This window comes from Sphingobium sp. LB126 (assembly GCF_002795205.1).
GTDB classification, from domain to species: domain Bacteria; phylum Pseudomonadota; class Alphaproteobacteria; order Sphingomonadales; family Sphingomonadaceae; genus Sphingobium; species Sphingobium chungbukense.
On sequence record NZ_NETV01000001.1, the window covers coordinates 963991 to 1019371 of the forward strand.

General features: G+C 64.5%; 59 protein-coding genes and 1 tRNA gene (2 of these 60 running past the window's edge). 22 read left to right on the forward strand and 38 right to left on the reverse strand.

Going from position 1 to position 55381, the window contains the following annotated elements; translation table 11 throughout:
- The 3 genes in view from CAF53_RS04650 to CAF53_RS04660 are tightly spaced (at most 30 nt apart) and all read right to left on the reverse strand, a layout consistent with a single transcriptional unit that may run on beyond the window.
- Window positions 1–797, reverse strand: partial view of an alpha/beta hydrolase gene (locus tag CAF53_RS04650; RefSeq protein WP_100237458.1) — the 5' portion only. The gene continues 13 nt to the left of window position 1, outside the view; only the first 797 of its 810 coding nucleotides appear in the window; it begins with the start codon at window positions 795–797; its stop codon lies off the left edge, out of view.
- A gap of 24 nt (window positions 798–821) precedes the next feature.
- Window positions 822–1253, reverse strand: a complete 432-nt coding sequence (locus tag CAF53_RS04655; protein ID WP_046764813.1) for a hypothetical protein — start codon at window positions 1251–1253, stop codon at window positions 822–824.
- 30 nt (window positions 1254–1283) lie between these two features.
- Window positions 1284–2873 carry an FAD-binding oxidoreductase gene (locus tag CAF53_RS04660; RefSeq protein ID WP_157801223.1) on the reverse strand — a complete coding sequence of 530 codons (1590 nt, stop codon included), beginning with the start codon at window positions 2871–2873 and terminating at the stop codon, window positions 1284–1286.
- Between the two features lie 116 nt (window positions 2874–2989).
- Here CAF53_RS04660 and CAF53_RS04665 point away from each other — a divergent pair, with 116 nt between their 5' ends.
- On the forward strand, window positions 2990–3661 hold the full coding sequence (locus CAF53_RS04665) for a GntR family transcriptional regulator (protein ID WP_100237460.1): 672 nt from the start codon (window positions 2990–2992) through the stop codon (window positions 3659–3661).
- Window positions 3662–3882: 221 nt separating this feature from the next.
- On the opposite strand, the gene CAF53_RS04670 is transcribed toward CAF53_RS04665, so the two are convergent.
- From CAF53_RS04670 to CAF53_RS04690, 5 genes are all read right to left on the reverse strand, one after another.
- Window positions 3883–3959: transfer RNA gene (locus CAF53_RS04670), tRNA-Arg, on the reverse strand.
- Window positions 3960–3993: 34 nt separating this feature from the next.
- A complete protein-coding gene (locus CAF53_RS04675) occupies window positions 3994–4479 on the reverse strand; it encodes a DUF1178 family protein (RefSeq protein WP_046764814.1) in 486 nt (161 codons plus the stop codon).
- A complete protein-coding gene (locus CAF53_RS04680) occupies window positions 4476–5306 on the reverse strand; it encodes a carbon-nitrogen hydrolase family protein (protein ID WP_046764815.1) in 831 nt (276 codons plus the stop codon). Before CAF53_RS04680 ends, CAF53_RS04675 begins: the two co-directional genes overlap by 4 nt.
- Before the next feature lie 5 nt (window positions 5307–5311).
- A complete protein-coding gene (grxC, locus tag CAF53_RS04685) occupies window positions 5312–5569 on the reverse strand; it encodes a glutaredoxin 3 (protein ID WP_046764816.1) in 258 nt (85 codons plus the stop codon).
- 49 nt (window positions 5570–5618) lie between these two features.
- The gene (locus CAF53_RS04690; RefSeq protein WP_046764817.1) at window positions 5619–6377 is read right to left on the reverse strand and encodes a ComF family protein; all 759 of its coding nucleotides are present in this window, start codon (window positions 6375–6377) and stop codon (window positions 5619–5621) included.
- 41 nt (window positions 6378–6418) lie between these two features.
- Here CAF53_RS04690 and CAF53_RS04695 point away from each other — a divergent pair, with 41 nt between their 5' ends.
- A complete protein-coding gene (locus CAF53_RS04695) occupies window positions 6419–7267 on the forward strand; it encodes a methyltransferase domain-containing protein (RefSeq protein ID WP_046764818.1) in 849 nt (282 codons plus the stop codon).
- Window positions 7268–7612: 345 nt separating this feature from the next.
- On the opposite strand, the gene CAF53_RS04700 is transcribed toward CAF53_RS04695, so the two are convergent.
- Together CAF53_RS04700 and CAF53_RS04705 are read right to left on the reverse strand one after the other, a co-directional pair.
- Window positions 7613–8581, reverse strand: coding sequence for a diacylglycerol kinase family protein (locus CAF53_RS04700; RefSeq protein WP_046764819.1), 969 nt, complete (start codon window positions 8579–8581; stop codon window positions 7613–7615).
- Between the two features lie 10 nt (window positions 8582–8591).
- The gene (locus tag CAF53_RS04705) at window positions 8592–9086 is read right to left on the reverse strand and encodes a DUF2141 domain-containing protein (RefSeq protein WP_046764820.1); all 495 of its coding nucleotides are present in this window, start codon (window positions 9084–9086) and stop codon (window positions 8592–8594) included.
- Between the two features lie 130 nt (window positions 9087–9216).
- On the opposite strand from CAF53_RS04705, the gene lptF reads away from it, so the two are divergent.
- Window positions 9217–10440, forward strand: coding sequence for an LPS export ABC transporter permease LptF (gene lptF / locus CAF53_RS04710; protein ID WP_046764821.1), 1224 nt, complete (start codon window positions 9217–9219; stop codon window positions 10438–10440).
- 3 nt (window positions 10441–10443) lie between these two features.
- The gene (lptG, locus tag CAF53_RS04715) at window positions 10444–11547 is read left to right on the forward strand and encodes an LPS export ABC transporter permease LptG (protein ID WP_100237461.1); all 1104 of its coding nucleotides are present in this window, start codon (window positions 10444–10446) and stop codon (window positions 11545–11547) included.
- 34 nt (window positions 11548–11581) lie between these two features.
- Here the strand turns inward: lptG and CAF53_RS04720 are convergent, their stop codons facing one another.
- On the reverse strand, window positions 11582–12646 hold the full coding sequence (locus CAF53_RS04720; RefSeq protein ID WP_046764823.1) for a fatty acid desaturase: 1065 nt from the start codon (window positions 12644–12646) through the stop codon (window positions 11582–11584).
- 154 nt (window positions 12647–12800) lie between these two features.
- On the opposite strand from CAF53_RS04720, the gene CAF53_RS04725 reads away from it, so the two are divergent.
- Window positions 12801–13958 (forward strand): N-acetyltransferase, encoded by a 1158-nt coding sequence (locus CAF53_RS04725; RefSeq protein ID WP_100237462.1) that lies wholly within the window; start codon window positions 12801–12803, stop codon window positions 13956–13958.
- A 36-nt stretch (window positions 13959–13994) separates the two neighbouring features.
- On the opposite strand, the gene CAF53_RS04730 is transcribed toward CAF53_RS04725, so the two are convergent.
- On the reverse strand, window positions 13995–14897 hold the full coding sequence (locus CAF53_RS04730; protein WP_100237463.1) for a diacylglycerol kinase family protein: 903 nt from the start codon (window positions 14895–14897) through the stop codon (window positions 13995–13997).
- Between the two features lie 67 nt (window positions 14898–14964).
- On the opposite strand from CAF53_RS04730, the gene CAF53_RS04735 reads away from it, so the two are divergent.
- Entirely contained in the window at window positions 14965–15846 is an 882-nt protein-coding gene (locus CAF53_RS04735) for a metallophosphoesterase (protein ID WP_100237464.1), read from the forward strand.
- A 144-nt stretch (window positions 15847–15990) separates the two neighbouring features.
- On the opposite strand, the gene xth is transcribed toward CAF53_RS04735, so the two are convergent.
- The 6 genes from xth to CAF53_RS04765 all read right to left on the reverse strand — a co-directional run bounded on the left by xth (window position 15991) and on the right by CAF53_RS04765 (window position 22021).
- Complete coding sequence (xth, locus tag CAF53_RS04740) at window positions 15991–16761, reverse strand: exodeoxyribonuclease III (protein ID WP_100237465.1); 771 nt, start codon at window positions 16759–16761, stop codon at window positions 15991–15993.
- Window positions 16762–16827: 66 nt separating this feature from the next.
- On the reverse strand, window positions 16828–17154 hold the full coding sequence (erpA, locus tag CAF53_RS04745) for an iron-sulfur cluster insertion protein ErpA (protein WP_046764828.1): 327 nt from the start codon (window positions 17152–17154) through the stop codon (window positions 16828–16830).
- A gap of 78 nt (window positions 17155–17232) precedes the next feature.
- Window positions 17233–17958, reverse strand: coding sequence for a M23 family metallopeptidase (locus tag CAF53_RS04750; protein ID WP_347337857.1), 726 nt, complete (start codon window positions 17956–17958; stop codon window positions 17233–17235).
- 108 nt (window positions 17959–18066) lie between these two features.
- Entirely contained in the window at window positions 18067–18876 is an 810-nt protein-coding gene (locus tag CAF53_RS04755) for a ferritin-like domain-containing protein (RefSeq protein WP_100237466.1), read from the reverse strand.
- Window positions 18873–19334 (reverse strand): thioredoxin-dependent thiol peroxidase, encoded by a 462-nt coding sequence (bcp, locus tag CAF53_RS04760; RefSeq protein WP_046764831.1) that lies wholly within the window; start codon window positions 19332–19334, stop codon window positions 18873–18875. The genes CAF53_RS04755 and bcp overlap by 4 nt, the downstream gene beginning before the upstream one ends.
- A complete protein-coding gene (locus CAF53_RS04765; protein WP_100237467.1) occupies window positions 19334–22021 on the reverse strand; it encodes a bifunctional [glutamine synthetase] adenylyltransferase/[glutamine synthetase]-adenylyl-L-tyrosine phosphorylase in 2688 nt (895 codons plus the stop codon). Before CAF53_RS04765 ends, bcp begins: the two co-directional genes overlap by 1 nt.
- An 85-nt stretch (window positions 22022–22106) precedes the next feature.
- On the opposite strand from CAF53_RS04765, the gene CAF53_RS04770 reads away from it, so the two are divergent.
- Window positions 22107–22298, forward strand: a complete 192-nt coding sequence (locus CAF53_RS04770; protein WP_046764833.1) for a hypothetical protein — start codon at window positions 22107–22109, stop codon at window positions 22296–22298.
- Window positions 22299–22456: 158 nt separating this feature from the next.
- Window positions 22457–22798 carry a hypothetical protein gene (locus CAF53_RS04775; protein WP_100237468.1) on the forward strand — a complete coding sequence of 114 codons (342 nt, stop codon included), beginning with the start codon at window positions 22457–22459 and terminating at the stop codon, window positions 22796–22798.
- 7 nt (window positions 22799–22805) lie between these two features.
- Here CAF53_RS04775 and CAF53_RS04780 read toward each other — a convergent pair whose 3' ends face one another.
- A complete protein-coding gene (locus CAF53_RS04780) occupies window positions 22806–23690 on the reverse strand; it encodes a neutral zinc metallopeptidase (protein WP_100237469.1) in 885 nt (294 codons plus the stop codon).
- A gap of 156 nt (window positions 23691–23846) precedes the next feature.
- Between CAF53_RS04780 and CAF53_RS04785 the strand changes: the two genes are divergently transcribed.
- The 4 genes from CAF53_RS04785 (at window position 23847) to CAF53_RS04800 (ending at window position 28546) form a co-directional block, all read left to right on the forward strand.
- Window positions 23847–25025 (forward strand): DUF3734 domain-containing protein, encoded by a 1179-nt coding sequence (locus CAF53_RS04785; RefSeq protein ID WP_046764836.1) that lies wholly within the window; start codon window positions 23847–23849, stop codon window positions 25023–25025.
- Window positions 25022–25828: a 3-hydroxybutyrate dehydrogenase gene (locus CAF53_RS04790; RefSeq protein ID WP_100237470.1), complete on the forward strand. Its 807-nt coding sequence runs from the start codon at window positions 25022–25024 to the stop codon at window positions 25826–25828. Before CAF53_RS04785 ends, CAF53_RS04790 begins: the two co-directional genes overlap by 4 nt.
- 138 nt (window positions 25829–25966) lie before the next feature.
- Complete coding sequence (locus tag CAF53_RS04795; RefSeq protein ID WP_242443384.1) at window positions 25967–27100, forward strand: S8 family serine peptidase; 1134 nt, start codon at window positions 25967–25969, stop codon at window positions 27098–27100.
- A 90-nt stretch (window positions 27101–27190) separates the two neighbouring features.
- Window positions 27191–28546 carry an amidohydrolase gene (locus tag CAF53_RS04800; RefSeq protein ID WP_100237471.1) on the forward strand — a complete coding sequence of 452 codons (1356 nt, stop codon included), beginning with the start codon at window positions 27191–27193 and terminating at the stop codon, window positions 28544–28546.
- A gap of 21 nt (window positions 28547–28567) precedes the next feature.
- Here the strand turns inward: CAF53_RS04800 and CAF53_RS04805 are convergent, their stop codons facing one another.
- The 5 genes from CAF53_RS04805 to CAF53_RS04825 all read right to left on the reverse strand — a co-directional run bounded on the left by CAF53_RS04805 (window position 28568) and on the right by CAF53_RS04825 (window position 32533).
- Window positions 28568–29557, reverse strand: a complete 990-nt coding sequence (locus tag CAF53_RS04805; protein WP_100237472.1) for a nucleotidyltransferase family protein — start codon at window positions 29555–29557, stop codon at window positions 28568–28570.
- The gene (locus tag CAF53_RS04810) at window positions 29554–30417 is read right to left on the reverse strand and encodes an HprK-related kinase A (RefSeq protein ID WP_100237473.1); all 864 of its coding nucleotides are present in this window, start codon (window positions 30415–30417) and stop codon (window positions 29554–29556) included. The genes CAF53_RS04805 and CAF53_RS04810 overlap by 4 nt, the downstream gene beginning before the upstream one ends.
- On the reverse strand, window positions 30414–30695 hold the full coding sequence (locus CAF53_RS04815) for an HPr-rel-A system PqqD family peptide chaperone (protein WP_046764841.1): 282 nt from the start codon (window positions 30693–30695) through the stop codon (window positions 30414–30416). The genes CAF53_RS04810 and CAF53_RS04815 overlap by 4 nt, the downstream gene beginning before the upstream one ends.
- Before the next feature lie 62 nt (window positions 30696–30757).
- Window positions 30758–31942, reverse strand: coding sequence for a glycosyltransferase (locus CAF53_RS04820; RefSeq protein ID WP_100237474.1), 1185 nt, complete (start codon window positions 31940–31942; stop codon window positions 30758–30760).
- Between the two features lie 165 nt (window positions 31943–32107).
- A complete protein-coding gene (locus CAF53_RS04825; RefSeq protein ID WP_100237475.1) occupies window positions 32108–32533 on the reverse strand; it encodes a hypothetical protein in 426 nt (141 codons plus the stop codon).
- 99 nt (window positions 32534–32632) lie between these two features.
- On the opposite strand from CAF53_RS04825, the gene CAF53_RS04830 reads away from it, so the two are divergent.
- The 7 genes from CAF53_RS04830 to phoB all read left to right on the forward strand — a co-directional run bounded on the left by CAF53_RS04830 (window position 32633) and on the right by phoB (window position 39966).
- On the forward strand, window positions 32633–33886 hold the full coding sequence (locus CAF53_RS04830; protein ID WP_046764844.1) for an ATP-binding protein: 1254 nt from the start codon (window positions 32633–32635) through the stop codon (window positions 33884–33886).
- A gap of 153 nt (window positions 33887–34039) precedes the next feature.
- Window positions 34040–35095 (forward strand): substrate-binding domain-containing protein, encoded by a 1056-nt coding sequence (locus tag CAF53_RS04835; RefSeq protein WP_046764845.1) that lies wholly within the window; start codon window positions 34040–34042, stop codon window positions 35093–35095.
- 10 nt (window positions 35096–35105) lie between these two features.
- Entirely contained in the window at window positions 35106–36500 is a 1395-nt protein-coding gene (gene pstC / locus CAF53_RS04840) for a phosphate ABC transporter permease subunit PstC (RefSeq protein WP_046764846.1), read from the forward strand.
- Window positions 36497–37741, forward strand: coding sequence for a phosphate ABC transporter permease PstA (gene pstA / locus CAF53_RS04845; protein ID WP_046764847.1), 1245 nt, complete (start codon window positions 36497–36499; stop codon window positions 37739–37741). The genes pstC and pstA overlap by 4 nt, the downstream gene beginning before the upstream one ends.
- A gap of 35 nt (window positions 37742–37776) precedes the next feature.
- Window positions 37777–38547 (forward strand): phosphate ABC transporter ATP-binding protein PstB, encoded by a 771-nt coding sequence (gene pstB / locus CAF53_RS04850; RefSeq protein ID WP_242443385.1) that lies wholly within the window; start codon window positions 37777–37779, stop codon window positions 38545–38547.
- Between the two features lie 22 nt (window positions 38548–38569).
- Window positions 38570–39262, forward strand: a complete 693-nt coding sequence (gene phoU / locus CAF53_RS04855; protein WP_046764848.1) for a phosphate signaling complex protein PhoU — start codon at window positions 38570–38572, stop codon at window positions 39260–39262.
- Window positions 39263–39264: 2 nt separating this feature from the next.
- A complete protein-coding gene (gene phoB / locus CAF53_RS04860; protein ID WP_046764849.1) occupies window positions 39265–39966 on the forward strand; it encodes a phosphate regulon transcriptional regulator PhoB in 702 nt (233 codons plus the stop codon).
- 177 nt (window positions 39967–40143) lie between these two features.
- Here the strand turns inward: phoB and rpmE are convergent, their stop codons facing one another.
- The 12 genes from rpmE to rpsB all read right to left on the reverse strand — a co-directional run bounded on the left by rpmE (window position 40144) and on the right by rpsB (window position 51546).
- Window positions 40144–40368 (reverse strand): 50S ribosomal protein L31, encoded by a 225-nt coding sequence (rpmE, locus tag CAF53_RS04865; protein WP_007687040.1) that lies wholly within the window; start codon window positions 40366–40368, stop codon window positions 40144–40146.
- A 124-nt stretch (window positions 40369–40492) separates the two neighbouring features.
- Window positions 40493–40975 carry a 3-hydroxyacyl-ACP dehydratase FabZ gene (gene fabZ, locus CAF53_RS04870; RefSeq protein WP_100237476.1) on the reverse strand — a complete coding sequence of 161 codons (483 nt, stop codon included), beginning with the start codon at window positions 40973–40975 and terminating at the stop codon, window positions 40493–40495.
- Between the two features lie 7 nt (window positions 40976–40982).
- Window positions 40983–41639 (reverse strand): OmpH family outer membrane protein, encoded by a 657-nt coding sequence (locus CAF53_RS04875; RefSeq protein WP_100237477.1) that lies wholly within the window; start codon window positions 41637–41639, stop codon window positions 40983–40985.
- Window positions 41639–44296 (reverse strand): outer membrane protein assembly factor BamA, encoded by a 2658-nt coding sequence (bamA, locus tag CAF53_RS04880; protein ID WP_046764851.1) that lies wholly within the window; start codon window positions 44294–44296, stop codon window positions 41639–41641. Before bamA ends, CAF53_RS04875 begins: the two co-directional genes overlap by 1 nt.
- A 112-nt stretch (window positions 44297–44408) precedes the next feature.
- Window positions 44409–45542 (reverse strand): RIP metalloprotease RseP, encoded by a 1134-nt coding sequence (gene rseP / locus CAF53_RS04885; protein ID WP_046764852.1) that lies wholly within the window; start codon window positions 45540–45542, stop codon window positions 44409–44411.
- Window positions 45539–46696: a 1-deoxy-D-xylulose-5-phosphate reductoisomerase gene (locus tag CAF53_RS04890; protein WP_100237478.1), complete on the reverse strand. Its 1158-nt coding sequence runs from the start codon at window positions 46694–46696 to the stop codon at window positions 45539–45541. The genes rseP and CAF53_RS04890 overlap by 4 nt, the downstream gene beginning before the upstream one ends.
- Complete coding sequence (locus CAF53_RS04895) at window positions 46693–47472, reverse strand: phosphatidate cytidylyltransferase (RefSeq protein WP_197707365.1); 780 nt, start codon at window positions 47470–47472, stop codon at window positions 46693–46695. Before CAF53_RS04895 ends, CAF53_RS04890 begins: the two co-directional genes overlap by 4 nt.
- A 5-nt stretch (window positions 47473–47477) precedes the next feature.
- Window positions 47478–48257 carry an isoprenyl transferase gene (locus tag CAF53_RS04900; protein WP_046764855.1) on the reverse strand — a complete coding sequence of 260 codons (780 nt, stop codon included), beginning with the start codon at window positions 48255–48257 and terminating at the stop codon, window positions 47478–47480.
- Between the two features lie 43 nt (window positions 48258–48300).
- The gene (gene frr / locus CAF53_RS04905; protein WP_046764856.1) at window positions 48301–48858 is read right to left on the reverse strand and encodes a ribosome recycling factor; all 558 of its coding nucleotides are present in this window, start codon (window positions 48856–48858) and stop codon (window positions 48301–48303) included.
- 6 nt (window positions 48859–48864) lie between these two features.
- Window positions 48865–49590 carry a UMP kinase gene (gene pyrH / locus CAF53_RS04910; RefSeq protein ID WP_046764857.1) on the reverse strand — a complete coding sequence of 242 codons (726 nt, stop codon included), beginning with the start codon at window positions 49588–49590 and terminating at the stop codon, window positions 48865–48867.
- A 170-nt stretch (window positions 49591–49760) separates the two neighbouring features.
- Window positions 49761–50687 (reverse strand): translation elongation factor Ts, encoded by a 927-nt coding sequence (tsf, locus tag CAF53_RS04915; protein WP_046764858.1) that lies wholly within the window; start codon window positions 50685–50687, stop codon window positions 49761–49763.
- A 100-nt stretch (window positions 50688–50787) separates the two neighbouring features.
- Window positions 50788–51546: a 30S ribosomal protein S2 gene (gene rpsB / locus CAF53_RS04920; RefSeq protein WP_046764859.1), complete on the reverse strand. Its 759-nt coding sequence runs from the start codon at window positions 51544–51546 to the stop codon at window positions 50788–50790.
- Between the two features lie 171 nt (window positions 51547–51717).
- On the opposite strand from rpsB, the gene CAF53_RS04925 reads away from it, so the two are divergent.
- The gene (locus CAF53_RS04925) at window positions 51718–52020 is read left to right on the forward strand and encodes a hypothetical protein (RefSeq protein ID WP_232307594.1); all 303 of its coding nucleotides are present in this window, start codon (window positions 51718–51720) and stop codon (window positions 52018–52020) included.
- A 4-nt stretch (window positions 52021–52024) separates the two neighbouring features.
- Here CAF53_RS04925 and CAF53_RS04930 read toward each other — a convergent pair whose 3' ends face one another.
- Window positions 52025–52801 carry a phosphatidylcholine/phosphatidylserine synthase gene (locus tag CAF53_RS04930; RefSeq protein ID WP_046764860.1) on the reverse strand — a complete coding sequence of 259 codons (777 nt, stop codon included), beginning with the start codon at window positions 52799–52801 and terminating at the stop codon, window positions 52025–52027.
- Window positions 52801–53535 (reverse strand): phosphatidylserine decarboxylase, encoded by a 735-nt coding sequence (locus CAF53_RS04935; protein WP_100237480.1) that lies wholly within the window; start codon window positions 53533–53535, stop codon window positions 52801–52803. Before CAF53_RS04935 ends, CAF53_RS04930 begins: the two co-directional genes overlap by 1 nt.
- A 180-nt stretch (window positions 53536–53715) precedes the next feature.
- Between CAF53_RS04935 and CAF53_RS04940 the strand changes: the two genes are divergently transcribed.
- Both CAF53_RS04940 and CAF53_RS04945 read left to right on the forward strand, forming a co-directional pair.
- Window positions 53716–54936 carry an NADP-dependent isocitrate dehydrogenase gene (locus CAF53_RS04940; RefSeq protein WP_046764862.1) on the forward strand — a complete coding sequence of 407 codons (1221 nt, stop codon included), beginning with the start codon at window positions 53716–53718 and terminating at the stop codon, window positions 54934–54936.
- 174 nt (window positions 54937–55110) lie between these two features.
- A protein-coding gene (locus CAF53_RS04945) for a bifunctional GNAT family N-acetyltransferase/carbon-nitrogen hydrolase family protein (protein ID WP_046764863.1) crosses the window boundary here: on the forward strand, window positions 55111–55381 show its 5' portion. It continues 1343 nt past the right edge of the window; the window shows 271 of its 1614 coding nt (coding positions 1–271); its start codon is at window positions 55111–55113; its stop codon lies off the right edge, out of view.

Sequence of the window (55381 nt, forward strand, 5' to 3'; positions counted from 1 at the left end):
TCCACTGTGGAGAAGAAGGCGGCGATGCCGTGAGCGAACCGGTCGGGATCGAGATCGGGTTCGAAATTGGCACCTGCAATATCCAACACCCTCGCGTCCGGGCGGATTTCTCGGGCACGGTCCAGATAGGGACGGAGCACGTCCTGCGGCGCCGCCATGATCAGGATCGGACATGCCAGTTCGCGGTAGAAGCGGGTGAAATCCTGCCCCCATACCGCGCTGTAGGACTGGATGCGGCCCCACCATGCCCGCAGCATGTCCGCCATTTCGCGATGGAAGAGCATGACATCCTCATGCGCGCCCAATGCGCGGAGATAGTCCCAATTGTCGAGCAGATAGGAACCGCTGACGGTCGGGGTGAACGGCGTTCCGAAATGCCGGGAAAATTCGATCCGCTCATCCTCCGTCAGGGGCACCGGGCCCGCCAGCGTGACGCTCTTGGCCAGATCGGGATAACGCGCCGCCATCTCCGTCGCGATACAGGCGCCGGTATGATGGCCGACGAGATGGCAACGATCGATGCCGGCGGAGCGGACGGCCTGGTACATCCAGTCGACATATTGGCTCATGGGCGGCTTGGTATCGGCCGCGGGATCGAAAGAACCGCCGAAGCCCGGCGTATCGAAGGCATAGCAGTCCCAGGAGCCGCCGATCCGCTCGAACGTCTTCAGATACATCTGGCTTGAACTGGCAGTCTGGTGAAAGAAGACCACCGGGCCACGGTCGCCTGCCGCATGCCTGTAATGGACCTGTTCTCCCTCCGCCGTTTCGCAATAGGCCTTGCGCACATGCACCATTCGAAAATCTCCGAGGAAAGGGCTTCAGTTCCGAGCGGCGACGCTGGCCGCCACCGATATGGGATAGCCCGGATTGGGATAGGTGATGCACAGATGGCGGAAAGGTTCGTCGGACAGAACGCGCCACACGACGCGGCATCCACGCGGCAGGAAATAGACCGATCCGGCTTCGGCGACGACCTTGCCGGTTTCCAGCATCAGCGGTGGCAGATGATATTCGATCTCCGCCCGGCCGGAAACGACATATTGAACTTCGTCATGAGCAAGTGTCCAGACAATGTCGACGCCCTTGAAGAAGTCCTCATAATTGATCTGGCAGGCAGGTTCGTCGATGCCGGTGTTGACTGCCCTGAAACGGGACCCTGCGGCAAAAGGAAACTCCAGGTCGGGCGCCTCGTCAAGGTCGCTGTCCCGACAATTGTAAAGACCGAATTTTCCCCAGGAAATCGCGTCCATCTATCACTCTCCCGATGGTAAAACAGACTCTCAGAGCCCCAACGAACCCGGATTGACCCGCCGTTGCGGATCGACCACCGATTTCACGCCCTTGAGCAGGTGGACCAGCGTGCCGTCGGCCATCATTTCCTGATAGGGATAATATTTGCCGATCTGCAGGTGCAGGGCGCCAAGGGAATCGAACAGACCGCGCAATTCGTCACGCAGTCCCAGCGCCACGGCGCGCCGTTCCTCATCGGCGGGGATATCCTTCCACTTTTCCGCAAATTCAGGCTCGATCAGTGAAAGGCGGAACGGCCCGAGCGCATCGCGCCAGTAAAAGCTCGGCTCGATCACGAATTCCGGCCCCGAAAAACACGTCAGATAGGAGGTCTTGATCCCATGCTTCTCCATCAACGGCTTGCGCTCCGCCAGAAATTTCTCCGTGGCCTCGGCAGCCTTCACCGCGACCGACAAAGGGAAATATCCATGGACGGGAATCCATATCTCGCCGTCAGATCCCAGCAAGATCGTACGCACGCCACCAAAGGGAGCATTGCGGAATACGGTCGGAATACTGCTCGCCATCTCCGTTCCGCCTTCTTCGACGCAGATTTCGGCGGCGAGGTCAGTATGTTCGGCGGCGACACCTTCCGTCAAACCATCCAATGTCATGTGCAGCGAATAGGGCACGTCCTTCAGGATCTTCTTGCCGCCGAACGCGACCTTCGCCGCCCGCTTCAACCCTTTCAGGCCGCCTTTGCGCGCGATCTTGCCGACGATGGAAAGACCTTCCTCGAACGTGATGCCCTGCTTCTCGAAACCCGCATTATAATAGGGATCGAACCCGTAACATTCAGAGGCTATGCCCAGCCGGGCGATGCGGACCTGCGCCGCCAGCATCGCCGCCAACGTGTCGAACCGATAGGAAAGATAGCCGGTGTGCTTCGGCGCCGGAACGAGGCGAAGAGCAGCGGCCGCCTTTATTCCCATGGCCCCGGTGTCCGCGAGGAAAATGCCCGTCATGTCAGGGCCGAAATGCCGCCAGAACGGACTGCCATGCTTGTGCCCCCAGGATCCCGTGCTGACAACGGTCCCGTCCGCCAGCACCACCTTCAGGCCAAGCACGCTTTCCGCCGCTGTTCCTCCCGTTCCCGAGCCATGAAACAGGCTGTTCTGCGACAATGCGCCGCCAACCGTGGCATAGGCACCGGACAGCGGCCCCCAATAAGGCGTACGCAGGCCGAGCGGCGATAGCGCTTCATGCAAGGTCTTCCACGTGCAACCACATTCGACGATCACGTACATATCGTCTTCGTTGATTTCGAGAATGCGGTTCATCCGCCGCATGTCGACCAGCACGCTGTTCTTCTCGACGGGCGTGTAGCCGCTGGTATAGGACATCCCGCCTCCCCGCGCGACGACCGCCCGCCCCTCTCGGGTCACCAACTGCACGGACGCGGCCAGTTCGTCGATGCTGGCCGGCTGAATCACTGCATCCGCCACCTCGCCCGGCCGCCAACTAAGATCGGTGGAGAAGAAATCGCGACGCTCCGCATCCTCGATCATATGCTCCGTGCCCACTATCTGGCGCAAGCGGTCCATGATTTCCGGATTATGCGACCTATCAGCAGCTGACATGAACATCCTTTCCATTTTGCCGTCCATATTGTATGCATTTTTGTAGACATGCAAGTCTGTCGATGATGAATACGATGTTGCTTGGCCGCAGGCTTGTTCCGCGTTAAAGGGCGGCCATGAAGAACCAAGGTGGAACTCCGTCGAAGACGGACGAATCGAACGCCGCGTCTCTTGTGAGTTTCGTCGTGGACTCGATCGTGGAAGGCGTGCTGAAAGGACAATATGTCCCCGGCCAGCGCCTGATCGCAGCAGATCTAGCGGAAGAATATGGAGTCAGCCGCGCACCGGTGAGGGAAGCGCTGCACGTTCTGGCGGGCGAGGGCGTGGTGGAACTCATCGCCAACAGAGGTGCGCGCATCCGCAAGCTGGGGGTGGAGCAGCTATTCAATTTCCTCGAGTTCACAGAGGCCCTGCTCGCCGTCGGCGTTCGCCGCGTCACGAACAAAAAGCTCAAGCGTGATGAGATCGCCCTTATCGAGAAGGCTTTCCAGGATATAGAACAGCAATGCGAACGGAAGAATGCGCGGGAACTTCTATCGGCACTTCATCGTTATCATACCGTTTTGAATAAGATATCAGGCAATGACTTCGTGGAATTCTTTTACAATAGGCCGTATATAAGATTTTATACGTCCCTTATCCATGAATTTGCACCTGGCGATAATTGGACGCAGTTCATACACAATTACCGCCTTATTCATTCGACAATTCTTTCTGGGGACGAGCATACCTCAGTCGCAACATTCGTCGCCCATATCCGCTGGGTACTCCAAATGATGCGCGGATAATCGATAGCGACCTGCCAGATGATCGCCACCTGATCCCGATGAAATAGTCCGGACGCTTGGCGGCAAAGGTCGGTCCATGTTGCATCCCCATTGCATGGAGCCGCCTGGAAATCTCGGAAATCACCGGAGAATGGCGGAATTGCGCGGGTTTCGATGGCAACACGAAATCGCCCGTTCCCGCACTGGATGAGTTCAAACCCATTGAATTCATGAGATGAAAATGGTGCGCCCAACAGGATTCGAACCTGTGGCCTTCGGATTAGGAATCCGACGCTCTATCCTGCTGAGCTATGGGCGCGCCGTGACGGCTCTATGCTGCGCGAAGGATGCGGTCAATTCTTCACTTCAGGGGGAACCACCGGAAAAGGCAGCGGGGCGACCTCCACACCCTCGGCGATCAGCGCCCGCGCCTCTTCCAGCGCGACCTCGCCATGGATGCTGCTGCGGTCCTGTTCGCCATAATGCATGGCGCGAGCCTGTTCGGCAAAGCCGCGCCCGACCCAGGTGGACCCTTCCAGCGCCTTCTGCTGCGCCCGCGCCAGTGCCTGGATCAGTTCGCGCATCTTCGCCTCTTCGCCCGCACCCATGGCGATCGATGCGCCATCGGACGGGGCGAGTTGGGCCGGCAATGCCTCGGCCCGGCTGTTGCCCTTGGGCGCGACGGCGGGCGCCATCACGGCCTTTCCCACCTCGGCGTCGCCGCAGAGCGGACAGGAGAGCAGGCCCCGCCTCTTCTGATCCTCATAATCGGCGCTGGAACCGAACCAGGCCTCGAACACATGGCCTTGGGATTGGCATTTGAGGTCGAAAACGATCACGACACTGTCACATCCATGGGCAATGATCGCCGGTTGGCGAGCGCAGGCACCCGCCCGCGCACTTCCTCTATGCGCGACAAGTCGATCTGCGCAAGAGCCAGACCGGCGGTTTCGCCCATGTCGAGGACGATATCCCCCCAGGGGTCGACGATCAGGCTGTGGCCATAAGTGTCGCGGCCGTCGGCATGATGGCCGGTCTGCGCGGCGGCGATGACGAAGCAGCCCGCCTCAATCGCCCGCGCCCGCAATAATATGTGCCAGTGCGCCCTGCCGGTCGGCACGGTGAAGGCGGCGGGCATCAGGAGCACGGTCGCGCCGGCATTGGTGAGCGCCCGGTAAAGGTCGGGAAAGCGCATGTCATAGCAGACCGACAGCCCCATCCGCGCCCAGGGGGTGTCGACCGCGACAACCCGCTCGCCCGGCCCGTAGACCGAGGATTCGCGCCAGCTCTCGCCCGTCGCCAGATCGACGTCGAAGAGATGGATCTTGTCGTAGCGGGCGCGGATTTCGCCGCTGTCGTCGATCATGAAACTGCGATTGGCCCAGCGCCCGTCGATGCGTTCGTCCTTCAGCGGCAGGGACCCAAGATGCACCCACAAGCCCTGTTTCGCCGCAGCCTCCCGCACGGCGGCCAGCACCGGATCGTCAGCCTCGGATCGCAGCGTCGCCGCCGCCCGCTGGCGGTCGCGGTCCAGATATCCCGCCATTTCCGGGGTGAAGAGCATATCCGCCCCCTCCCCTTTGGCACGCGCCGCCATTTCCGCGATCGCGGCGGCGTTGGCGGCAGGATCGACCCCGCTGGTCATCTGGAAGATCGCGGCGCGCATCGGACTTATGCTCCCAGCAATGCGTCGAGCTTGCCCTGCCGGTCGAGCGCCGCCAAGTCGTCGCTGCCGCCGACATGCGTGCCGTCGATGAAGATCTGGGGCACTGTCGTCCCGCCATGGGCACGGCCCAGCATTTCCTCGCGCTTCGGTCCGCCCATGGTGATGTCATATTCCTCGAACGGAACGCCCTTGCCTTCCAGTAGCGCCTTGGCGCGGGCACAATAGCCGCACCACGCCTTGGTATAGATTTCGACCTTCGCCATCTGTCTCGATACTCCTTGTCTGCCGAAATTGTGGCTCGGCGCGCCTTTGTCAATCGTCCGCATCCGGCACGACCCGCGCCCAGCAAAGAAGATGAACGCTCGCCGCGCCGCCGCGTTTCAGCGTCCGGGCGCAGGCCGCCGCCGTCGCCCCGCTGGTATGCACGTCGTCGATCAGCAGCACGGCCCGTCCCTGGAGGCCATGGTCCGATGCCAGCGCAAAGGCCCCCCGCACCACCTTTGCCCGCGCCTTCATGCCCATGCCCCGCAACGGCATGGTCCGCCGGGTCCGGAGCAAGGCGTGGTGATCGACCGGCAGCCCCGCCATCCGCCCCAGATGCCGGGCGATCAGCGCCGACTGGTTGAACCCGCGCCACCACAGGCGCCAGCGATGCAACGGCACCGGCACGATCACCGGTTCCTCCACCGCTGGAAGCTGCCGCGCCATCTGCCGGGCGATCAGGCGTGCAAGGCCGATACGCCGCCCATATTTGAGCCGCAGCGCGACGGCGCGGGCCACATCGCCATAGGCGAGCACCGCCCGCGCGCTGTCGAAGGGCGGCGGATCGGCAAGGCATGCGCCGCATTCCGCGCCCAGCCCCTGCTCATAGGCGAAGGGGACGCCGCAGCGCGCGCAGCAAGGCTCGCCCAGGAAACGCATGCCAGTCCAACAGGTCAGGCAGAAGGCGTCATCGGCATCCACGATCAGCCCGCAACCGGGGCAACGCGGCGGAAGGGCATAGTCGAACGCGGGACGCAGCAGGCTCTTGAGCAAGGGGGAGACCTTGGAAAGCGGCGGGAGGGACATCATCTCCCTTGTTCCCGCTCCGTCGCCGATGCACAAGGCCCGCCATGACCAATCCCGACATCTTCGACCGCACCCTGCGCGCCAGGCGGCGCGACCGGATGATGGCGCGCTTTGCCGACCATGATTTCCTCTACCGGGCGATGCTGGACGAACTGCTCGACCGGCTGGGCGACGTGCAGCGCGAATTGAAGGAGGTGCTGGTCATCGGCTGCCCCGACGGCAGCGCCAGGGCGGCTCTGGAGGCCATGGGGAAGACGGTCGTCTGCGCCGATCCCGGCTTTGCCGCGGCGCGCGCGCAGGGCGGGGTGCAGGTCGATGAGGACGCCCTGCCCTTTGCCGACGAGAGTTTCGACCTGGTGGTCGCCTGCGGCACGCTCGACAGCGTCAACGACCTGCCGGGCGCGCTGATCCTGATGCAGCGGGTGTTGCGGCCGGACGGGCTGATGCTGGCGGCCTTCACCGGCGCGGGGTCGCTGCCCCGGCTGCGCGCCGCGCTGATGGCCGGCGAAGGCGACCGGCCGGGCCAGCATGTCCATCCGCAGGTCGATGTGCGTTCGGCGGGCGACCTGCTGGCGCGGGCGGGCTTTACCATGCCGGTCGCGGATGGGGATATGCTGACCGTGCGCTATGGCGATGTGCTGCGGCTGATGCATGACTTGCGCGGCATGGGGGCGGGCAATCTACTGGTTTCCCGACCGCCCATATTGCGGCGGGAGGCGATCGCCGGGGCGGCCGGGCATTTCGCTGCCGCCGCGGATGAGGACGGACGAACGGCGGAGCAGATGGCGATCGTCTATCTGAGCGGGTGGAAGGCCGATCCCGGTCAGGCGAAGCCGGCGCGGCGCGGCAGTGCGACCGTGTCGTTGGCGGAGGCGCTCAAACCGAAGCATTGACGGCGATGCGCGCCAATCGCCCGGAAATGGCTGTTTTACGTCGAAGTTCACACTGTATGCGCGCGCGTGCCAGGGCGCGCGTGTGCGAAGGCAGGAGGATCGGACGGTTCAAAGAGGGATGCGGGATAGACCCGCGGGCGCGGAATAGGACAGGGTGAAATGGGCACCCGTTGGTAAATAGGATGTTTTTTCAGCAACCCGTTGCCGTTGGGCATCCGTCGGTCTGAGCCAGAGTCGGGAAAGGGCCATGAGCGGCCGTCACATCCTCCTTACCCGGAGCGTGGGGCCGGAGCATGGGGGGATGAAGGGGGGATGTCCGCCGTCCGCCCAAACCACCGGAAGCCATCAGGCCGCCAGGCGAAGGAACGGCACCGGCTCGGTGGAGCGCAGGACGATGGGCTTGCCTTCGGACGCTTCGAACAGTTCGCCGTCCAATATGACGCTGCTGTGGTCGCCCTCTATGCGGATCACGTCGCCCTGTTCCAGATGGATACCCTGCATCTGGGCCTTGCCCACACGCCTGGTCACACTGGCCCAGAAAAGGCGCAGCAGGGCGGCCAGATTCTGGTCGACGGCCATCAGCTTCATATTGCCGCGCCGGCTGTCGCCCGGCTGCACGCCGAGCAGCAGTCGTTCCAATGTCGTCACGATCAGCACGGCGAAGCGCCCGGCCAGTTGCCCGTCGCGGATCAGGGAGATGCGCACCGGACGGCTGGATTGCGGCAGGAATCGGGCACGAACCCCAAAGACCAGCGAGACGAGTACCGCGATGACCGTCAGGAAATGACTGATACCGTTGGACAGGCCCAACGGATAGATCTGGTTGCGGCAATAGAGCATATAGTCCGCCAACCCCGCCCCACCCAGGAACATGCCCAGCACCGGCCGGCTTTCCGCCTGCCCGTCCGACAGCGCGATCAGTTCGCGCGCCACGACATGGTCGTCGACGCCCGCCTTGGCGATCTGGACGATCCTTTCCAGCGCCTTGATCGGATCGCCATGGATGCCGAGGTCAAGCGCGATCAGGTTGGTCTTGCCGTTGGGCAGCACCGCGATCGGCGGCACGCGGCCCTGGAAATGCTCGCCCTGATAAAGTTCGGTCAGCGCCGCCTGCACCGTGCCGTCGCCGCCGTTGATGACGATGACGACCGGATCGACGCGGGCGATGGTCTGGAGCGCCCGGCCGATCTGGTCGACATGCTCCACCTCATAATGGAAGATGTCGGGGTTGCTCGCGCAATAGCTGCGCACGCGCGGAAGCGTCTGCCGGTTGCCCGTGGATTTGGGATTGGACAGGAGGGCGACGCGGACCATGGTCGGGGGATCACATATATTTGAGGTTGATGGTGATCTTCGTCACGCCGGGGCCTGCATAGAAGGCCGCCTTCTCGACCCCCGGCTTGCCCAGGTTGAAGATGCTGATCGACGGATTGTTGGAAAAGCCGCCGCCGTCGCGGGAAATGTCGGTCTTGCCGTTGCCGTCGCGGTCATGGCGCACGGCGATTCCATATTTGCCCGGTTGGGGCACCGGCATGCAGAAGCGCATCTCGCCATTGCTGGCCTTCACCGGCACGTCGATGCGGCCCAGCCATTCGCCCTTGGCCAGCCAGGCGGCCTTGGTCGCGGGATAGGATTGCACGCGCACCGTGCCGGTCGAGGCGGCAAAGCCGCGCACGTCGACCAGGACCGCCGGCCCTTTCGCCGTGGCGGAGCAACGTTCCAGGTCGTTGCCGATCTCCATACCATGGGCGATGGCCGGGGCGGCCGCGAACAAGGCCCCCACCGACATCAGTCCCATTGCAACTTTGAACATGACCATCCAACTCCGTGAAGCTATAGCCGCCCGTTGACACCGGACGGCGAGCCCCTGTTCGCCCCGCAACTTACCTGACTCGCATATGGGGGGGGTTTGCGGCCAAATCATGGTGATGGGACGACCACATAGAGAAATGCTGACAGCCACCGACAGATATCTCGCCCGCCTGATCGCCCTCCCCATGCTGGGGACGCTGGTGATCTCGGCCATGCTGCTGGTGCTCGACAAGATGCTGAGCCTGTTCGACTTCGTCGCGGCGGAGGGGGGACCGGTCAGCGTCGTGTGGCGGATGCTGGCCAACATGATGCCCGAATATCTGTCGCTGGGCATTCCGATCGGCCTGATGCTGGGCATATTGCTGGCCTTCCGCAAGCTGGCCATGTCGTCCGAGCTGGACGTGATGCGGGCCGTCGGCCTGTCCTACGGCCGCTTGCTGCGCGTGCCCTATATGTATGCGATCGCGCTGGCGCTGCTCAATTTCGGCATTGTCGGCTTCGTCCAGCCGCTGTCCCGCCATGCCTATGAGGCGCTGCGCTTCGAACTGCGGTCGGGCGCGCTGGGCGCATCGATCAAGGTGGGCGAGTTCACCAATCTGGGCAAGCGCATGACCCTGCGGATCGAGCGCAGCCTGGATGAAGGCCGCAATCTGCAAGGGATTTTCGTCCGCGCCATCGGCAAGGACGGCCAGACCGTCGCCGTGACGGCGGCGCAGGGCGAATTCCTGGCGACCGACGATCCCGACACCATCATCTTCCGCCTGCGCGACGGCGTGCTGGTGAACGACGCGCCCAAATATAAGTCGCCGCGAATCCTGTCCTTTTCCAGCCACGACCTGCCGATCGACCTGCCGCAGATCGAGAAGTTCCGGGGCCGCGACGTCGACCGGGAAAAGACCATCCCGGAACTGGTGACGATCGGCCATGATCCCGGTACGCCCGACAAGCTGCGCAACGAGATCCGCGCCAATTTCCATTTCCGCATGGTGGAGGTGGCGATGATGATGCTGCTGCCGCTGGCCGCGCTCGCCTTCGCCATTCCGCCCAAGCGATCCACTTCGGCGCTGGGCGTGTTCCTCTCGATCGTGTTCATCGTGACCTATCACAAGATCAACGAATATGGGCAGGGCGTGGGATCGCTGGGCAAGATCGACCCGATCATCGCGCTATGGGGGCCGTTCCTGCTGTTCGCCGGGCTGATCCTGTGGATGTATCATGTGATCGCGCACCGGCCGGGCGGCCAGCCGATCGCCGCGCTGGAATATGCCTTCGCCAAGATCGCCAAGCAATTCCTCCGCCTGCTGGGTCTTGTCCGGCGGCGGCAACCAAGGGCGGCAACCATGGCGGAAGGAGCCGTCTGATCCATGCACCAACTGAATTTCTTCCCGTCGCGCCAGCTTAGCTGGTATATGGCGCGGCTGTTCCTGACCCGGACCTTCGCGGTGCTGGCGATGCTGGTGGCGGTGCTCCAGACGCTGGATCTGCTGGGCGAATCGGGCGACATCCTCGCCTATGCAGGCAATGGCGACGCGCAGCTCTGGCATTATGTGGCGCTGCGCGCGCCGCAGATCGTCGCCCGCTTCCTGCCCTTCTCCGTGCTGCTCGGCACGCTGATCATGCTCGCCAGCCTCAACCAGAACAGCGAGATCATCTCGATGAAGGCAGCGGGGCTGTCGGCGCATCAGATATTGGCGCCGTTGCTGGCGGCGGCGCTAGGCGTGGCAATGATCAGCTATGCCTTCAACGAACGGATCGTGGCGCGATCGACCGCGCGGCTTTCGGCCTGGCAGGCGGTGGATTACGGCCCCCTCCCTCCCGATAGCGGCATCAAGGCCAGCCCGTGGGTGCGCGACGGCAATAATCTGGTGACCGCCGCCATCGTCGCCGGGCGCGGCACGGCGGTGCAGCTCCGCAAGGTGGAGATCTTCAACCGCGTCAACAATACGCTGACCACCATCGTCCAGGCGCCCAAGGGGCATTATGACGCGGCCAGCAAGAGCTGGGTACTGGAAGGCGCGCGGCAGTTCGACGTGGCGCGGGGGACCGAACGGCAGATCGGCACGGTCCGCTTCGGCCATGACATCCGGCCCGATCAGTTCACCCTGGCCAAGGTCGATCCCGACGCACTGACCTTCAGCCAGTTGCGGGCGGCGATCGGCGACCTGCACGATGCCGGGCGGCCGACCGCGGAGCTGGAGGGCAGCCTGTGGCATAAGCTGTCGGGGCCGCTGTCCGCGCTGCTGATGCCGATCCTGGGGTCCGTGGCGGCGTTCGGGCTGGCGCGGTCGGGGCAGTTGTTCGTGCGCGCGGTGATGGGGATGGCGCTGGGCTTTGCCTATTTCGTGGCGGACAATTTCTCGCTCGCCATGGGGAATCTGGGGGCCTATCCGCCGTTCCTGGCGGCCTGGGCGCCGTTTCTGCTGTTCCTGCTGGTGGGCGAAACGGTGCTGTTCCGGACGGAGGAATAGAGAAAAGGCCGGGATTGCCCGGCCTTTTTTACCCTTATCGACGAACCATCGTGCTCTGCGCGATCTTGCCGACCAGCGGCCACATGCCGGGATAATTGCCCTTGTGATAGGGCGAATCGCTCGCCAGCGTCGCCACCAGCCGCTTATGTGCCTCACCCAGCGCGTGATAGGGCACGCTTGGCAGCAGGTGATGCAGCGCATGGTAGCGCAGGCCCACCGGCGCCCAGATCGCGGCGAAGGGCGAGGGTGGCGGCACATTCACCGAATCCAGATATTGGGCGGTGACGGTCATCGCATCGCCCTCATTTTCCCAGAGATGCGCGACCAGCGTGCGGAGCTGGTTGATGACGGTCATGGCCGAATGAACGGCCATATAGGTGAGCAGCGGTTTCCAGCCGAAGGCGAAGACGCTGCCGATCAGCGCCAGCGCGAAGAGGCAAGCGCCCGCTTCCTGCCAGGCCCACATCCGCGCGAAATCGCCCTCCGGCGCGCGGCGGCGATAGGCGGGGTTGATCGAGAGCGCGGAAAATTCCGCCACCACCTTGCGGCGCAGCGGCGGGACGATCAGGCTGAGCGGCGTCAAGACGCCGAAGCGCAGGATGAGACCGATCGGCGCCAGCGCCGCCACCAGGATGAACAAAGGCAGCGACCAGGGCTTCATCAGCGCCAGCGGCAGATATTCCGGGTCGTTCGCCGTGCCGTAGCGGGTGCGGGCATGATGCTGCGTATGCACGTCCTCATACATGAAGCTGGGGATCATCAGCGGAATGCCGACGAGCAGGTTCCAGCCGAAGCGGAAGCCGGGCAGCGCGCCCTTGCGGATATGGGTCAGCTCATGAATGAAGCTCGCCGCGCGGTAGAGCGCCAGCATCGCCACCAGTCCGAACGCCAGCATCGTCGCGCCCTCGGTCAGGATCGCACCGGCCAGCGCGGCGTAGCCGATCAGCGCCGACACCAGCAGGTCGGGCCAATAGATGGCGGGCTTTGCCGTCGACAGCTCTCGCGTCAGGTCCGCCGCCGCGCGCAGCATCGCCGCATCATCGGGAATGGCGCTTTTCGTCCGCGACGCGGCCGCAACAAGGGGATCGTGCACAGTCATGCCGGGGTTCCTAAAGGGTAAATGCGCTGCAATTGGGGCAGCAACATGACGATTTGGCCATCATGATCCCATCCGATCATGTCCCGATTGACATTCGCCGGACAAGCGACGATCCGTCCTAACCCAAACCTCCCGCTCCAGCGAAAGCTCCGCCGTGGCCAATCAAGAACTGGTGATCACCCCCGTCATGTCGAAGGCCGACCGCAAGGCTTTCGTCGATCTGCCCTGGCGGCTCTATGCCAATGATCCCCATTGGGTGCCGCCGCTGAAGGATGAGGTGGTCAGCCTGATCACGCCGGGCAAGAACCCCTTTTTCGGCCATGCCGAGGCGCAATATTTTCTCGCCCGCCGGGGTGACAGGGTGGTCGGACGCGTGTCCGCGCATCTCGATCACCTCGCGCTTTCGCAGCCCGCCGAACAGGGCATGGGGCCGGGCACCGGCAATTTCGGTCTGTTCGAGGCGGAAGATGCCGAAGTCGGCGCAGCGCTGATCGCGACCGCGGAAGGATGGCTGCGGGCCAAGGGGATGACCCGCTCGCTCGGGCCGATCTCGCTGTCGATCTGGGAGGAGCCAGGCCTGCTGATCGAGGGCTTCGACCACAAGCCCACGGTCATGATGGGCCACGCCAAGCCCGAATATCGCGCCATGGTCGAGGGTGCGGGCTATCGGCCGGTCAAGCAGCTCAAGACCTATGAGCTGGACATCACGCAGCAGTTCCCGCCGTTGATCCAGCGTATCGTCCAGTCGGGCGAGAAGAATGCGCGCATCCGCATCCGCAAGGTCGACAAATCGAAATTCGACAGCGAGGCGGCGATCATCCTCGCGATCCTGAACGATGCCTGGGGCAATAATTGGGGCTTCGTGCCGATCACCGACGAAGAGGTCGCGCATTTCGGCAAGCAGTTGAAGCCGATCGTGTTCAACGACCTCATCATGATCGCGGAACTGGAGGGCGAGCCGGTGGCGTTCATGATGACGCTGCCCGATCTCAATGAGGCGATCGCGCCGCTCAACGGCTCGCTCTTCCCCTTCGGCTGGGCGAAGCTGCTCTGGTGGCTGCGCAAGCCCAAGGTGCGCACCATGCGCGTGCCGCTGATGGGCGTGGTGCAACGGCTGCAATCGTCGCGCATGGCGAGCCAGCTCGCCTTCATGATGATCGAATATATCCGCCGCAATGCGACCGCCCATTATGGCGCGACACGGGGCGAGATCGGCTGGGTGCTGGACGACAATCAGGGCATGAACGCCATTGCCGACGCGATCGAGAGCAGGGTGAACAAGGTCTACCAGGTTTACGAGAAGGATTTGTAAGGCCGGGTTCCCTGCCCTGTCGCGTCCGGAAGCGGATTATGGGACCGCCACCTCGACCGCTCCGGCCGCGATCTTGACGGTGACGGGGGTCTTCGCCAGCACTTCGCCATCGATCGAAATCCGCTGCGGCGGCACCGTCTCCAGGCGGAAGGATCGCCCGCGAAACTCCTGCGTATGCGCGTCCCTGTCGCGCAGCTTGAAGAATTTGGCGTACCAGTCCCAGGCGAGCCGTGCGTGGCTGCGGCCCACGACTGCCTGGATGACGATCTCCCCCGTGTCGACGTCAGCCTGATCGGACAGTTCGACCCCGCCATGATAGGGGCCGTTGAGGATGCGCACCTCCGTCGACCACATGCGCCGATCGCCCCGGCCATCGTCGAGCACCAGCCGGAAGGCGCGAAAGCCGATCGAACATTTGACCGCCCAGAGCAGATAGCCGATCCGTCCCAGATAGCGTTTCAACCTGTGCGGCACCGTCTTGCCGATCATCGGCGACAGGCCGAGCGACGCGGCATTCACGAAATAATCCCGGTCGATCATGCCAAGGTCGATCCGCCGCCGACGACCCCCGGCAATGGCCGCCACCGCGCCCTCCAGATCGAGCGGGATGCCCAGGGTCCGGGCAAAGCTGTTCGCCGTGCCGAGCGGCAGGATGCCGAAGACGCAATCCTTGCCCACCAGTTCGTCCACCGTGCCGGACAGCGATCCGTCGCCGCCGCCGACGATCACCATGGGCGCACCTTCCGCAACCGCCCGCCGGACCGTTTCCTGCAGGCGATCCGGATCCTTCACCGCATGGGCCGCGATCAGATGCATGCCGGCCTCTTCCAGCAGGGTTCGGGCATTCTGGAACAGGGCCTCCCCCCGGCGGGAATGGACATTGACGATGAGGACCGCGTCTCGCGGCAGCGCTTCGGGGGCGGGCGATTTCGTTTCCATGCCTCAACAACACGCAAAGCGCCCAGGAGGTCCGAAACCAATCGCGGGCCACGCTCGTTCCCGAAACATGGCCCGTATCGCCCACCTGTCCGACATTCATTTCGGCGCGCATGATCCCAGGATCGTCGCCGCCGCCGAAGCCTGGCTGCAACAGCGCCAGCCCGACCTGGTCGTCATCAGCGGCGACCTGACCCAGCGCGCCCGACGCGACCAGTTCCGGCAGGCCGGCGCATGGATCAACCGGCTGCGCGCCGCAGGCATGAAAATGCTGGTCGTGCCGGGCAATCACGACGTGCCGCTCTATGACCTCGCCCGCCGTTTCGGGGCGCCGCTGCGCCGCTACAAACGCGCCATCAGCAACGACCTCTGTCCCTTTTTCGAAGATGACGAGGTTGCGATGCTGGGCCTCAACACGGCGCGATCCCTGACGATCAAGGGTGGGCGGATCAATCATGACCAGATGCGGCTGCTGCGGGATCGGTTTGCGCATGTGGCGCCGGAAAAGACGCGCATCCTCGTCACCCATCACCCGCTGTTCGCCATGCCGATCGGCCGGGGCAATGAATTGAGCGAAGCCGTCGGGCAGCATGAGGATGCCGTGCGGGCGGCCGCGCAGGCAGGCATCCACATCGCCCTCGCCGGTCATTTCCATCGCACCTATGCGGAGGCGGCGGAGAAGATGGTGGCCCATGCGGGCGGCGCGCTGGTGATCCAGGCGGGAACGGCGACCTCCACCCGGCTGCGCAATGCCGAGCCGCAGAGCTTCAACTGGCTGCATGTCCACCGCCATGACGAGGTCGAATTGCAGGTGGTGGTGTGGGATGGCGCCAGCTTCCAGCGCGGGCACCATGTCGCCTATTTCCGGAAGGACGATGCGTGGATCGGGCAGGATATGGTTGATACCGGGGCCCTGCCTGGCATCAGAATAGCGGAGAAGGCGAGAGGATGAAGGGGTGATTCTTGCCTGTCGCCCATTGTTCCGGCGAACGCCGCGATCTCAGGCGGGAGGGCCAACCTCACGGGATCCCGGCTTTCGCTGGGAGACGGATGGTGTCGACCTCCGCTCATGGCCCATCACGGCCATCGGGGAAGATCAGCCCAGTTCCACCCAGGTCGGCGCGTGATCGCTCGCCTTTTCCCGTCCCCGGAAATCCTTGTCGACCTGCGCGTCGATGAGCCGGTCGGCGGCGGCGGGGCTGAGCAGCAGATGATCGATGCGGAAACCCGCATCGCGCGGCCAGGCGTTCATCTGATAGTCCCAATAGGTCCACACCCCGCCCGCCGGATGGCGCGAAGCGATGGCGTCGGTCCAGCCATCACCCAGCAGGCGACGGTAGGCGGCACGGCTTTCAGGTTGCATCAGCGCGTCGTCGGCCATGGCCTTGACCGAATAGACGTCCCTGTCGCGCGGAATGACATTATAATCGCCTGCGAGGATGGCGGGCACCTCCTCCGCCCAGATTTCAGCGGCACGGTCCCGCAAGCGTTTCATCCAGCGCAGCTTATAGTCGAATTTCGGGCCCGGCTGCGGATTGCCGTTGGGCAGGTAGATGCTGGCGACGCGCAGGCCCTTCACATCGGCTTCGAGATAGCGGCTATGTTCGTCCTCCGGCTCGCCCTCCAGGCCGCGGCGCACCTCCAACGGCGTTTCGCCGCGCGCCAATATGGCGACACCGTTGAACCCTTTCTGCCCATGCCAGATCGCACCATAGCCGATGTCTTCAATGTCCTTGACGGGGAAAGTCTCGTCCGACGTCTTGATTTCCTGAAGGCAGGCAATGTCGGGGCGGGTTTCGTCCAGCCATTCCAGCAGGCGCGGCAGGCGCGCCTTGATCCCGTTGATGTTGAAGGTGGCGATGCGCATCGACGAAATCTCCTTGCGCGCATCCCTAGATAGGTGAGCGGCCCTTCGACAAGGGCCGGATGGATTTTAAATCGAAAAGCTGGTGCCGCAGCCGCAACCGGCGGTGGCGTTGGGGTTGGTCACCTTGAATGCCTTCCCCGCCAGATCGGACACGAAATCGACCGCCGATCCGCGCACCAGGTCGATGCTGACATCGTCGACCACCAGCGTCACGCCGTCGCGCTCGACCGTGACATCATCGGCCTCCACCGCATCGGCCAGGCCGAAACGATATTGGAACCCCGAACAACCGCCCCCCTCGACGGCGAGACGCAGGATCGCGGGCTTGCCCTGCTTGGTGGCGATCTCGGCGACGCGGGCGGCAGCGGAGGGGGTCAGATCGATATCGGTCATGGTGCCTAGATAGGAATAAGCAAAAGCCCCGGCAACCCATCGGCACCGGGGCTTTGAAAAGCGAGATGAAAGCGCCGCTTATTCGTCGGCGGCCTTTTCCTGTGCCTTGGTCGGGCCACCCATGGCGATCGGCGGCTTGGTGTTCATCGCCACCAGATAATCGGGACCGGCGACGAAGGGGATGGGGTTGATCGCCTGGCCGTCGACGCGCACTTCATAGTGAAGATGGCTGCCGGTCGAACGGCCGGTCGAACCCATGAGGCCGATCAACTGGCCACGATGGACATAGCTGTTCGCGGCGACCAGCAGCTTCGACATATGGCCGTAGCGCGTTTCCATGCCGCCGCCATGCGAAATCTGGACCAGATTGCCGTAACCGCTGGCCCATCCGGCGCGGCTGACAATGCCGTCGGCGGTCGCGTAGATCCTGGTGCCGATCGGGCCGGGAATATCGATGCCCTTGTGCATCCGGGCACCGCCGTTGAAGGGATCGGAGCGGACGCCGAAATTGGAGGTCAGGGAGAGTTTCTCGACCGGACGTCCGGAGGGGATGTAATTGGCCGACTTGGCCTGGCCATCGAGCCGCTGAAGGCTGGAGAAGAGGTTGGAAAAGCCGACGTCGGCCGGGCCGAGCGCACTGGTGTTGATTTCCGACGCATCGCCATAGGGATCATCGTCGTCACTCTTCGCCTGGGCCGGGACAGCGGCGCAAAGTGCGCCTGCCATGCCCATCGCGCCGGCAATTTTCAGTGCAGAACGGAACCATCGCGCAGCGCGCGCATTATCAGAATGAAGAACCAACATGCCGACCCCGACTATTGACCGGAGGCTTTGCGCCTCTCGGCTATCCCCACGTTAACCAAAATGCGGCTGATGCCGCCACCCGCTGATCTCAAGAGGACATGTCCCGGCCTATTGTGCAAGCGGCGTGTAAAATTCCCGCGTTAAACCGGCTTGTCGGCGCGCCGAGTCGTTGAACGGAGGCTTCAACGACCCGCGAAAGTGGCGTTTCACAAGGATTTGGTAATGATTTGCGGGGTTCACGCCCAATCGCTTCGTCGCATGGCCGAACCATGTCGTCCCGGCCGCGACATGCCGAATCTCGTCCGTCATAATACGCTGCAACATGCGTGCGGACGTTGCATCCCCTGCCCCTTCGAACCGTTCCATGGTGGCGGGCGTGATGTCGAGGGCGCGCGCCTCCAACACCATGGGCACGATGGCGAGGCGGGCCAGCGCATCATGCGCCGTCTCATCGGCCGCCTGCCAGAGGCCGTCATGGGCGGGGAGCGCGCCGTAGAAACTGCCCAGTTGGCGCAACCGCCGGTCGAGCAGCGCGAAATGCATCGCTTCGTCGGCGCCCACGCGCATCCATTCGTCGGTGAATGCGGGCGGAAATTCGGCGCCGAAACGGCCGATCAGGTCGAAGGCGAGATCGATCGCGACGAATTCGATATGGGCAAGCGCGTGGAGCATCGCGATCCGCGCCCGTTCCGAGCCGATCCTGCCGCGCTTGGGCATCCGGTTGGGCGGCAGCAGTTCGGGCTTTTCCGGCCGGGCCGGGCGATCCGGCATGACCGTGTCGAAGCGGTGCGCCAACCGCCCCAGCCGCCAGTTCCGCGCCACCGCCCGCGCCGCCATCAGCTTGGACAACGGATCGGGCGTCAGCAGCACATGGGCGCAGGCCGCGCCCACATTGTCGAGGGAAACGGGTAGATTCAAAGCGCCCGCCCTGCCTCCAGCACCTCGGCGGCATGACCCTTGACCTTCACCTTGGGCCAGACGCGCAGGATCTTGCCATCGGCGCCGACCAGGAAGGTCGCGCGCTCGATGCCCATATATTTGCGGCCATAGAGCGATTTTTCGACCCAGGTGCCGAATGCCTCGCACATATCGCCCGGTTCGTCCGAGGCGAGCGTGACGGTCAGGCCATATTTTTCGGCGAATTTCTTGAGCCTGGCGGGCTTGTCCTTCGAAATCCCCACGACCGGCACGCCCAATGCCGCGAAATCGGCGCCGAGGGCGGTGAAATCCTTGGCTTCGTTGGTGCAGCCGGGCGTGTCCGCCTTGGGATAGAAATAGACGACCAGCGGCTTGCCCCGGTAACGCGCCAGGGTGAAATCGGCGCCGTCGGCATCCTTCAAGCCCACGTCCGGCACGGTATCGCCCACATCCAGCATCACTTGTCCTCCTCGAAAGGGGCAGCGAGCGCCGCCCATGCGTCGCTGACGCTTTGCCGGGCCTCCGCATAGCTTTCAAGCAGGGCATTCCAGCTTTCGACGCCGCAGGCGCGCGCGACCAGCGGACGGGTGGCTTCGGGCGGCTCGGTCGATTTGGGCGAAACGAGGCGGGACACCACGAGGAAACAGGTGATGAGGTCATGCGCGGCGATCAGTTCGCCCGGCAGATGACCGGCCGCGACCAACTGTTCCAGCGCGGCGCGCAGGTCGGGATCGAAGGCCATATTGTGGCGGAACTGGGTGACGTGGATCAGGAATTCCAGGTCGACGAGGCCGCCCGGCACCAGCTTCACGTCGAGGTCGCCGGCAGGCGGCTTATGTTTGGCGATGTCGCCGCGCATCTTCACCGCATGGCGCGCCAGTTCGTCGAAATCGCGCGGCCGCTCCAGCGTTTCGGTGAGGATCGCGCCCAGCGCGGCCCGCGCCGCATCGGAGCCGAAGACAGGCCGGGCACGGGTGAGCGCCAGATGCTCCCAGGTCCAGGCTTCCTCTCGCTGGTAGCGGGCAAAGCTGTCGAGACTGACAGCGAGCAGGCCCTGCGCGCCCGAGGGCCGGAGGCGGGTGTCGACCTCGTAGAGCGGCCCTGCGGCGGTCGAGACGGAGAGCGCATTGGTGATCCGCTGGCCGAGGCGGTTGAAATATTGCGTCGCGCCCAGGGGCTTGGCCCCATCGGATTCGGTTTCGAAACTGCCGGTGAAGAGATAGACGAGGTCCAGGTCGGACGCATGGGTCAGCACCCCGCCGCCCAGCCTGCCCAGCGCCAGTATCACCATCTCGCCGCCCGGCACCTTGCCATGGGCGCGTTCGAACTCCGCGACGGTGGCCGCGCTCAGCGCCTCGATCGCGGCTTCGGCGACGCGCGAATAGCCCCGCCCCGCCTCCAGCGGATCGCCGCCGCGGATGATCTGTGCGCCCAGGGCAAAGCGGCGGTCGTTCACCCTCTGCCGCACCCGGTCGAGCAGGGCCTGATAATCCTCCCCCTCCTCCAGCCGGGCGAACTGCTGGGCCAGCACGGCCACGCAGGGCGGCGGGTCGAAGGCGGAGGTGTCGATCAGGCCGTCGAGCAGTTCCGCCCGCCGTCCCAGCGCATCGGCCAAAGTCGGCGCATGGCTCAGCAATTCCGCCAGCAGTTCGACAAGGCCCGGCCGCGCCGCCAGCAGCTTGAAGAAGTTGATCGCGCTCGGCAGCCGTCCGATCAGGTCGTCCAGCCGGTTGAGCGCGCGCGCCGGATCGGGCGCCGCCGCCAGCGTGCGCATCAGCCCCGGCAGCAATTCCTCCAGCGCCTCCCGTGACGGCCCGCTGCGCAGCGCCCGGATCGTGCCGGAGCGCCAGCGCGTGATCCTGGCAAGGGGCGTGTCCGGGTCGGCAAAGCCGATGCCGGCAAGCTGCGCCTTCAACCGATCCTCGTCATGGGACAGCGATTCATCGGCCGCGGCCGGGGTCAGCCGATCATAATTGCTTCCCACCCACTGGACATGCGGGCGAAGCAGGTCGAGCAGCGCCGCGCCGTCCGCCAGCCCATGGAGCCGCGCGACATTGTCCATCGCCTCCACCGATTTGGGCAGTTCATGGGTCTGCCGGTCCTCGACCATTTGCAGGCGATGCTCGATCGTGCGGAAGAGGACATAGGCCTCGTCCAGCTTCGCGGTCACTTCAGGTTCGAACACGCCCGCCGCCGCGAGCGCGCGCAGAGCCTCCCGCGTATTGCCCGACCGCAGCGAGGGATCGCGCCCGCCATGGATGAGCTGATGCACCTGCGCGAAGAATTCGACCTCCCTTATGCCGCCGCGCCCGCGTTTCAGGTCGTATCCCGGTCCGAAGGCCTGCCCCTGCGAATAATGGTCGCGGATGCGCCGGGAAATGTCGGTGATCGCGTCGATCGCGCCGAAATCCAGGCTCCGCCGCCAGACGAAGGGGCGGATCGCCTGCATGAAATAATCGCCCAGCGCGATATCGCCCGCCGCCGGACGCGCGCGGATGAACGCCGCCTGCTCCCAGCCGAGGGCGGTCGATTCATAATAGCCGATCGCCGCCTCCACCGGCAGGGCGATGGGGGTCGCCTCCGGGGATGGCCGCAGGCGCAAGTCGACGCGGAACACATAGCCGTCGCCGTCGCGGGCATTCAGCAATTCGCTGACCCGCCGCCCGATCCTGACGGCTGCGTCGGCCGGGTCTTCCCGCTCGCCATGGGGCAGGGTCCTGGGATCGTAAAGCAGGATCGGATCGATATCGGAGGAATAATTCAGCTCGCGGCTACCATGTTTGCCGAGCGCCAGCACGACGAAACCGCGGTTTTCCGCATCGGGATAACGCTCCGCCATGGCTGCGGCCAACGCCACCTCCAGCGCCTGGTCGGCAAAGTCGGACAAGGTGCGCGTCACGCGGTCGACGTCCCAGGCCCCCGCCAGATCGGCCGCCGCCGTCACCAGCGCCACCGCGCCGCGCCTGCGCCTCAAGGAACGGGCGACGCCGTCGTCGGGCGCGGCAACCTGTTGCGCGGCGGCCCATGCTCCCTCGAAATCCCCATTTTCCAGCAGTCCGGCCACATCCGGAAAACGATCCATCTGCCGCGCCAGAAAAGGCGAATGCGCCCGCATCCTTGCCGCAGCCGCCAAACCGTCCGTCACCCTAACTCTCCCATAATGGAGCGGATATTGCGTGCGTTTACGACGAACGCCAGAAACTTTTCGCGGCTTTGGCGGTTATTTGGGCATGGAAATGCAACGTAAGCCCCTCAGCCGGTCGGCGAGCATTCAGGATGGCGCGATCCGCCGCGTCCTGAATATCGGCGTGCCGCAGCCCTATGAAGGCATCGGCAATGCGTTGCGTTCCACCTTCAACGCGGCGCGGGATTCGGTCCCTGACGACATGCTGGACCTGCTCGCGAAGCTCGACCGGCATTAGATTCGGTCCCCTTTTTGGCACCCGGACGTGATCGGGGGTGGCGGGGAAGGCGCATCGCGTCAAAATTGGCGAAGGCGGTGGCGGGCCCCGTCCACCCGATCAGCACTTTATTTACCCGCCCGGTTTAAGATCGCGCATCTTCCGGGGGAAGCACGACCATGATCTACAAGGCATTTGCCGCCATAACCCTCATCGCAGCCCCCATCATCGTGCTGACGGTACAGAGTTTCGTGCCGGGCCAGCCGGCAGCATCAGCGCCCATGGGGGCAGCACCGGCCGCAGGCATCGCGCCCATCGCTGCGCCGGTCCAGCCTGGCCCGCCTCCGCCGCCGGCGGTCAGCGATGCGGGCACGGCATCCTTCGGCCAGCCCATGCCGGACGCGGGAAAGCCGTTCCTCGCGCCCGGAGCCGGTCTGCCCGCCGCCGGTCTGCCCGCCGCTTCGGCAACGGAAGCGGCGCCAGGCGAAAACGCGGAGCAACAGGACGGGGCGCCGCAATAAGGACGCCTTATACTCCCTTGAACGTATCGCACTGGGCAGGGTCGCCACTGTCCAGCCCCCTGCGCAGCCAGGTCATCCGCTGTTCGCTGGTGCCATGGGTGAAACTTTCCGGCACGGGGCGCCGACCGGCCGCCTTTTGCAGCGTGTCGTCGCCGATCGCCTGTGCCGCCTTCATCCCCTCCTCCAGGTCGCCCGGCTCCATCAGGCCCGTGCGCTTGGCCCACACGCCGGCATAGCAGTCCGCCTGCAATTCCACCCGCACCTGCAACGCATTGCCCTCGTCCTCGCTGACCGCGCGCTGCCGCTTGTTCACCTGACCCAAGGTGCCTTCCAGATCCTGCACATGATGGCCGACCTCATGCGCGATCACATAGGCCTGGGCGAAATCGCCCGGCGCGCCGAAGCGCTGCTGGAGTTCGGTGAAGAAATCCGTGTCGAGATACACTTTCTGGTCGTTGGGGCAGTAGAAGGGGCCCATGGCGCTCTGCGCCGCGCCGCAGCCCGATGCGCCGTTCTGCGAATAGAAGGACAGGACCGTCGGCCGATATTGCTGCCCGGCCTGCTGGAACGCCTGGCCCCAGACCCGCTCGGTCGATCCCAGCACCTTCAACGACCAATGCTGGATGTCGCTGAGCTTGGACGCGTCGCGACTCACCTCCCCGCTCTGTGGTCCGCCCTGGGGCATCTGGCCGCCGCCGTTCATCAGGCTGAGCGGATTGACGCCCATCACCGCCAGGACGATCAGCACGACGACGATTCCGCCGCATCCGAAACGGTTGCCGATCAGCGGTAACAGCAGGCCCAGCCCACCGCCGAGCCCACCGCCCATGCCGCCGCCGCGGCCGTCCTGCACCTCGAAATTCGTGCTTTCCCGTTCGTCGTCCAGCCGCATCTCGTCCCTCTCTTTCCTCGCCCTGCCTAATCCATTCGGCCGCTGGTGGGAACGTCCCGGATGCATCGAGGGTTGCGGGACGTGATGGTCCATGAACAAGTTGTCACGAGACATTCCGTTGGAATGCCGAAGCAGAATTCTATATTGCACTGCGACATGGCCGATACCGAACCCCAACCGCGCCACCGCGCCAATACGCCCCTGCCCCTACCCCGCGAAGTCGCGCTGTTGTTGCAGGGCGGCGGCGCGCTCGGATCGTTCCAGGCAGGCGTCTATCAGCGACTCGACGCGCTGGGAGTCGACATAAGCTGGGTCGCGGGGATTTCCATCGGCGCGGTCAATGCCGCGATCATCGCGGGCAACCCGCCGCACAAGCGGATCGGCCGGCTGAAGAAATTCTGGCTCACCGTCTCGGGCGGCATGCCCAATATCGTGCTGCCGGAAATCGACCATATCCGCGAGGCCGCCCATCTGATGGCGGCGGGCACCGTCGCGACATTCGGCGTGCCGGGCATGTTCCGCCCGCGTCTGTGGCCCGCGCCGTTGATGCCCGAAGGCACGACGGGGGCGATCAGCTTCTACGACAGCGCGCCGCTGAAGGACACGCTGGACGCCTGCGTCGACTGGGACCTGCTGAATGACGGGCCGGTACGGCTGTCGGTGGGCGCTGTCGACGTGGAAAGCGGCAATTTCGCCTATTGGGACACGCGCGGGCGCGGCGGCAACACCCGGATCGACGCGCGACACATCATGGCGTCGGGCGCCCTGCCCCCCGGCCTGCCGCCGATCGAGATCGACGGGCGCTGGTATTGGGACGGCGGCATCGTGTCCAATACGCCGCTGGCCCATGTGCTGGACCACCAGACCGAGGACATGCTGGTGTTCCAGGTCGACCTGTTCCCCGCCGAGGGACCGATGCCGCGGCAGATGACCGACGTCTATTCCCGCACCAAGGATATTCAATATTCCAGCCGTACCCGGCAAGTGACGGACCAGTATCTGCGGCTACGCAAGGAGCATAAGGCGATCCGCGCGCTGCTCGACAAATTGCCGCCCGAATTGCAGGACGATGCCGATGCCCAGCGGCTGCGCCAGTTCCTGGATACGGGATCGGTCAATATCGTCCACCTCATCTACCGCAGCCGCGCCTGGGAAAGCGGCGCGCGCGACTTCGAATTTTCCCGTTCCACCATGCTGGATCACTGGACCCAGGGCCGCGACGCGGTGGAGGAAGTGATGCACAAGGGCGACCTCATCGCCCGCAACATCGTCAACGGGAAAAGCTCGACTTTCGACCTCGACGCCCCCGACCATCTCAAGGAGAAGCAGGCATGAGCCAATCGGATTCCGGTAAATCTTTGGCCGGCAAGACCGCCCTCATCACCGGATCGACCTCCGGCATCGGCCTTGCCTATGCCAAGGCGCTGGCGGGCGAAGGCGCCCATGTCGTGATCAACGGCTTTGGCGATGCGGACGCGATCGAGAAGGAACGGCTGGGGCTGGAGGCGTTGAGCGGGGCGAAGGCGCTTTACAGCGGCCATGACCTCACCCAAACCGACCAGATCGAGGCGATGATGCAGGAAGCCGCCCATGCCTTTGGCGGCGTCGACATCCTCATCAACAATGCGGGCATGCAGCATGTCGCCCCGGTCGAGGAATTCCCGGTCGACAAGTGGAACCTCATCATCGCGCTCAATCTCAACAGCGCCTTCCACACCTCCCGCCTCGCCATTCCCTATATGAAGGAGAAGAAGTGGGGGCGGATCATCCAGACCGCTTCGGCGCATTCCCTGACCGCATCGCCGTTCAAGAGCGCCTATGTGACGGCGAAACATGGGTTGGCGGGGTTCACCAAGACCTTGGCGCTGGAACTGGCGACCTTCGGCATCACGGCGAACTGCATTTCACCAGGTTATGTCTGGACGCCGCTGGTGGAGAACCAGATTCCCGACACGATGAAGGCGCGCGGGATGACGCGCGAGCAGGTGATGAACGACGTACTGCTCGCCGGGCAGCCGACCAAGCAGTTCGTGACCGTGGAGCAGGTGGCATCGATGGCGATGTACCTGTGCAGCGATGCCGCCGCCAACATCACCGGCGCCAATATGAGCATCGATGGCGGCTGGACCGCGCAATGAGGTGAAGGCTGCGGGCGACGGCGCAATGCCCCTCGCCCGCAGCCTTCCTATCCTTCGATCTATAGCCGAGGCGGAATGTTGGTCCGCTGTTCGCCGGTTTATCCTCCTGCGCCTGACGCGCTCTTGGAGGGACCGCATATGACTGGCCGGATCATGCTTCTGATCACCGCGGCTTGCCTGATCCAGCCGGGCATCGCTCTGGCCAAGGCGGGAGACCCCATCCCCAACAGCTATATCTGCACCTTCAAGCCCGGTCCGATCAGCAGCGGATCGGAGGCACGCATATCGGTCGCGGCCGTCGGCGGCCGGGTCACCCATGTCTACAGCCATGCGCTGAACGGGTTCGCGGCGCATCTGCCCGCCGCCGCCGTGCAGAAGATGATGGCAAAGAACCCGCTGATCCAAAGCTGCCAGCAGGATCGGGTCGCCACCATCCCGCCGACCATAATCGAAAGCGTCATCAGCCGCGGCGGTCCAGTCGGGGGAGGAGGCGGATCGACCCAGACGACACCCTGGGGAGTCAAGCGGGTCGGAGGACCAGTCAATTATGCCGGCAGCAATGTGGTATGGATCATCGACACAGGGATCGACCTCTCCCATCCCGATCTCGCCGTCGATGTGGACAGAAGTATCAGCTATGTCCCCGGTGCATCCAACGCGAATGACGGCAATGGCCATGGCACCCATGTCGCCGGTATCATCGCCGCGAAGAATAATGGCACAGGCGTCGTGGGCGTCGCTGCCGGAGCCACGGTGGTCGCGGTTCAAGTGCTGGATTCGACCGGATCAGGGGCCGATGCCGACGTTGTAAGCGGTATCGATTATGCCACCGCCAACGGCAAGGCGGGCGACGTCATCAACCTGAGCCTCATCACATCGCCCATGCCCGCCATGGACCTGGCGGTGACCGGTGCTGCCAGCAAAGGGATATTCGTGGCCATTGCGGCCGGCAACAGTTCGGTCAACGCGGCCGATTATTCGCCGGCGCGCGTCAACGGCACCGGAATCTACACGCTGGCTGCGACCGACAGCAAAGATATATTCGCCCGCTATTCCAACTATGGGAAGCCGCCCGTCGATTATGCCGAACCGGGCAGTTCGATCCTGTCGACCTACAAAAACGGAAGCTACGCCACGCTGTCAGGAACGTCGATGGCCGCGCCGCACATGGCGGGAATCCTTCTGCTGAATGGCGCCAACGGCCCCTCTGCCAGCGGCGTGGCCCAGCGCGATCCCGATCCCGCCGCCAGCTATTCCATCGGCGCGCGATAAGGGACGAGGTCGCCTTGCACAGCGAGAAGCCCTCTTAAAACCCAGAGAAAATCTCCCTATGGTCGGCGCCAGTTCAGGGAGAATATAGCGATGCGTCATGTGTTGACGGCCATATTGGCCGCCGCCAGCCTTACCTCCATTGCCCCCGCACAGCCAGCGCCGCCCGCGCCACCTGCCGCCGCCCCGCCGCCCAATGAAATCGCGGCGACCATCGCGAAGGACATGGACGGGCTGATGGCGCTTTATCGCGACCTTCACGCCAATCCCGAACTGTCGGAACAGGAAAGCGCCACCGCCGCCAAGCTCGCCCGGCGCCTGAAGGCCATGAAGTTCGAGGTCACCGACAGGGTCGGCGGCACCGGCGTCGTCGCGGTGATGAAGAACGGGTCCGGTCCGGTGCTGCTGATCCGCGCCGATATGGATGGCCTGCCCGTCACCGAGCAGACGGGCCTCGAATTCGCCTCCAAGGTCAGGGCCAGGACTGCCGAGGGCACCGAGACCGGTGTGATGCATGCCTGCGGCCACGACACGCACATGACGGCCTTCATCGAAACGGCGCGGCTGCTGTCGTCGATGAAGGACAAGTGGAAGGGCACGCTGGTCATGATCCTCCAGCCCGCCGAGGAAGTGGGGCGCGGCGCCCGGCTGATGCTGGAGGATGGGCTCTACACCCGCTTCCCGCGACCGACCCACGCCATCGCCTTCCATGACGCCGCCAATCTGGAAGCCGGGAAGATCGGCTATACGCCCGGCTTCGCGCTCGCCAATGTGGACAGTGTCGACCTGCTGGTGCGCGGCGCGGGTGGCCATGGTGCCTATCCGCAGGGGACGCGCGATCCGATCGTGCTGGGCGCGAGGATCGTGACGTCGCTGCAAACGCTGGTCAGCCGGGAACAGGACCCGTTCGATCCCGCCGTGGTCACCGTCGGCAGCTTCATGGGCGGCACCAAGCATAATATCATTCCCGACGACGCGAAATTGCTGCTGACCGTGCGCAGCTATTCGGACGCAACGCGCGAAAAGCTGATCCGGGGCATAGAGCGTATCGCCAGGGGCGAAGCCATTGCGGCCGGCATTCCCGACAACAGGATGCCGGTGGTGTCCGTGAAGGACGAATTCACGCCTTCCACCTACAACCCGCCGGCCTTTGCCCTCCAGATGGCGGACGTGCTGAAGGCCCATTTCCCTGCGGATAGGGTCAGCGAAACCCGGCCGTCCATGGCTGGCGAGGATTTCGGCCGCTATTACCGCGCCGACAAGAGCATAGAGAGCTTCATATTCTGGGTCGGCGGCGTGCCGGCGGACCAGATGGCCAAGGCGGCGGCGGGCGAAATCAGCCTGCCGACCCTGCACAGCCCGTTCTGGGCACCCCAGGCCGACAAGGTCATTGCCACGGCCAGTGAGGCCATGACGATATTGGCGATGAGCATATTGAAGCGGGATTGAGAGGGCGCGGCGCTGCACTTTCTAGACCGGCCGGTGTCCCTTGCGCCATTTGGTGAACAAATGCCGCGCCAGCAATCCGGGCGGCATCCGCAGCCAGTGGGAACGGACATAGAAGGCGAAACGGAGCGGTTTGCGCCGTTCTCGCCCCCAGCCATCGCGCGCCAGCAGCCGGGCCGCAACGATCCGGTCCCAGAAGCTCAGCCTTGCGCCCTCACCATAGAGCGCCGCCGCCAGCCGCCTTGCCTGTCCGACATGGGCCGCAAGGCCGTGCCGTGCCGCGCGCGCCTCCAGCGCGGAGGGATCGATCCCGTCGAGCAGGCAAACTATGTCCCAGAGATTGCGCAGCCCCCCGGCCAGATCGCCGTCGGCCAGCAGATGCGCCGCCGCATGGCAGATCCTGTCCTCCGGGGAGAGCATGTATAAGCCTTTGGCAATGGGAACCGCATCCGCGATCATCGCCGCCATGTCCGGTGCCTGCCGCGCGGTCAGGGGCAGGATGCTGTGGTGCACGTCGATCATCCGGTCGCGGCCTGCGTGGATCATCGGTGGCAGTTCGTGCATCCATTGCCGGTAATAGGCGTCGTCATAGGGATCGTCCTTCACCCATTCCCAGCCCGCGCGGAGCAGGGCATGTTCGACCTGCTCCATGGCCTCGCGCGGCACCAATATGTCGAGATCGCCGATGAAGCGTCCCTGCCCGGCCCGCAGCCCCGCCGCCGCATAGGCCGTGCCCTTGAGCAGCAGGACCGGCACGTCGATGCCCGCAAGCGCCTCTGTCGCGCGATCCGCCTCCCACAGCGCCTGCCGCGCCTCCCGTTCGGCGTCGAGCCGCGCATCGTCGAGGATCTGCCGTACCGCGTCAGGCACCCGCCGGTCGCCGATCCGCAGGGCCAGGGTGCCGACCAGCCGTTCCGCCCGCGCCATGGCGATCAGGCCGTTCCAGCCGCCCGCGTCCAGCGCAGTGACGACATCGGGATCGCGCAAGGCGCGCACGAGCCCTCGCGCGCTCATCCGCATTCCTTCCACAGCCGTTCGACCAGGGCGACGGCCTCATTCCCCGACGGGAAGTCGATGGCGCGCGCGGGCACATCTGCGACGAAACGGGTCAGCGCCGTGAAACCCGGCTCGCCCAGCGCGACATAATTGGTCGACGCCTGGGTCAGCCGCATGAAGACCTCGCCCTGTCCCACGGCGCGGACATCGGCCGCATGGCCGAACCGGGGGAACAGCAGCAGCGCGGGCTTGGCGCCCTCCCCCATGCGGCCGATCGCATCGCGGTTGGGAACGAGGTGGCGAATATCGCCCTTGGCCGTCCCCGCGAGCAGCGGCCCCATACGCCGTTGGGGTGTTTCCGCCGCCAGCACGTCGATCGCGCGATTCTTGAGCGAGACGAGGCGGGGAAAGGGAAAGACCGCGCCCGTATCCAGATCGAGCAACGCGAATTCGTCGCCCATCAGCCGCCATCCCCGCTCGCCCAGTTGCGCGGCCAGGGTGGACTTGCCGGAACCGGATTCGCCGGTCATCACCAGGGCCCGCCCGTCCTTCTCGACGCTGGAGGCGTGGAGCAGCAGATGCCGCCGCCATCCCAGCGCCATTTGCAGGTTCATCCCCATTTCCGCCGCCAGCAGCCCATGGGCAAGGCTCATCGGCGCGGCATCGGCCAGGCCGTGATCGCCGGTGATGAAGATGGAAGGCCGCAGCCAGCGCCGGAACGGGCCCGCCGGTTCCAGCCGCACGGTGAAATCGGCGACCCCGTCCACCGGCGCGGGATAATCGGCATAGAGCGCCGCCAGCGCCTCGACCGGGCGGCGCCATGCCGATCCGATCCGGAAGGTCGCCGGACCGATCCTGAGGGACAGCGCATGGTTCACGCGATCCGCACCAATCCCAATTCCGTCAGTTCGGCGAGATGCGCCTCGACCTGCGGTCCTGCCTCCTCCGCCGCGCCCAGGTCGTAGAGCGAGGCCAGTTGCCCAAGCACCTCATCTGCCGTCAGCGCCGCTCCGCCGTCCAGCGTCGCCAAAATCTCCGGCACCGGGCTGATCACCATATGGGTCTGCCCGGAAGGCCGGTGATAGAGCAGCACCATGTCCTCCAACACGCAGGACGTGATGGCATCCGGGCTGTCCTGGCAATAGCGGCGGGGCATGGTCACGAGCCTCAAGCATGGGAAGGTCGCGCCATCCTTAGAGCAAAGGCGTAGCCAAGTGCCTAACGCGTCAGGCCATTTTGCGTGATACCGTTCCATTGAGGACCATTGGGCGGCACCAGTCGGGCGAAGGCCCGCAAATAGGCGTCGAGGGCGCGTTCGGCACCATGTTCCCGCACCGCCTCACCCAGGCGGGCCGGCGAAACCGGATGCGCCAGCGCCCAGAGGATGGCATCGGCAAAGGCCGCCGCATTCCCCACCGGCACCGGTGCATGCTGTCCCGCCGCCGCCAGCACCGAATGGATATTGGGCGTGGAATCCGTCGCCACCACGCCGGTCCCGCAACCCAGCGCCTCGATCAGCGTCGCGACCAGTCCCTCCCAACGGGACGGCTGGAGCAACAGGTCCGCCCCTGCCATCAGCGTGCCTAATCTTGCCGGATCGCCGATGAAGCCATGAAATTCGACCCGCCCGGCGATGTCGAGTTGCTCGCACAGAGCCGCCAGATCGCGGCGCAAAGGCCCCTGCCCCACGATATCGAGCCGCCAGTCGACATGTTTCAGCCGGGCCAGCGCATGAAGCGCCGTCGCCTGATCCTTCTGCTCGGCCAACCGCCCGACCATCAGCAATCGCCAGGGCGCCCCCTTCTGCCTCGGCTCGCGATCCTGCCGCAGCCGTTCCAATAAAGGGGTGACGGTGGGACGCGGCAGCAACGTCACCCGGCGCCCCGCCAGAGGCCCGGCCCGGGCCAGCGTCAACCGGTCCGCCTCCCCCATCACGATCGTCATCGCGCTGGCCCTGGCGATAGCGCGAAAGCGGGTGCGCCTGATCCAGGCCGACAGGCCGCGCTGGTTGGGACGGACGATCGGGTTGGAAATACGGCCGACCGCCCGCGTCGCCGTACCCATTGCGGCGAGCGCGCACAGCATGTTGCTCTGATTGCCCGCCGAATAGAGGATGTCGGGACGGCGCCGCCGCACCATCGCCGCCAGCGCCGGGAATTGCGCGATCATCGACAGCCGCCGGTTGAAAGGGGGAGCGGGCAGGCAGCGCACGGTCAGGCCGGGGTCGATCATATCGGCCGCCGGTCCGTCCGTCCGCGTCATCCACAGTTCGACGTCGAGGCCGCTTTTCCACAGATGATTGGCAAGCAGGATCGCCACCCGATCCAGGCCGCCATCGCTGGGTTCGTAAAGATAGATCGCAACCGAATGATATTGCGTCACCCGATGGGGTGCATGAAACATGAGGTCGCCCTTGTTGCGCCGTATCGGGAAGTTGAACTCACGACGCCGTCAACGCAGGCATTCCGTAAAAGTTCGTTGGCCGTAAAAGTTCGTTGGCCGTAAAAGTTCACTGGCCGCAAAAAGTTCGCTGGCCTTAAAAATTCCGCTGGGGAATCGCGCCGTCGTTCAGCGCGGCATTTGCAACGATGCGTAGCAGGTAAAGCCGCTCGTCCCGGACTGGAGGCGGCGGATATAGTTCAGATAGGCCTGATTCTGTTCATAGCCCGTGCCCGGCAAACGACCGCCGCGCATCGCCTGTTTCACCTGCTCGCCCGTATAACCCCGTCCGGCTCCGGGGAAAGCACCCTGCGTGCCCGCCGGCACGACCTGCCCATTGGGCGCGATATAATTGCCCGAACGCCCCTGGTCCGGCACCGGGATCGTACAGTTGAGCACCGAAGCGGCCGTATTCGCCAGCGCCGGGCGGATCGAGACGATGGCCGAAGCCGCCACCGCCCCACCCATCAGCAACTGGCGGCGCGAAGGCGCGGCCAGGTCGAGCCCGTCTTCGTCCGGCTCCGGATTGTCCTGATGAGGCAGTGACTCGCTCATGTCATACTGATCCGCTATCGCGCTTGCCAAAATGTAAAAACTGCACGCTATTGCGACAGCCTTTTGCAGCAAATGCGCCGAATATCCAGCGTGGTAACCATGAATCGCCTCAACAGCTCCCAAATCACCGCTTCCCTGGCGGTCCTCCTGCTGGCGACAGGGGGCGCGCTGATGATCGGTGCGGGGCCGATCGAGATCATCCTGCCCGTGCTGGCGGGGCTGGTGGTGCTCGTCATCGCGGCGGGGGGGCAGGACCGGCCGGACGAAATACCCGCGGCGGTCGCGGAAATGCCGGACATCATCGCCCACCCCGATGCCCGCGGCCTGCTGGAGGGCATATCCGATCCGCTGATGCTGATCGAGCGCGGACGGATCATCTGCGCCAATCGTGCGGCGCAACGCCTGCTCGGTGCGCATATCGAGGGGGAGGACGCGCGGATCGCCATCCGCCACCCCGCCGCCGCCGAACGGCTTGCCAGCCTCGCGCCGATGGCGGAGCCGGTGATGGTCGAACTGGTGGGCCTGGGCAGTCGCGAACAGCGCTGGCAGATGCGGATCGCACCGGTCGGGGAACCTGAGCAGGTCAGGCGGCTGGTCCATCTGGCCGATCATAGCGGCGCCCATGCGGCCGAGAAGATGCGCGTCGATTTCGTCGCCAATGCAAGCCACGAACTGCGCACGCCGCTGGCCGGGATATTGGGCTTCATCGAGACGCTGGCCGACCCGGAACTGGGCCGGGACGAGGAGACCCGCCAGCGCTTCCTGAAGATCATGGACGGCGAGGCCCGGCGGATGCAGCGGCTGATCGACGACCTCATCTCCCTCTCCCGCATCGAAGCGGAGAAATATCGCGCGCCCGACAGCGCCGTCGACCTGTCCGGCCTCGTGGCCGAGGTGGTCGGCGTGTTCCGCACCAGCCATGGCGAACGCGGCCGCGAGGTCCAGATGGAGATCGCGCCCGACCTGCCCGACGTGCAGGGCGACCGGGCGCAACTGTCGCAACTGCTGCACAATCTGATCGGCAATTCGGTCAAATATGGCCGCGCCGGAACGCCGATCCGCGTCGCGCTGGCGGACGGGCCCAGCGGCATGCTGCGCCTTTGCGTCGCGGACGAGGGCGAAGGCATCGGCCCCGATCATCTGCCGCGCCTGACCGAGCGTTTCTATCGCGTCGATTCCGGGCGCAGCCGCGCGGTGGGCGGCACGGGCCTGGGTCTCGCCATCGTCAAGCATATAGTGGAGCGGCATCGCGGGCGGCTCGACATTGCCAGCGTGCTGGGCAAGGGCACCACCATCACCATTCTGCTGCCCCGCATGGTCGTCGAAGAAAAAGCCGTGGCGGCAAGGGCTTGATGAAAAATATAGGACGACGGATCGCGCTTCCGGCGCCATTGTCATAAAAGTGCAATCAGATTGTCACAAAGGCGCGACGTACCGCGGCTACGGCGCATGCCCAGAGGGGGCAGCGAGAAGCGAATCGCGGCCTTTGGACGAAGGAGATTACCCGTGAAGCGTATCGCACTGCTCGCCGCGACCACTGCGGCTGCACTTACCCTCGCTGGCTGCGGCCAGCAGTCCGGCGGCGCGGCCGGCGGCACGCGCGACCAGATCCGCGCGGTCGGTTCCTCGACCGTCTATCCCTTCGCCACCGCGATCGCGGAAATGTTCGTTCAGGGCAATGCCGGCATGAAGTCGCCGATCATCGAATCGACCGGCACCGGCGGCGGCATGAAGCTGTTCTGCGCGGGCGTCGGCGCGCAGCATCCCGATATTGCGGACGCATCGCGCCGGATGAAGAAGAAGGAATATGAGGACTGCCAGAAGAATGGCGTCAAGGACATCGTCGAAATCCAGATCGGCGTCGACGGCCTGGCCTTTGCCGAATCGAACAAGGGTCCCGGCTTCAAGCTGACGCCCAAGATCGTCTATGAGGCGCTGGCCGCCAACCCCTATGGCAAGGGTCCGAACAAGGCCCAGACCTGGAAGGATGTCGACCCCAGCCTGCCCGCCACCGCCATCTCCGTCTTCGGCCCGCCGTCCACCAGCGGCACGCGCGACTCGCTCGCCGAACTGATCCTGACCAAGGGCTGCGAGACCGACCCGGCGATGGAAGCGCTCAAGAAGAAGAGCGAGGACGAGTTCAAGGCGACCTGCACCCGCATCCGCGAGGACGGCAAATATGTCGACTCGGGCGAGAACGACAATCTGATCGTCCAGAAGCTGGCCGCCAACCCCAATGCGCTGGGCGTGTTCGGCTTCAGCTATCTCGAAGAGAATAAGGACACGCTGAAGGACGTACCGATCAACGGCGTCGAGGCGAGCTATGAAACAGTGTCGACCGGCACCTATCCGGGTGCCCGTCCGCTCTACATCTACGTCAAGAAGGCGCATATGCAGGCGATCCCCGGTCTTCAGGCCTATCTCAACACCTTCGCGGCGAACTGGGACCCCAATGGCGCGCTGACCAAGCGCGGCATGGTCGCGGCGCCCGAAGCCGTCCGCAAGGCCAGCGCCGAAGCGGTCAAGTCGCTGCCCGTCCTCGACGGTTCGCAGCTCAAGTAAGACGGGAAATATGACAGGTCCTGCAATCCTCCTGCTGCTGGCAGGCCTTGGCGCCATCGCCTGGGTCAGCGCCCGCGCCCGTGCGATGCGGCTGCAAACCGCCGCGCGGGCTTCGGGCCGCCGCGATGCCGTGCATAGCCTGCCGGGCTATCATGGCTGGTATGTCGCGCTCTGGACGCTGGTGCCCGCCGGCATCTTCCTGGCGGTCTGGGCGAATGTCGCGCCCGGCCTCGTCATGCAGGACGTGCTGAGCAGCCCGGCAGCGCAGAGCCTGCCCGCCGACGATTTCTCGCGCTCGGCCGTTCTGGGCGAGGCGCGGGCGATTGCGACGGGGAACCAGGCGGGGGCGTTCAACCCGCTCTCGCAGGGCCTTGTCGAACCCTATAAGGACGCCATCGGCAAATATGGCATAGCGGGCGCAGCCCTTGCGCTGGTGCTGGCCTTTGCCGGTGGCGCTTATGCCTTCACCCGCGTCCGCCCCGATTTCCGGGCGCGCACGCGGGTCGAACGGCTGGTGATGGCGACGTTGCTGATCGCATCGCTGCTCGCGATCATCACGACCTTGGGCATCGTCGCCTCGCTGCTGTGGGAAAGCTTCCGCTTCTTCTCCATGGTCAGCCCCGTGGATTTCCTGTTCGGCGTGAAGTGGAGCCCCCAGTCGGCGGCGCTCGGCTATGGCAATGACGATGCCTTCGGCGCCGTGCCGCTCTTCTGGGGCACGATCTTTATCGGCGCGATCATCGCCATGGTCGTCGCCATCCCGCTCGGCCTGATGAGCGCCATCTACCTGACGCAATATGCCAGCCCGACCGTGCGCAAGTGGATGAAGCCCACGCTGGAGATGCTGGCGGGCGTGCCGACGGTGGTCTACGGCTATTTCGCGGCGCTCACCATCGCCCCTGCCCTGCGCGACTTCGCGGTGAAGATCGGCATCCATGGCGCCTCCTCCGAAAGCGCGCTGGCGGCGGGTCTGGTGATGGGCGTGATGATCATCCCCTTCGTCTCCTCCATGGCCGACGACAGCATCGCCGCCGTGCCGCAGTCGATGCGCGACGGCAGCCTGGCGATGGGCGCCACCACCAGCGAGACGATCCGTCGCGTGCTGATCCCCGCGGCCCTGCCCGGCGTGGTCGGCGGCGTGCTGCTGGCGGTCAGCCGTGCCATCGGTGAGACGATGATCGTGGTGATGGCGGCGGGTCTGGCCGCCAACCTCACCCTCAACCCCTTTGCCAGCGTGACGACGGTGACGACGCAGATCGTCCAGTTGCTGACCGGCGACCAGGAATTCGACAGCGCCAAGACGCTGGCGGCCTTTGCCCTGGGGCTGGTGCTGTTCATCGTCACGCTGCTGCTCAACATCGTGGCCCTGCGGGTCGTGAAGAAATATCGCGAGGCTTACGAATGACCGCGACACGCAACCCCACCGACTGGAGGTCGGACGCGATGCGCAGGCGGATCGCCCGGCGCTACGCCGCCGAGCGTCGGTTCAAGCTGGCAGGGCTCCTCGCCGTGCTGCTGTCGGCGGCTTTCCTGGCTTTCCTGCTCGTCACCATGATGGGCAACGGCCTTCGCGGTTTCACCCGGACGGAAATTGCGGTGAAGGTGGACTTCCCCGCGTCCCCGCTCCTGCTCGATCCCAACGCGATCACCGATCAGGCGCTGGCCAACGCCAATCTGCCGATGGTGACGGGCGAGGTCGTGAAGAAGGCACTCGGCGCGGATGCCGAGGAGTGGGTGTCCCCCACCGCCTGGACCGCGCTGCGCGATGCGATCAAGGCCGATCCGAAGATTCTCTCGCGCACCGAAACGGTCAGGCTGCCCGCCTCGACCGCCATCGACCTCGCCGCCAAGGGCAAGGGTTCCTCCGAAGCCGAAGCGGCGGTCGATCGCCTGAACAAGGCCGGCGTGCTGTCGACCGGCTTCAACATGGGCTTCCTGACGGCCAGCGACGGCACCGATCCGACGCAGGTCGGCATCTGGGGCGCGTTCAAGGGATCGTTGCTGACGATGCTGGTGACGCTGGCGCTCAGCTTCCCGGTGGGGGTCGCGACCGCCGTTTACCTTGAGGAATATGCGCGCAAGAACTGGATGACCGACATCATCGAAGTGTCGATCAACAATCTCGCCGCCGTCCCTTCCATCATCTTCGGCCTGCTCGGCCTGTCGATCTTCCTCAATGTCCTGCACCTGCCCCGTTCGGCCTCGCTGGTCGGCGGCATGACGCTGGCGCTGATGACCATGCCGGTCATCGTCATCGCGGGCCGCAACGCCATCAAGTCGGTGCCGCCCAGCATCCGCGACGCCGCGCTCGGCATCGGGGCGTCCCCCGTGCAGGTGGTGTTCCACCATGTGCTGCCGCTGGCCCTGCCCGGCATCCTCACCGGCACCATCATCGGCATGGCCCGCGCCCTGGGCGAGACGGCGCCGCTGCTGATGATCGGCATGCGCGCCTTCATCGCCACGCCGCCGGGCGGGATCGTCGATCCGGCGACCGTGCTGCCGGTACAGATCTTCCTCTGGTCCGACGAAGTGTCCAAGGGCTTCGTCGAGAAAACCTCCGCCGCCATCATCGTCCTGCTGATCTTCCTGCTCGCGATGAACGGCCTCGCCATCTACCTGCGCAACAAGTTCGAAAGGCGGTGGTAACCGCGATGACTGCGATGATCCAAAATCAGGAAAGCATGACGCCCGCCGTCGAAACCAAGATGACCGCGCGCGACGTCAAGGTCTTCTACGGTGAGAAACAAGCGATCAAGGGCGTGTCGATCGACGTCGACATGGACAATGTGACCGCCTTCATCGGCCCGTCGGGCTGCGGCAAGTCGACCTTCCTGCGAACGCTGAACCGCATGAACGATACTGTGGCGAGCGCTCGCGTCGAGGGTACGATCACGCTGGACGGCGAGGATATCTACGCCCCCAGCATGGACGTGGTGCAACTGCGCGCCCGCGTCGGCATGGTGTTCCAGAAGCCCAATCCCTTCCCCAAGTCGATCTACGAGAATATCGCCTATGGCCCGCGCATCCATGGCCTCGCCCATGGCAAGGCGGACCTCGACGTCATCGTCGAAAAGTCGCTGCGCCGCGCAGGCCTGTGGGACGAGGTGAAGGACCGGATGCACGACAGCGGCACAGCCCTTTCGGGCGGCCAGCAGCAGCGCCTGTGCATCGGCCGCGCGATCGCCGTGGAACCGGAAGTGATCCTGATGGACGAGCCCTGCTCGGCGCTGGATCCCATCGCGACCGCCAAGATCGAGGAGCTGATCCACGAGCTGCGTGGCCGCTACGCCATCGTGATCGTCACCCACAACATGCAGCAGGCCGCCCGTGTGTCGCAGCGGACCGCCTTTTTCCATCTGGGCGAGCTGGTCGAATATGGCGTGACATCCGACATCTTCACCAATCCGAAGGCGGAACGGACGAAGGATTACATCACCGGACGCTACGGCTGATCCGGGGCAAGAGAGACAAGACATGGCAGAACATACGATCAAGGCGTTCGACCAGGAAATGGACAAGCTGCGCGGGCTGATCGCCGAAATGGGCGGTCGCGCGGAATCGGCGATCGAAAAGGCGATGCTGGCGCTGCAACGCCATGACAAGGTGATGGCGGCGGACGTCGTGGCCGAGGACAAGCGCATCGATGCGATCGAGGCGGAGGTCGAGAAGCTCGCGATCGAGATCATCGCGCTCCGCGCCCCGATGGCCAACGATCTGCGCGACGTGATCGCCGCGCTCAAGATCGTCGGCGTGGTGGAGCGGATCGGGGATTATGCGAAGAACATCGCCAAGCGCGTGCCGCTGATCGCCGCCAACCAGCGCACGCAGGAGCCGATCGCGCTTCTTCCTTCGATGGGCCAGGTCGCGGGCGAGATGGTGCAGGATGCACTGAACGCCTTTGCCGCGCGCGATGCGGATCTGGCCGTCGCAGTGATCGAGCGCGATACGGTGGTGGACGATTTCTACAACAGCGTCTTCCGCACGCTGGTCACCTTCATGGTCGAAAATCCCAAGACGATCAGCGAATGCGCGCACCTGCTGTTCATCGCCAAGAATATCGAGCGCATCGGCGACCATGCCACCAACGTGGCGGAGATGGTCTATTACGCGGCCACGGGCCAGACCCTGCCTGACCGCGAACGCGGCGGCGCACAAGCGGAGGACTGAGCATGGCGCGGGCCAAGATGCTTCTGGTCGAGGATGACGCGGCGCTGGCCGAATTGCTCATCTGGCATTTCAAGCGCGAGGATTTCGAAGTTTCGCACACTGTCGATGGTGAAGAGGCATTGCTGCTGGCACAGGAGAATGTGCCGGACATCGTGCTGCTCGACTGGATGGTGGAGAGCCTTTCCGGCATCGAGGTGTGTCGCCGCCTGCGCCGCATGAACGGCACGGCGAACGTGCCGATCATCATGCTGACCGCGCGAGGTGAGGAAGAGGACCGCGTGCGCGGTCTGGAGACCGGCGCCGACGATTATGTGACCAAGCCCTTCTCCCCCCGCGAACTGGTGGCGCGCGTCGGCGCGGTGCTGCGGCGCGTGCGGCCGGCGCTGGCGGGGGAAACGCTGACCTTCTCGGATGTCGAGATGGACACGGTCGGCCACAAGGTTCGCCGGGGCGGTCAGGTGATCCCGCTCGGGCCGACGGAATTCCGGTTGCTCAAGCATTTCCTGGAGCATCCCGGTTGGGTCTTCTCACGCGAGCGATTGCTGGACAGCGTGTGGGGGCAGGACAGCGATATCGAACTGCGCACTGTCGACGTGCATATCCGCCGGCTGCGCAAGGCGATCAATGCGGACGGGCGCTATCACGACATCATCCGTACGGTACGTTCGGCGGGCTATGCGCTGGATACCGACGGGGTAGCATAAGATTTCTGCCGACGGCCGGCTCTGGGGCGGAGACCGATCTGCTCCTGACCGTCACCCCCACATGATCCGGGACCGCTGCCTTTTCAGATTACAAGCCCGCGAAACCCGTGATCCCATCCAGACCAACAAAAAGGGCGCCGGAAGGCGCCCTTTCCATATCGTCCCAGAGGGAAGCGATTACTTCTTCAGCGTCAGGCCGCCGAAACGCTTGTTGAAGCGTGCCACCTGGCCGCCCTGCTCAAGCTGGCGGGTACCGCCCGTCCAGGCCGGGTGCGACTTGGGGTCGATGTCGAGCGCCAGCGTATCGCCTTCCTTGCCCCAGGTCGAACGGGTGCGGAAGGTGGTGCCGTCGGTCATCTGGACGGTGATGAAGTGGTAATCGGGATGCGTATCGGCCTTCATGGGTGTGCTCCGTCTAGGGGCCGGTTTCCGACCGGCCATGGATGCGAAAAACAAGCGAAGGCGCGCGGTTACATGGGTTCTCGCGCAAAAGCAAGGGGAGAAGCCAGCCCCTCCCCTCTGATCCTCAATCCTTCGGCGGATCGGCGATCATCGCGACGAAATTGGCCTCTGCATGGACCTTTCCGTCGATCGTCGCCTTGCCGCTGAACTTGCAGACGGCGCCGCGCATCTGCACGACCTCCACATGCAGGTCGAGCAGGCAGCCCGGCTCGACCGGGTTGCGGAACTTCACCGCGTCGATGCTCATGAAATAGACGAGCTTGCCCGACCCCGCGAGGTTCAGCGACTGGACGGTGAGTACGCCCGCAGCCTGCGCCATCGCCTCCACGATCAGCACGCCCGGCATGATCGGACGGCCGGGGAAATGGCCCTGGAAGAAAGGCTCGTTGATCGACACCGCCTTGATCGCGTGGATCGATGTGTTGGGCACGATCGAAACCACGCGGTCGACCAGCAGCATAGGGTAACGGTGCGGCAGCGACGCCATGACCCCGCGAATATCGAAGGGGCCGATGGCGTCGGCAACCGTAACAACCTGATCCGTCATCGAGCGATCAGCGCGACGTCGGCTGCTGCGACGGGTTGGCGGGCGCGGCGGCCGGGGCAGCGGCCTGGCCCTGACGGCCCGGCTGCCAGCCGGCCGGCGGCGTGATGCCGACGCTGGGCACCAGCGCGTTGAGCTGGGTCACGACCGACTGGGTGATGTCGACGGTCGGCTGGTAGGAGACGGTCGCGTCGGGCGACAGGATCAGGTCGACCTTCGCCTGGGTCATGGCAGCCTTGAGCGCATCGGACAGCTTGGCCGAAATCTGTTCCTCGACATAGGCGTTGGCGAGCGCGATCGGCTGGCCCAGGCGCTGCAATTCGGCCTGACCGTCCTGACCGGCCTTCTGATAGGCTTCATACTGGGTCTGGATCGCCGGGGTCGGCTTGTTGCCGGCCGCCTTCATCGCGGCTTCCAGGGCGGTGCCCTTCGCCTTGAGGTCGGCGTCGATGGCGTTCTTGCGCGCGGTGAAGCTGTCGATCTGCGCCTTGTAGGTGGTCTGGATCTGGGTGCGCGCGGTCGAATAGGCGGCGCTGGTGGCCACGGCGCGCTGTAGGTCGACGACGGCGATGCCGGTCTTCGACTGGGCGGCGGCCGGAACGCTGGTCAGCGCCACGGTGGTCATCGGCGCGAGAACGAGCGCGGCAGCCTTGAAAATCGTCTTCATCAGAATTGAGTCCCTACGTTGAAGGTGATGAGTTTGGTGTCGTCCCCTGGTTCCTTGAGCAGGGCCTTGGCGATGTCGATGCGGAACGGGCCGAAGGGCGAGTTCCAGTTGACGCCAAAGCCGACGGACACGCGCGGTTTCAGCGTGTCGCCCAGATATTCTTCTTCAAACGGCCCGATGATCAGCGTGTGCGTGTTCTGCGTCGGGTCTGTGATATTGTCTCCGGGGCAGACGCCATCGCTCACCGCGGGCGTACGCTGGCCGGTCGAGATATTGGAACATACGCCCGGCGAATGGCCGGTCACCTTGGGGTTGCGCAGACCGGCAACGGCGCCAGCATCGAGGAAGACCGACGGACGCAGGCCCATTTCCCGGGCGCCCGAACCCAGCGGAATCTCCACTTCGGCGCGCGCCATATAATAGATGCGGCCACCCAACGCGTCGTCGGAGACATTGCTGTTGCCCGACTGGCGGACATAAGTGCCGTTCGAATCCTTGGTCAGATACCAACGCTTCACGCGCGGGCCGACGCCGCGGATGTCGAAACCGCGAATCTGCGGTTCGCCCAGGAAGAAGCGATCGGTCAGGCGGATCGGATCGACCAGCTCGCCCGACGCATCCCGGCGATCCCCCTCCAGGCTGTGGATATAGCCGCCTTCGGCCGAAAGCGAGAAGATGAAGCCCTTGCCCAACGGCCAATATTTGGCCCCGTTGAGCCGCGTGCGCACATATTTGACGCTGCCGCCCAGGCCCGCAAAATCCTGGCTGAGAACGATGTTCTGCCCACGCGTCGGACGGATGCGGTTGTCGCGCGTATCATAGATCAGCGAATAGCCGAGCGACGAGGTCGTCCGCTTGCCGATCGCATCGCAAAGATAACGGCCGGCCAGCAACGGATCGCATTGGAGCCCTAGCGGGCCCGCGCCGTCCGGATCGGAATAATAGGTATTCTTGTCGAGCGTCACATCGTCCAGGTTCAGCGTATAGCGCAACGCCAGCGACATATATTCGGTGATCGGCACGCCCGCGCGGAGCTGGAACCCGGTGGTCGTCTGCTTATAGGTCGTGTCGCGGTCGTTATTGTTCAGATAACGGAAGCTGTTGAGGTCACGCCGATAGATGTCGCCGCCCAGCGCGATATTCTTGTCCATGAAATAGGGTTCGGTGAAACCCACTTCCACCGACTTGCTGTATGCCGAATAATTGACGCTGGTGCGCAGTTCCTGCCCCTTGCCGCGGAAGTTGCGCTGGGTGATCGACGCCGAGACGATGAAGCGTTCCAGCGAGGAGAAGCCGGCCGACAGCGACAGTTCGCCGGTCGATTTTTCCTGCACGTTGGTTTCCAGCACGATCCGGTCGGGCGCGGAACCCGGCTTCTGCTCGACGTCCAGCTTTTCCTGGAAGAAGCCGAGCGAATTGATGCGGTCCTTCGAACGCTTGACCAGGAAGCTGTTGAAGGCGTCGCCTTCCGCCAGACGGAATTCGCGGCGCACGACCTTGTCCTGCGTCAGCGTGTTGCCGTTGATGTCGACCCGCTCGACATAGACGCGCGGCGCGTTGGCGATGCGGAAATCGATCCCCATCGTCAGCGTGTCCTTGTCGCGGTTGAAGTCCGGCTGGACGTCCGCGAAGGCATAGCCGAACAGGCCTGCGGTCTCGCTCAGCGTGTCGACCGTGTCCTCGACCTGCTTGGCATTGTACCACTGCCCCTTCTTCATCGGCAGCATCTTGGTCAGCGAATCGCCCGACAGGTCGCGAATGTCGGATTCGACCTTCACATCGCCGAATTTGTAGCGCTGCCCTTCCTCGACCACATAGGTGATGATGAAGTCCTGCTTGTCCGGCGTCAGTTCGGCCACGGCCGAGATCACGCGGAAATCGGCATAGCCGTTGGTCAGGTAGAATTGGCGCAGCTTCTGCTGGTCATAGGCCAGGCGGTCGGGATCGTAGCTGGTGCCCGAGGAAAAGATGCGGAACCAGCGCGACTGTTTCGTCACCATCTGGCCGCGCAGTTCGCCGTCCTTGAACTTCTCGTTGCCGATGATGTTGATCTGGCGGACCTTGGACTTGGGGCCCTCGCTGATCTCGAAGACGATGTCGACGCGGTTCTGGTCGAGCTGCACCATCTTCGGCTCGACCGTCGCGGCGAAGCGGCCCTGGCGGCGATACAGTTCGATGATGCGGGCGACGTCGGCGCGCACTTTCGAGCGGGTATAGATCTGGCGCGGAGCCAGTTTTATTTCAGGACGTATCTTGTCTTCCTTGAGGCGCTTATTACCTTCAAGGACGATGCGGTTGATGACCGGGTTTTCCTTCACCTCGACGGTCAGCGCGCCATTGTCGTTGCGGATCTGGACGTCGGCGAACAGCTCCGTCTCGTAAAGGTCGCGCAACGCCTGGTCGAGCGATTCCTGGGTGAAGGTCTGGCCGACGCGCAGCTTGGTGTAGGACAGCACCGTGTCCGGCTCCAGACGCTGGATGCCGGTCACGGCGATATTGCGGATCGTTCCGGCCGTGGGCGTCGTCGCAGGGACGGGCGCAGGGGCAGGAGCCGGCGGGGCGTTTTGCGCCACAGCCGGAACCGCAGACATGCCCGCGATCATCGTGGTCGCCAACAGGGCCACGACGACCGGGCGGTGCCTGTTGCTGCTCTTCATCGCTGTCACCCGCTCCACCTTCTACCAAAAAGCAACATGTCGTTCACGCCGGACTCATTCCGTACACATCCGGAAAGACGGCGCCAAATCGCGTCCTCCTGCCCGATACGGCTCAGCCGATCAAGCCGGACAGACGATCCCAGAGACCGAAAGAGGATAAATCGTTGAATGTTACCAGCACCATCATCGCCAGCAGGACCGCCAGACCCGAGCGATAAGCCCATTCCTGCACCTGCGGGCTGACGGGCCGCCGCTGTATCGCCTCCACCCCGTAGAACAGCAGATGGCCGCCATCCAGCATGGGGATTGGCAAGAGATTGATGAATCCCAGATTAATCGAGATGAGGGCCATGAAGAAGACGAAGCTCTCCACCCCCAGCGTGGCCGCCTGACCCGAAACCTCCGCGATCTTGAGCGGCCCGCCCAATTCCTTGACCGACCGGCCGCCGCCGATGATCTGGCCCAGGGTTTCGACCATGGTGCGGATGATCTGACCCGTCCGCTCGATCGCGACGACCGGCGCGCGCAGCAGGCTCACCGGCTCGATCACCGGTTCGCCGGGCGCGATGCCAAGGCGGCCGATGCGGAACTTGTTGCCGAAGCCGTCATCCTCCTCGATCGCGCCGACCTTGCCCTGCTTTTCGAACAGCTTGCCCTTGCGGTCGATCATGATGGTGACAGGCTCGCCAGGGCGGATTTGCGCGAACAGGCGAATATCGTCGAAGGTCGCCATTTCCCGCCCGTTGAGCGAGACGATGCGATCGCCCGCGACGATGCCCGCCGCGGCAGCCGCGCTGCCTGCCTGCACCTGTCCCGCCACAGCGGGCGTGCGGCTCTCGCCATGGACGAAGGCGAAGGTCGCCAGGATCAGGATGGCGAAGAGGAAATTGATCGCCGGTCCCGCCGCGACGATCGCCGCCCGCTGCCACAACGGCTTGGCGGGGAAGCTCTGCGCCCGCTCGGCCGCCGGCATTTCCAGCCAGCGCGGATCGGTCTGGCTGGCGGCGTTCATGTCGCCCTTGAACCGCACATAGCCACCCAGCGGCAGCGCGCCCAAACGCCAGCGGGTGCCCCGCCTGTCCACCCAGGCTGCGATTTCGGGGCCGAAGCCGATGGAAAAGGCCTCGGCCTTCACCCCGCACCAGCGGCCCACCAGATAGTGGCCCAGCTCATGCACGAAGACGAGCGGTCCGATGACTGCCACGAAAGCGAGTACAGTCAGCAGGAAACCGGGATTCTGGATCAAGCGGTCAATCTTTCCATCACTTGTGCGGCCATATTACGCGCCTGCGCGTCCGCTTCCAGCACATCGTCGATCTGGCGGGGCACAGGCGCGCTATAGCGGTTCAGGACATCCTCCACAATCATGGCGATATCAAGGAAGCCGATGGCGCCTTTAAGGAAGGCCGCGACCGCGACCTCATTGGCGGCGTTCAATATGGCGGGGGCCGCGCCGCCCGCCTGCGCCGCCTGCCGCGTCAGGCGCAGCGCCGGGAAGCGCTCCTCATCAGGCGCCTCGAAATCCAGACGGCCGATCCGGGCAAGATCGAGCGGCTGGCAGGGCGTCGCGATCCGCTCCGGCCAGGCGAGCGCGTGGGCGATCGGAATGCGCATGTCGGGCGAACCGAGCTGTGCCAAGGTGGAACGATCGCGAAATTCGACCATGCTATGGATGACCGACTGGGGATGGACGAGGATCTCGATCCGGTCGAGCCCGACCGGGAAGAGATGCGCCGCCTCGATCAGTTCCAGCCCCTTGTTCATCATCGTCGCGCTGTCGACGCTGATCTTCGCGCCCATCGACCAATTGGGATGGGCGACCGCCTGCGCCGGGGTGATGCCACGCATCTCCTCCCGGCTGCGGGTGCGGAAAGGGCCACCGCTGGCCGTCAGGGTGATCCTTGCCACATCGTCCAGACGGCTGCCCGCCAGGCACTGGAATATCGCATTATGCTCGCTGTCGACGGGCAGCAGCGTGGCGCCGGACGCGGCAACCGCGTCCATCATCAGCGCGCCCGCCGACACCAGCGATTCCTTGTTGGCAAGGGCAATGGTGCCGCCTGCCTTCAGCGCCGCCATGGTCGGGCGCAATCCCGCGCAACCGACGATCGCGGCCATGCTCCATTCCGCCCCGGCCTGCGCGGCATCGACCAGAGCGTCCTCGCCCGCCGCCGCCTCCACGCCGGAACCGCGCAGCGCGTCCTTCAAAGCCCGATAATGCGCTTCCTGACCGATGACGGCGATCTTCGCATTGCTTTGGCGCGCAGCGGCGGCGAGACCCGCCACATCGCTATGCGCGGTGAGCGCGACGACCCGATAGGCGTCGGGTTCGCGCTGGATCAGGTCCAGCGTCGACATGCCGACCGACCCGGTCGCACCAAAGATCGAAACCGTCTTCATGAGGACAACACCAGAAAGATATAGCAGATCGCCGCCAAGGGCGCTGCGGCGACCACGCCGTCCAGCCGGTCCATCACACCGCCATGTCCAGGGAGCAGCGTCCCGCTGTCCTTGACCCCGGCCCGGCGCTTCATCCAGCTTTCGAGCAGGTCGCCAAGCTGCGCGGCCACCGCGAGCAGACCGCTAGCCGCCGCAAGCTGGACCGGCAATCCGACGAAATGATGGAGCAGGAACCCCACCGACAGCGCCGCCAATATGCCCCCGCCCAGGCCCGACCAGGTCTTGGACGGGCTGACATGCGGCGCCAGCTTTGGCCCGCCGATGGAGCGACCGGCAAAATAAGCGCCGATATCCGTCGCCCATACCAGTGCGAGCGCCCAGAAGGCCAGCAGCAGACCCCGAAGATCGGGCGCCTGTTCGCGCAGGAACAGCAGCGCCATCACCGGCACGACGATATAGGGCACGCCCAGCGCCAGCTTCACCGACCGTCCGACCAGCGCTACGAAGAAGAAGGCGGCCGTCATCAGTCCGAAGGCCAGCCACGACACCCCGGCCGCGACCGGACACAGGATCGCCAAAGGCACCGATATGGCGAACATCGCCAGTTTACGGTTCTCCGGCGTCGCCCCGGTCAAATCGCCCCATTCACCCTGCATCAGCACGCCAGCGACGACCAACAGCAGCCAGAACAGGAATCCGCCGGCAAACAACGCGCCCAGCGCCACCGATATGAGGATGGCGCCAACCACTGCGCGGGTGCGAAGCTCACTCGACATGCACGTCACAGCCCGCCGAAACGGCGGTCCCTCAGGCGGAAGGCATCCAGTGCCGTGGCGAGCGCCCGCGCGTCGAAATCCGGCCACAACATGTCGGTGAAATACAGTTCCGCATAGGCGGCCTGCCACAGCATGAAATTGCTGAGCCGCTGCTCGCCCGAGGTACGGATCATCAGGTCCAGCGGCGGCAGATCGGCGGTGTAGAGCGCCGCATCGATGTCACCGATGCCGATCTCCTCCGCCGCGATCTCTCCGGCGGCCACGCGGCGGGCCAGTATCTGCGCCATCCGCACCAGTTCGTCCTGCGCTCCATAATTGAGCGCAATGGCGATGATCGGGCCGGTATTCGCGGCCGTGCGCGCCATCGCTTCCTCGATCAGTTCGACCAGCGACGGGTCTAGCGCCTGATAATGGCCAATGATCCGCAACCGCACGCCATTGGCATGGAATTCATCCAGGTCGGACTGGATGAAATGGCGCAACAGACCCATCAGGTCCGCGACTTCGCTCGCCGGGCGCTTCCAGTTCTCCGAGGAGAAGGCGTAGAGCGTCAGGCATTCCAGCCCCATTTCCCGCGCCGCGCGGGCAACGCGGCGCACCGCCTCCACCCCCGCGCGATGGCCGGCGATGCGCGGCAGGAAACGCTTTTTCGCCCAGCGTCCGTTGCCATCCATGATGATGGCGACGTGACGGGGTCCGGGGGACCCCGTGCGGATGCCGTCGACGGGGCGCGCGCCATGGGCTGGCGCACCACTGCTGAGGTCGGGCTTGGCCTGGCTGGCCATCAGATGGTCGTTCGCGCCATGAGGAAGAGTGGAAAGCCTCGGCTCACTGGCCGAGAATTTCCTTCTCCTTCGCCGCCGCCGCCGCATCGATATCAGCGATGGTGCTGTCGGTCAGCTTCTGGACTTCGGTTTCCAGCCGCTTGCGCTCGTCCTCGCTGAGCTCGCCCTTCTTCTCGTCGGTCTTCAGGCTGTCCATGCCGTCGCGGCGGACATTGCGCACGGCGACGCGGGCGCCTTCGGCATATTTGCTGGCGAGCTTGGCCAGTTCCTTGCGGCGTTCCTCCGTCAGGTCCGGGATCGGCAGGCGCAGCGTCTGGCCGTCAACGATCGGATTGAGGCCGAGACCCGCCGAACGGATCGCCTTGTCGCAGGGGCCGACATTGGTCTTGTCCCACACCTGCACCGACAGCATGCGCGGTTCGGGCGCGGAAACGGTCGCCACCTGGTTGAGCGGCATATGCGCGCCATAGACCTCGACCGTCACGGGATCGAGCAACTGGATATTGGCGCGGCCGGTGCGCAGGCCCGCCAGATCGCCTTTCAGCGATTCGACGGCGCCGTGCATGCGGCGTTCGAGGTCGGCCTTGTCATATTGAGCCATTTTGTTTCAGCGCTCCTGATTTTGCACGATCGTCGCCACACCGTCGCCGGCCAGCACCTTGGCCAGATTGCCGGTTTCGCGAATGTTGAACACGACGATGGGGATATTGTTTTCGCGGCAGAGGGCAATGGCGCTCGCGTCCATGACCTTGAGGTTATCATTCAGCACCTGATCGAAGCTGATTTCCTCGTAACGCGCGGCGTCCGGCACCTTCTTGGGATCGGCATTGTAGATGCCGTCGACGCTGGTGCCCTTGAACAGCGCGTCGCAGTCCATTTCCGCCGCGCGCAGCGCCGCCGTGGTGTCGGTGGTGAAGAAGGGGCTGCCGGTGCCCGCCGCGAAGATCACGATCCGGCCCTTTTCCATATGCCGCACCGCCTTGCGCCTTATATAGGGCTCGCAGACCGACGCCATCGGAATGGCGGACTGGACGCGGGTGTCATAGCCGATCTTCTCGAGCGCATTCTGCACCGCCAGTGCGTTCATGACCGTGGCCAGCATGCCCATATAGTCGGCGCTCGCCCGGTCGAACCCCTTGGCCGCCCCGGCAAGACCCCGGAAGATATTGCCGCCGCCGACGACCACGCACAGTTCGAAGCCCGCATCCTTGGCCGCCGCGATCTCCCCGGCGACGCGGTTCACGGTCTCCGGCTCGATGCCGAACTGCCCCTGCCCCATCAGCACTTCGCCCGAGAGTTTCAACAAGATGCGCTTGAAGGCGGGTCGGGTCATGCGGGGCGCTGTTCCTTTTATGATTGGGCAAGGAAATGGCGCGCACCTTAAGCAGCGCGCGCCATTATGTGAAGCAGGGTTTTGAAACCCCGAACTTCCTTAGCGTCCGCTCCCGGCTTGTCGAGAAGCCTCTGCCTCCCGACACCGCCCGAAGCGAACCATCTGTCGGATCAGACGCCAGCGGCAGCGGCGACTTCAGCGGCGAAGTCGCTCGTTTCCTTCTCGATGCCTTCGCCGAGCTGGAAGCGAACATAGCTCTTCAGCGTGATCGACGCGCCGGCATCCTTGGCCGCCTTGGCGACGACGTCGGCGACCGGGGTCTTGTTGTCCATCACGAAAAGCTGGCTGAGCAGCGCCTGCTCCTTGGCGAACTTGGCGACCGCGCCGTCGACCATCTTGGCGACGATCTCGGCGGGCTTGCCCGATTCGGCGGCCTTTTCAGCGGCGATGGCGCGCTCCCGCTCCAGCAGGGCCGGATCGATATCGGCAGCCGACAGCGCCAGCGGGAAGGCAGCGGCGATGTGCATCGCGATCTGCTTGCCCAGCGGCTCCAAAACGTCGACTGAGGCGTCGCCTTCCAGCGCAACCAGCACGCCGATCTTGCCCAGGCCCGGAGCAGCCGCATTGTGGACGTAGGGAACGACCACGCCCTGGCTCACTTCGACCTGGCCGACGCGGCGCAGGGTCTGGTTTTCACCGATGGTGGCGATATTGGCGACCAACTTCTCGGCCACGGTGCCGCCCGAGGGATAGGCAGCGTTCGCCAGCGCGTCGACGTCGGCAACGCCGTTCTCCAGCGCGATGGTGGACACGGTGCGCACGAAATCCTGGAACTGGTCGTTCTTGGCAACGAAGTCGGTTTCGCTGTTCACTTCGACGGCGACGCCCTTGGTGCCGGCGACGGCGACACCGACCAGGCCTTCAGCGGCGGTGCGGCTCGACTTCTTCTGCGCGGCGGCCAGACCCTTGGCGCGCAGCCAGTCGGTGGCCGCTTCGATGTCGCCATTGGCTTCGGTGAGCGCCTTCTTGCAATCCATCATGCCCGCGCCCGAACGGTCGCGCAGTTCCTTGACGGCGGCAGCGGTAATCTCGGCCATGTTGAGGCTCCTAATGTTTCGGGTGTTTCCAATAAGCGCTAGGGCGCGTTCCAGTGGAGCGCGCCCTAGCCTGTCAATCTTGCAGTTCGAAGACCGCGCCTCAGGCCTGAGCGACGACCTCTTCGGCCTCCGGCTCGTCCAGAGCGCCCAGATCGACGCCCGAAGCCTGCTGCGCACCACGGTTGCCCTTGGTGGCGGCGGCGGCGATGGCATCGCAGTAGAGGCGGATCGCGCGGCTGGCGTCGTCATTCGCCGGAACCGGGAAGGCGATGCCGTCGGGCGAGACGTTCGAATCGAGGATCGCGACGACCGGGATGCCCAGCGTGTTGGCTTCCTTGATCGCCAGCTCTTCCTTGTTGGCGTCGATCACGAACATGACGTCGGGAATGCCGTTCATGTCGCGGATGCCGCCCAGCGACAGTTCGAGCTTCTCGCGCTCGCGGGTCATCTGAAGGACTTCCTTCTTGGTGAAGCCGTGGGTGTCGCCCGACAGCTTCTCTTCCAGGGTCTTCAGACGCTTGATCGAGCCGGAAATGGTCTTCCAGTTGGTGAGCATGCCGCCCAGCCAGCGATGGTTGACGAAATGCTGGCCCGACTTGCGGGCGGCTTCAGCGATCGGATCCTGCGCCTGGCGCTTGGTGCCGACGAACAGCACCTTGCCACCGGCGGCGACGGTCGCCGACACGAAGTCCAGCGCGCGGCCGAAGAGCGGCACGGTCTGCGACAGGTCGAGGATGTGGATGCCGTTGCGCTCGCCGAAGATGTACGGCTTCATGCGCGGGTTCCAGCGGTGGGTCTGGTGGCCGAAATGGGCGCCAGCCTCGATCAATTGGTGCATGGTGACGACAGGTGCCGCCATAATAGTTCTCCTTCCGGTTACACCTCTGGGAATCAGGAACCGGGCGTCACGCCAGGCACCGGATATGTCGATTCCCATGTGGAATGGGCGCGCCTTTAGCGAGCCGGGAAAGCCAATGCAAGGGGTTGACTCTCCATTCTGGATGGAACATAAGAAGAACATAGGGAACAAATGACGGTTTTCGGCCATTTGCTCACCCATAGTGAACCAAGCCGTGAAAATGGCAAGACGGAAAGTGATCTGCTTATGTTCGCACTGGTCGCAGCATGTGTTTTCATCGGATCGTTCCTGCTTGCCGCAGGCACCATCATCGCGATGTTCGCCCTTTATCATGACAAGATCGTCGCGGCGCTGACGTTCGAGCCCATCCCGCAGGAAGTGCAGGTCTATCGCCTGCGGATCACCCGCCGCCGCGCTGTTCCGGCCATGCGCCGGTCCGGTCCGGCCTTCCCGGCCGCCGCCTTCGCCGCCTGAGGAACTACTGCCCCTCGCCCGACCGCTGGCCGCGCACCTTGGCATAGGACATCATGCCGAAGGGGATGAGCGAGAGGTAAAGGGCGCACAGGACCAGCAGCGTCAGCCAGGGATCGGTGATCAGCAGCGCCGCCAGCAACCCCGCAAGCGCGATCGCCTCCAGCCTGATCCGCTTGCGCAGCCGAAGCGCCGACCAGCTATAAGTCGCGATGCTGGAGATCATCAGGAAAGCGGTGAAGGCCGTCCAGGGCGCCACCACATACCATTCACGGAACAGCGGCTCGCCCGTCACCAGCCAGAGATAGAGCGGCACGAAGGCCAGCCCCGCCCCGGCAGGCGCCGGAACGCCGGTCAGGAAACCGGCCGATTTGTGCGGCTGTACATCGGCATCGATATTGGCGTTGAACCGCGCCAGCCGCAGCGCGCAGGACAGCGCATGCGCCAGGGCGAATATCCAGCCGAATTTCGGCATGGCATGCAGCGACCAGAGATAGAGCACCAGTGCAGGCGCCACGCCGAAAGCGATGGAATCCGACAGCGAGTCCAGTTCCGCCCCGAAACGGCTTTCCCCCCGCAACAGCCGGGCGATCCGTCCATCCAGCCCGTCCAGCACGCCAGCGATCAGGATGGAGAGCACCGCCCTCTCCCACTCGCCCGAAATGCCGTAGCGCACGCCGGTCAGGCCGAAGCACAGCGCCATCGCCGTCACGGCATTGGGCGCCACCATCCGCAGGGTGATCCCCCGGCGCAGGCCGCGCGGGATGGCGCGCCGCTGCCGCATTATTGCTGAATCCCCGAAATCACGCGCATGTCGCCGATCTGGCCGAGGATCGTCTCGCCCGCCACGGTACGCTGCCCCAATACGACCCGCGGCGCGGTACCCGCTGGCAGATAGACGTCGACCCGGCTGCCGAAGCGAATGAGGCCGATGCGCTGCCCCGCCGCGACCATGTCGCCCGGCTTCACGAACGGCACGATGCGCCGCGCCACCAGGCCCGCGATCTGCGTGAAGCCGATCCGCACCCCGTCATGGCGCTCGACCAGTATATGCTGCCGCTCATTATCCTCGCTTGCCTTGTCGAGATCGGCGTTCAGGAACTTGCCCGATATATAGACCACCGACTTCACCATGCCCCCGATCGGCGTGCGGTTGATATGCACGTCGAACACGCTCATGAAGATCGACACGCGGATCATCGGCTGGTCGCCCAGCCCGTCCGGGCCCGCCATCTCGCGCGGCGGCGGCACCCGCTGGATCAGCGTCACCAGCCCGTCGGCGGGCGCGACGATGGCACGCTCGTCCTGCGGCACGGCACGCACCGGATCGCGGAAGAAGGCCAGCACCCAGATCGTCACCATCACCATCAGCCAGCCGGGAATCTCCCAGCCGACCAGGAACAGCACGGCGGTGATCGCCGCCGCGATCAGGCCGAATTTGACGCCCTCCGGATGCACGGAAGGAAATCGCCATTTCACATTGCCGCCCAGCGCGACGGTCAGTTCGTCATTTTCCATGGGCACCGTCTTTAGGCACAGTCAGTTACAGTGACAACGCCCGATCCCGCTCCCGGACCCATGAAATGATCCTACCCTGCAAACGCCATTACCCGGACAAACTGCGCAGTTGAACATTGCCGCCGCTTTGCCTAGGGCGGGTCCCAAATTCCACCCGAACGAAGAAAGCGAATAGGCGCTATGGCTAAGATCAAGGTGAAAAACCCCGTCGTGGAGATCGACGGCGACGAAATGACGCGGATCATCTGGCAATGGATCCGTGAGCGCCTCATTCTCCCCTATCTCGACATCGACCTCAAATATTACGACCTTGGCGTCGAGAAACGCGACGAGACCAACGACCAGATCACCATCGATTCCGCCAACGCGATCAAGGAACATGGCGTCGGCGTGAAATGCGCCACCATCACCCCCGACGAAGCCCGCGTCGAGGAATTCGGCCTGAAGGAAATGTGGAAGTCGCCCAACGGCACCATCCGCAACATCCTGGGCGGCGTGGTGTTCCGCGAACCCATCGTCATCCGCAACGTGCCGCGCCTGGTCCCCGGCTGGACCGACCCGATCGTCATCGGCCGTCACGCGTTCGGCGACCAGTATCGCGCCACCGACTTCCTCGTCCCTGGCCCCGGCAAGCTGCGCATGGTGTGGGACGGCGAAAATGGCGATAAGATCGAGAAGGACGTCTTCAACTTCCCGAGCTCCGGCGTCGCCATGGGCATGTACAATCTGGACGACTCGATCCGCGATTTCGCTCGCGCCAGCATGAACTATGCGCTGGGTCGCGGCTGGCCGCTCTATCTGTCGACCAAGAACACGATCCTCAAGGCCTATGACGGCCGCTTCAAGGACCTGTTCCAGGAAGTGTTCGACAATGAGTTTGCGGCAGAGTTCAAGAAGGTCGGCGCCGTCTACGAGCACCGCCTGATCGACGATATGGTCGCCTCCGCCCTGAAGTGGAGCGGCAAATTCGTCTGGGCGTGCAAGAATTATGACGGCGACGTTCAGTCCGACACGGTTGCGCAGGGCTTCGGCTCGCTCGGCCTCATGACCTCCGTGCTGCTCTCGCCCGACGGCAAGACCGTGGAAGCGGAAGCCGCGCACGGCACCGTGACCCGCCACTATCGCCAGCACCAGCAGGGCAAGGCGACCTCCACCAACCCGATCGCGTCGATCTTCGCCTGGACCCAGGGCCTTTCCTATCGCGGCAAGTTCGACGAGACGCCGGAAGTCACCAAGTTCGCCGAAACGCTGGAGAAGGTCTGCGTCGAAACCGTCGAGAGCGGCGCGATGACCAAGGACCTCGCCCTGCTGATCGGTCCGGAGCAGGCATGGATGACCACCGAGCAGTTCTTCGAGGCGATCCGCGTGAACCTGGAAGAAGCCATGGGCAAGTGGGCCTGATCCGACGGGCCTGAACCATCTGCATTCCGCGAGCCGTCGGCTATCCCGGCGAACTTGGAAATGCTCAGAGGGAACTGATCCGCATCCGCGCGGTTCAGTACGCTAACGGAACGAGGCGACGCCCCATCGGCGTCGCCTTTTCCATGGAACCGGGACGGTGCGGGAGGTGCAGCGATGACGACGACAGCCAAGAAACGCCTGGAGGTCCGGGCAGCCGTTCCCGCCGACGTGCGCGGCATCCAGCGGCTGATCGCCCGCGTTTATCCGGGCCTTCCCAATTATTCGCTCGCCACGCTGCGCGGCCAGATCAACAATTTCCCCCATGGCTGCTTCGTCGCGCTCTACGACAACAAGGTCGTGGGCTATTGCGCCACCATGCGGGTCAGCAGGAGCATGGCCTTCTCCAAGCATGACTGGGAGGAGATCACCGCCAACGGCTTCGGCA

Bases quoted from the DNA above. Each gene is read 5' to 3' on its own strand.
- CAF53_RS04655 (WP_046764813.1), bottom strand. From the start codon at position 1,253: ATGGACGCGATTTCCTGGGGAAAATTCGGTCTTTACAATTGTCGGGAC.
- CAF53_RS04660 (WP_157801223.1), bottom strand. From the start codon at position 2,873: ATGTCAGCTGCTGATAGGTCGCATAATCCGGAAATCATGGACCGCTTG.
- CAF53_RS04665 (WP_100237460.1), top strand. From the start codon at position 2,990: ATGAAGAACCAAGGTGGAACTCCGTCGAAGACGGACGAATCGAACGCC.
- CAF53_RS04680 (WP_046764815.1), bottom strand. From the start codon at position 5,306: ATGCGCGCCGCGATCTTCCAGATGACCAGCGGGGTCGATCCTGCCGCC.
- grxC (WP_046764816.1), bottom strand. From the start codon at position 5,569: ATGGCGAAGGTCGAAATCTATACCAAGGCGTGGTGCGGCTATTGTGCC.
- CAF53_RS04690 (WP_046764817.1), bottom strand. From the start codon at position 6,377: ATGATGTCCCTCCCGCCGCTTTCCAAGGTCTCCCCCTTGCTCAAGAGC.
- CAF53_RS04695 (WP_046764818.1), top strand. From the start codon at position 6,419: ATGACCAATCCCGACATCTTCGACCGCACCCTGCGCGCCAGGCGGCGC.
- CAF53_RS04700 (WP_046764819.1), bottom strand. From the start codon at position 8,581: ATGGTCCGCGTCGCCCTCCTGTCCAATCCCAAATCCACGGGCAACCGG.
- CAF53_RS04705 (WP_046764820.1), bottom strand. From the start codon at position 9,086: ATGGTCATGTTCAAAGTTGCAATGGGACTGATGTCGGTGGGGGCCTTG.
- lptF (WP_046764821.1), top strand. From the start codon at position 9,217: ATGCTGACAGCCACCGACAGATATCTCGCCCGCCTGATCGCCCTCCCC.
- lptG (WP_100237461.1), top strand. From the start codon at position 10,444: ATGCACCAACTGAATTTCTTCCCGTCGCGCCAGCTTAGCTGGTATATG.
- CAF53_RS04720 (WP_046764823.1), bottom strand. From the start codon at position 12,646: ATGACTGTGCACGATCCCCTTGTTGCGGCCGCGTCGCGGACGAAAAGC.
- CAF53_RS04730 (WP_100237463.1), bottom strand. From the start codon at position 14,897: ATGGAAACGAAATCGCCCGCCCCCGAAGCGCTGCCGCGAGACGCGGTC.
- CAF53_RS04735 (WP_100237464.1), top strand. From the start codon at position 14,965: ATGGCCCGTATCGCCCACCTGTCCGACATTCATTTCGGCGCGCATGAT.
- xth (WP_100237465.1), bottom strand. From the start codon at position 16,761: ATGCGCATCGCCACCTTCAACATCAACGGGATCAAGGCGCGCCTGCCG.
- erpA (WP_046764828.1), bottom strand. From the start codon at position 17,154: ATGACCGATATCGATCTGACCCCCTCCGCTGCCGCCCGCGTCGCCGAG.
- CAF53_RS04750 (WP_347337857.1), bottom strand. From the start codon at position 17,958: ATGTTGGTTCTTCATTCTGATAATGCGCGCGCTGCGCGATGGTTCCGT.
- bcp (WP_046764831.1), bottom strand. From the start codon at position 19,334: ATGCTGGATGTGGGCGATACCGTGCCGGACGTGGGCTTGAAGGATGCC.
- CAF53_RS04770 (WP_046764833.1), top strand. From the start codon at position 22,107: ATGGAAATGCAACGTAAGCCCCTCAGCCGGTCGGCGAGCATTCAGGAT.
- CAF53_RS04775 (WP_100237468.1), top strand. From the start codon at position 22,457: ATGATCTACAAGGCATTTGCCGCCATAACCCTCATCGCAGCCCCCATC.
- CAF53_RS04780 (WP_100237469.1), bottom strand. From the start codon at position 23,690: ATGCGGCTGGACGACGAACGGGAAAGCACGAATTTCGAGGTGCAGGAC.
- CAF53_RS04785 (WP_046764836.1), top strand. From the start codon at position 23,847: ATGGCCGATACCGAACCCCAACCGCGCCACCGCGCCAATACGCCCCTG.
- CAF53_RS04790 (WP_100237470.1), top strand. From the start codon at position 25,022: ATGAGCCAATCGGATTCCGGTAAATCTTTGGCCGGCAAGACCGCCCTC.
- CAF53_RS04795 (WP_242443384.1), top strand. From the start codon at position 25,967: ATGACTGGCCGGATCATGCTTCTGATCACCGCGGCTTGCCTGATCCAG.
- CAF53_RS04800 (WP_100237471.1), top strand. From the start codon at position 27,191: ATGCGTCATGTGTTGACGGCCATATTGGCCGCCGCCAGCCTTACCTCC.
- CAF53_RS04805 (WP_100237472.1), bottom strand. From the start codon at position 29,557: ATGAGCGCGCGAGGGCTCGTGCGCGCCTTGCGCGATCCCGATGTCGTC.
- CAF53_RS04815 (WP_046764841.1), bottom strand. From the start codon at position 30,695: ATGCCCCGCCGCTATTGCCAGGACAGCCCGGATGCCATCACGTCCTGC.
- CAF53_RS04820 (WP_100237474.1), bottom strand. From the start codon at position 31,942: ATGTTTCATGCACCCCATCGGGTGACGCAATATCATTCGGTTGCGATC.
- CAF53_RS04825 (WP_100237475.1), bottom strand. From the start codon at position 32,533: ATGAGCGAGTCACTGCCTCATCAGGACAATCCGGAGCCGGACGAAGAC.
- CAF53_RS04830 (WP_046764844.1), top strand. From the start codon at position 32,633: ATGAATCGCCTCAACAGCTCCCAAATCACCGCTTCCCTGGCGGTCCTC.
- pstC (WP_046764846.1), top strand. From the start codon at position 35,106: ATGACAGGTCCTGCAATCCTCCTGCTGCTGGCAGGCCTTGGCGCCATC.
- pstA (WP_046764847.1), top strand. From the start codon at position 36,497: ATGACCGCGACACGCAACCCCACCGACTGGAGGTCGGACGCGATGCGC.
- pstB (WP_242443385.1), top strand. From the start codon at position 37,777: ATGACGCCCGCCGTCGAAACCAAGATGACCGCGCGCGACGTCAAGGTC.
- phoU (WP_046764848.1), top strand. From the start codon at position 38,570: ATGGCAGAACATACGATCAAGGCGTTCGACCAGGAAATGGACAAGCTG.
- phoB (WP_046764849.1), top strand. From the start codon at position 39,265: ATGGCGCGGGCCAAGATGCTTCTGGTCGAGGATGACGCGGCGCTGGCC.
- rpmE (WP_007687040.1), bottom strand. From the start codon at position 40,368: ATGAAGGCCGATACGCATCCCGATTACCACTTCATCACCGTCCAGATG.
- fabZ (WP_100237476.1), bottom strand. From the start codon at position 40,975: ATGACGGATCAGGTTGTTACGGTTGCCGACGCCATCGGCCCCTTCGAT.
- CAF53_RS04875 (WP_100237477.1), bottom strand. From the start codon at position 41,639: ATGAAGACGATTTTCAAGGCTGCCGCGCTCGTTCTCGCGCCGATGACC.
- bamA (WP_046764851.1), bottom strand. From the start codon at position 44,296: ATGAAGAGCAGCAACAGGCACCGCCCGGTCGTCGTGGCCCTGTTGGCG.
- CAF53_RS04890 (WP_100237478.1), bottom strand. From the start codon at position 46,696: ATGAAGACGGTTTCGATCTTTGGTGCGACCGGGTCGGTCGGCATGTCG.
- CAF53_RS04895 (WP_197707365.1), bottom strand. From the start codon at position 47,472: ATGTCGAGTGAGCTTCGCACCCGCGCAGTGGTTGGCGCCATCCTCATA.
- CAF53_RS04900 (WP_046764855.1), bottom strand. From the start codon at position 48,257: ATGGCCAGCCAGGCCAAGCCCGACCTCAGCAGTGGTGCGCCAGCCCAT.
- frr (WP_046764856.1), bottom strand. From the start codon at position 48,858: ATGGCTCAATATGACAAGGCCGACCTCGAACGCCGCATGCACGGCGCC.
- pyrH (WP_046764857.1), bottom strand. From the start codon at position 49,590: ATGACCCGACCCGCCTTCAAGCGCATCTTGTTGAAACTCTCGGGCGAA.
- tsf (WP_046764858.1), bottom strand. From the start codon at position 50,687: ATGGCCGAGATTACCGCTGCCGCCGTCAAGGAACTGCGCGACCGTTCG.
- rpsB (WP_046764859.1), bottom strand. From the start codon at position 51,546: ATGGCGGCACCTGTCGTCACCATGCACCAATTGATCGAGGCTGGCGCC.
- CAF53_RS04925 (WP_232307594.1), top strand. From the start codon at position 51,718: ATGACGGTTTTCGGCCATTTGCTCACCCATAGTGAACCAAGCCGTGAA.
- CAF53_RS04930 (WP_046764860.1), bottom strand. From the start codon at position 52,801: ATGCGGCAGCGGCGCGCCATCCCGCGCGGCCTGCGCCGGGGGATCACC.
- CAF53_RS04935 (WP_100237480.1), bottom strand. From the start codon at position 53,535: ATGGAAAATGACGAACTGACCGTCGCGCTGGGCGGCAATGTGAAATGG.
- CAF53_RS04940 (WP_046764862.1), top strand. From the start codon at position 53,716: ATGGCTAAGATCAAGGTGAAAAACCCCGTCGTGGAGATCGACGGCGAC.